Raw genomic sequence first — 56,746 nt, forward strand, 5'->3', positions numbered from 1 at the left:
GGGGGGGGGGGGGGGGGGGGGGGGGGGGGGGGGGGGTGGCCCCCCCCCCCCCCCGGCCCCCCCCCGCCCGGCGGGCGGCCCCCCCCCGCCCCCGCCCCCCCCCCCCACCGGGGGGTTGAAACCGGAGGGTTGAACGGGCCTCGCCCTAGCGGGGGTTGAAGACCACGCTGGCGAAGCGGACGCTGCCGGCCGCCGAGTGCCCGGGGGCGACCCGGTGGGTGGTGCCCTTGCACTTCGGCTTGCTGTAGACGACGAGCGCCTTCTTCGTGGCGTTCTGCGGTCCGCGCGCCTCCTGCGCCATGTCGAGGCACTTGCGGTCCGGCGGGTTCTGGATGGCGTACGCCTTGCCCTTCGGCCCCACCCAGACGAACGTCCCCTGGGCGGCGGCCGCCGGACCCATGGTGATGACGGTGAGGGCAAGCCCGCCGAGAGCGACGGCGAGCGGACGGAGCAGGCGCATCGTGAAGTCCTTCGTGAAGTTCGACAACGGTGACAGCGGTGACAACGGGGCCGCGGAAACTCCGAGGCCCGACGCCATCACACACCGTCACCACCCCCGGATGCCCCGGCGACACGGAAACGTCCCACGTCCGGGCGACATCCGTCGGCGTGTCGTGACGCCAGGTCCGGCCCACCTCCGTCTCATGCCGCTCGGCCACGCCCGGATCCACGCGTCCTTCGCCGGTGACGGCCTGCGGGAACGCGGCACGCGTCAGTGCGCCGAGGGCACCTTCCCCCCTCGGTCATACGGTGAGGGCGTGGAGGAGCTCCGCGCGCGAGGGGCCGGTCGGCAGGGAGTCCTTCGTCTCGGCGGCCAGGCGGGCGACGGCCTCGGAGAGCGCGGGAGCGCGCAGTTCGTCCCGTGCTTCCGGCAGCAGATGCGCGGCGGCCCGCTCTGCCCGCAGGGCGTCCGGGTCACGCTGGGCCAGCAGCCGCAGTGCCCGGAGCCGGTGCCAGTCGGGATCCGGATAAGGGATCCCGGCCGCGTGGGCGTCCATCTCCGCCAGCCGATGCCGTGTGTAGGTGCGGGACTGCCGGTACGACCAGCCCAGACCGTCGACGGTTGCCTTCGCGTACGCCGCCGCGAAGGCCGGCGGGTCGCCGGTGTCCGCCCGGCGCAGCAGGTCGCGCAGGATCAGACCGTGGTTCAGGCTCATCGCCAGGCCTCGCCCCAGGGTCGGGACGGTGAGCGCCCAGGCGTCCCCGACGGCCACCAGCCCGGTCACGAGGGGCTGTTCGGTGTCGTACAGCGTCCTTCTGCGATGGGTGAGGCGGCCCATGGTCTGGATCCCCTCGGTGATGGGCCGCCCCGCCAGCCAGGTGCTGCCGCCGGGGAAGAGGCTCACGGCCGCCGACCACGCGGCCTCCCGGCGCAGCAGGTCGCGCATCTCGCGGTCGTGGGTGCGGCTGATGAGGCAGATCGAGTACGTGCCGTGGTCGGCGGGGACGCGCAGCAGGCCCAGGGAGCCGTGCTCGACGAGCGGGGGGAAGACGTCGGTGGGCAGAGCGCCGTCGGGGGAGCGGTAGTAACGGCTGTGGTAGGTGAAGCCGCGCTCGCCGGTCTCCTCCAGCGGCCCTTCCACCCCGATCTCCCGCAGCCAGGCGGGGAGCCGGGAACGGCGTCCGGTGCAGTCGACGACCAGTTCGGCCGCCGTCTCTCCCGCACTCGTCGCCACCCCGGTCACGTGCGGCACCCGGCCCCCGGAGGAAGCGCGCAGTCCGAGGCAGGCCACGCCCCAGCGGATCCTGACGCCCGCTGCCTCGGCCGCGTCGCGGGCGGCGGACTCGAAGAGCGGACGCCGGGCCACCAGCGTCTCGAAACGGGCGTCGTCCGCGCGCAGTTCGCCGCCCAGACCCGGTTCGGTTGCCAGCACGTTCGTGCGCACCGCACCGGCCGCCGTCATCCGCTGCACCAGGTCCGGCAGTTCGGCCTCGGCCAGCTGGCGCCAGCGGGCGAGCGGAAGGTGGAGGAGGCGCATCTGGGGGATTCCTGGGCGCTCCCAACGCGACCACGACCACTCCGGGTCGGCGGGCGGCGGCTCCGGATCCCGTTCGAGAACGGTCACGTCATGGCCGTCCCGGGCCAGGAGCATGGCTGTCTGGAGGCCGCCGAGCGCGGCGCCGATCACGACGACATTCGTCACGATACTTCTCTTCCCACGGGGGACCGACGACTGCGCAGACGCACCAGCCGGACGCCCCCGTCGTGCCAGGCCGACGTTCGCCAAGCAGGTCCGGCGAGGTCCGCTGCGGTTCGGCAGCGCCCCGAAGGGGCGCGGGGCTGTATCGGATATGCGGCTACCGCCGCGTGGGCGCGACCAGCCATGACGGCGCCGCAGTCGGCAGACGGAAAGGTGCGGCACTTCCAGCGGAGCGCTCAGTCCGCTCGTGCCCAGGCGGCCACCAGATCCGGGAGATAGATCGTCGCCTGCCTTTCCAGGCACGCCTTCGCCAATCGGGTGTGGAGGGTGTCGATGTCGACTTCCCGGGGGTCGGCGATGCCATTGCGCTCGATTACCGGCATGAGGCTGTGCACGCTCTCGGCTACGAGCGTCACCGCCGCCGAATCCGAGCCACCGGTCGGCACGGCGCAGGCGACGCCGGGCTCGGGGAGTCCCGCGGCCCGCAGCACCCGGGCCAGCTGTTCGCCCATGTCCGGGTTGCGGCCGCCGGCCGTCAACGCCGCGCTGATCCACTTCTGGCACTGCGTCACCAGAGGAACCTCGGGGAAGGCCCGCAACCGTGACACGTTGAAATCCTGGAACGTCACCAGACCACCCCGGCGCAGAGACCGCGTCAGCCCTTTCACGACCCCCACCGGATCATCGACATGGATCAGGATCAGTCGTCCCACCACGGCATCGACGGGCTCGGGCAGTTCCACATCGGGGAGCACGGCCTGCTCGAAGGCGACGTTGCGCGTCGACAGCGCCGCGGCGTTCCTGCGGGCGATCGCAAGTACCGCCGGATCCATGTCCACGCCCGTGACATGGCCGTCCGGGCCGACTATTCGCGCAAGGGCGAGCGACACCGCCCCGGTACCGCAGCCGACGTCGAGGACACGCATCCCCTCCCGCACGCCTGCCGTCCTGAGGAGGTACTCGGTGTGCGCGGCGTAGAGCGAATCCTGAACGCCCAATCTGTCCGATTCCTCAGAGCTCTGCCCCATCACATAGGCCTTCAAGACCGCTTCAGGCATGCGTGTCCCCTCATCATCCAGAAGTACTGACTCGGAAGTCCGACGATGTGACGGCACACTCGGGATCAGGCGCCCCGGCGCCCGGTGAACCTCCGGTCGCCTCACACTACGAACGCGTTGCCGGCGCTGCCTTCGGCTGGTTGGCCTAACTTCGAGGGGGCGGTTGCTGGGGCAGGCCGGTGAGCGCGTCCCGGAGTCCGGCCCGGGACGTGACGTTCAGCTTCGGAAAGACACCGCGAAGATGCGCGGCCACGGTACGGGGTGACAGGAAGAGCCGGCCGGCTATCTGCTTGTTGGTCAGCCCGGTGGCGGCCAGCTGCGCCACCTGCAGTTGCTGTGACGTCAGCGTCGAAACCGGATCGGTCCCGGACACCGCCGTCCTGACCGGGTTGCCGCTCGCCCGTAGTTCGTTCGCCGCCCGTGCCCGCCAGGGCTCGGCTCCCAGCCGCTGGAACGTGCTGAGCGCGGCCTCCAGATGCACGAGGGCCGAGCGGGCTTTGGCCCTGCGCAGCCTCTCGCCGTAGGCGAGACGGATTCGTGCCCGGTCGAACGGCCACCGTTCCGCATCGGGGTTGCCGACGGCCCTCTCGAAAAGGTCGTGATCGATGAAGTCCGTGGTGGCCATGGCCTCGGCGCCGTCGGTCAGCATGGCCATCCGCGGCGAGATGGCCGGGATGCCGGTACTCCTGACCGCCGCGATGTGCCGGGCCGCCTCCGCGTGATGGCCGGTGCGGGCCGCGGCTTCGGCGAAGTCCATGAAGAGCCACAGGGCATGGGGCATGTACGGTGGCAGCTCGCCAGGGGTGATCACTGACCGCAGATGACGGTATCCCTCTTCGAAGTCCGCGTTGCCGAGCGCGGACAGGGCGCGGATGTGCGAGGCGTAGACACGCAGCAGCCGCAGGCCCCGCGGGCTCGCCCACGACACGAGGCGGTCCGCGGTCTCTCCCGCGGTCCGGTCGTCGCCCTGCGCGGCGGCGAGCAGGCCCTCCAGGAACCGGCCCGACCAGGCCGGCAGACCGTATGCGCGGGAGTCGCACCAGCGCAGACCTTCGGCGGTGAGGTTCCGGAGGTCGTCCCACTGCCCGCTGGCGTAGGCGTCGTACCCCAGGATGAAGAGGGCCTCGATCGCCGAAGTGATGGCTCCCCGGGTCCGGCCGTCGTCGACGACACGCCTGAGGGCGCTGCGGCAGCCGGGCAGGCGGTCGGTGTACGTGGCAGAGATGGAGGTGCGGAGGATACGCCTGTGGTCCGTCTCCCCGTGGAGCGCGAAGACGAGGCCGTCGAGATCGTCCAGGACGGACAGCGCCTTGTGGGCCGGGTCGCCGACCGCGCAGTGGACGACCGACAGCAGGTGATCGGAGGTCCGGCGCTGAACGCGTGTGGCGATCCGGTCGAAGGACTGCCAGAACTCCGGTCGACCGCCGGCGAAGCCCACCAGGATCAGCACGTGCAGTGCCTCGTTGAGCATGTGGTCTTCGGCAGGGCTCGGGCGGGCGTAGCTGTCCATCGCGCTCACGAGAAGCCTGTGCGCGGTGTCCACGTCGCCTTCGCCGTTGATGAGCTGACTCGCCGCGGTCGCCGCGACCGCGAGGGAGTCGGCGCTCACGGGGTCGGCGAGCCTGGCGTTGTCCAGCAGGGCGCGTACGTTGCGCAGGTCGCCGGCGATGTTCGCGCCCAGACAGGCGGCCTCGGCCAGCATGCGTCCCTTGGCGGTCCCGCCGCTGCTCAGATCGGCGGCGCGGAGCAGCGTGGTGATGGCGCCGACGGCATCGCCGCGGCACAGCGTGCTGTAGGCCACCTCGTGGAGCAGTGAGGCCACCGCATCGTCCGGGCCGACGGTCGCGTTGGCCAGGTGGCGGGCCCGGCGTTCGGATCCTTCCGGGCACTCGCCTGCCAGCGCGAGATGCGCGCGTCGGCGCTCCGCGACCGTCGACAGTTCCATGACCGCGGAACGGGTGAGCGGGTGCCGGAAGACCAGGCGGCCCGTCCGGGAATCGACGTGCACCAGTCCGGCCTTCTCGGCAGGACCCAGGTCGGCCAGGGCGTCGAGGCCGCTCATCGCGCGCTGGAGGACGTGCAGATCACCCGAGCCGTCCAGCACGGCGAGCAGGAGCAGATACCGAGTCGGGTCCGGCAGCGCGTCGACCCGCACGGCGAAGACCTTCTTGAGCCGTTCGGACAGTGGCAGCACGGTCGGCAGTGGTCCGCGTTCCGTCTGCTGGGCCTCGTTGAGGGTGACGGGAAGCTCCAGCAGAGCCAGCGGGTTGCCGGCGGCCGCTTCGACCAGCCGCCGGCGGACCCCGGCCGTCATGGCGGGGAATCGCTGTGTCACCAGCTCGTTCGCGGATTGGTCGTCCAGGGGCTGAACCTCGTGCGTGTGTATCCCGGCACCGCTCGGCAGGAAGCCCTCGTGGATCCGGGACGCCGCGAGCAGGACGAGGCGACTGCCGCGGACGTAGCGTGCGAGCGTCCCCAGCACCACGGTGCTGGGCCGGTCGAGCCAGGTCATGTCGTCGATGACCAACGCGACGGGCCTGTCCGCGGCAGCGGTACGGGACAACAGAGCGAGCACGGCGTTCGCGACGGAGAGCAGTTCGGTCGGCGGTTCCTCGGACAGCCCCTGGACCGCTCGGAGCGTCTCCGCCTGCCGTGGCAGCAGGCCGGGGATGTCGTCCGCCAACGGCTGCAGTATCTGGTTCAGGGCGGAGAAGCTGACGCCCTCGTCGAACTGCGAGCCCACCACCCTCAGCACACGGAAGCCCGCCTCGGCCGCTCGCCGCGCGGCAGCGTCCAGCAGCGCGCTCTTGCCCACGCCTGCCTCGCCGGTCAGCATCAGGGCGACGCCCTCGGCAGCGGCCGGATCGAAAAGTCCGTCGACAAGCGCCAACTCCGCCGTCCGGCCGACGAGACGATCGGCCCGCTGCGCGTCGGCTATGTCGGCGAGGCGTTCGCCGCCCCCGCTGCCTGGTGATTTAGGGGATGACATGAGGCCTTCATCGTGATCGGGCCGGACGGCGTCCAAGACGGGAGCCGCGACGAAAAGTCCGATGCCGGCGGGGTTTCCCGCATCACGTCTCGGATGCCGGACGTCGATCCGCGCCGGGCGCGTCAGGGCAGTTGACCGGAACCGTAACGGCGGCGCACTCCTGAGGTCAAACCGACCGAGCAGTGCGGTGACACCGGCGACGCGGCGGCAACTTCGCAGGTCGCTGCCCGGCTACGGCGGCAGGCTCGTCGACGACGCCACCTGGACGCCGGGCCGCCATGACGCCGCCGGGGGCTCACACGAAGGCCACCACCAGGGCGACCGCGACGGTGAGGGCCGAGAGGCCGACCATCGCGGTCCGCCACGCGAAGCCCGGCGCCGGGGGCGGCGGATCGGGATCGAACCCGTCCAGGTGGGGACTGTCCAGCCAGTAGGCGTCGGACAGTTGGGCGAAGGGGGGAGTGTCGCTGGGGCCCATACCTGTTCCAACGTCCGCGAAGGGCGCGGGAGTCGGCGGGACCGGTGTCGTCACACCATCGGGGCAACGGCTTCCCCGGACGGGTGCTCCAGCAGGCTGGGCAGCGGCCGCGGCGATGGTTATAAAGGTGTTGTTGCGCGTTTCACCTTGGGGGGCGGGGGATGGCGCGGTTGGAACCCTTGGAACCGCAGCGGATCGGGGGCGTCTTCCAGGAGTCCGTGCCCGCCGGGATCCGCCTCGTCCTGCGCCTGTCCCGCCGCCTGCCCGTGGTCCGGCGCCGTACCGCCCGGGCGCCGGTCCGCGAGCGGGCCTGGTCCCTCACCGCCAAGACCAAGATCCTGCTGATCAGCCTGGGTTCCTGCGGCACCCTGCTGGGCCTGGCCGAGGCCGCCGGAGCGCTCGGGCCGTCGTCCGGGGACGGCCGGCGGTGGGCCCTGGACTACCTCTTCTCCGGCCACTCCGAACTCGGCGGCGCCAGCCTGGCGTTGCTGCAGGACCCGGCGGGACTCGTCATCCTGGCGGTCGTCTTCGTCACCCCCGTCTTCTGTTGCCAGCAGGTGCAGGCCATCGCCGCCTTCGTGCAGATGAACGAACGCAACGGAGGAACCGAGAGACTGCTCGAAGACGAGGTCCGACGCCTCAACGAGCTGGCACGGAAGACCAACCAGTGGTTCCGGGTGCTGGGCCGCTGGTGGGTGTCGCTGTCCCTCCTGCTGGCCATGGCGGGCGGCACGTTCCTGCTGTACCGCTACGTCGACTCCTACGGCCTGATGGAGACCTGGAACCCCACGGACGTCTCCGGCCGGGCCTGGCGGACCACGGTGTACGACGGCTGGTGGGGCAACTGGCACCGGCACCCCGAGCTCGCGGCCGCCCTGTGCGTGGCCGGTACCCACGCCTTCTACGTCCTGTCGAAACAGCTCGTCATGGGCGTCGTCTTCACCGTCTACCTGTACCGGTCCGACCTGCTCGGCTTCGGGGTGACCCCGAACATGCGGTACGACAGCGACGGCTTCCAGGGGCTGCGCCCGCTGCGCCAGTTCATGCTGTGGACCTACGGCTCCGCCCTCGCCCACATGATCGGCCTGCTGGTCCTCTTCATGATCTGGCTGCCGGCCAGACCGTGGATGGTCTTCATCGTGCTGATCGTGATGCTCGTCGACATGCTGGTGATCGTGTACCCGTCCTCGATCGGCTACCACTCCGCCCTGACCGCGAAGAAGGCCCACGTGCGGTACCTGTACGACAACGAACCCCCGGGCGACGCGCGCAACGCGGCCATCGCGCAGGTCTGGTCGAAGCCGGTCCTGCCGGTCACCACCCGCAAGGCCATGACCGGCATCTTCCTCTACCTCCTCGCCCCCGCGGTCCCCGTGCTCATCCCGCTGCTGTTCCGCTAGGTGGGATCGTTGCCGTCGGCGATTCACTGCTGGAATGGCCTGATATATGGGTAAATTCCTGACCGTTGCTTGAGAGAGGTGTCACCGGCAGACGGGGCAGGGAATGAGCACGGACCACCGCGTCACGGTGACCACCGGGATCGCACGACTGCACGCGGCACCCGGACTCGCCGGGCCCGGCCGCTTCGGGCTGGTGACCAACCACACCGGCGTCCTGCCCGGCCTGCGCCCGGCCGCACCCGCGCTGCTCGCGGCCGGCGCGCCGCTGGTCGCCCTGTTCGGGCCCGAACACGGACTGCACGGGACCGGCCAGGCAGGCGAGAGCGAGACCGCCCGGACCGACCCCGACACCGGCCTGCCGGTCCACGACACCTACCGGTGCGACGGCGAGCGGCTCGACAAACTGCTGATCGACAGTGGCGTCGACGCCCTGGTCCACGACCTCCAGGACATCGGAGCCCGGTACTACACCTACGTGTGGACCATGTTCGACCTGATGGTCTCGGCGGCCCGCACCGGCATCCGGTTCGTGGTCGCCGACCGGCCCAATCCGCTCGGCGGACTCGTCAGCGAGGGCCCGGTGCTCGACCCGGGGTGGGCCAGCTTCGTCGGCCGCGCCCCGATCCCCGTCCGGCACGGTCTCACCTGCGGCGAACTCGCCCGGTATCTCAACACCTCGGCCGGGCCCCGGGCGGCCGGCCCCCCGGCCGACCTGACGGTGATCGAGGCCCTCGGCTGGCGGCGCGCCATGGACGCCGCCGCCACCGGCCTGCCCTGGATCGCGCCCTCGCCGAACATCCCGACGCCCGCCACCGCCACCGTGTATCCCGGCACCTGTCTCTTCGAGGGCACCAACCTCTCGGAGGGCCGGGGCACCACCCAGCCCTTCGAGATCGTCGGCGCCCCCTACCTCGACGCCCGGTTCGCACCCGCCCTCGCCGAACTGGCCCTCCCCGGCGTGCACTTCCGCGACCTGCGGTTCGTACCGGCCTTCCACAAACACGCCGGGCGGCCGCTGCGCGGGGTCCAGCTCCACGTCACCGACCGCGCGTCGTTCGCACCGGTACGCACCGCCGTCGCGATGCTCGCCACGCTACGGCGGCTGTACCCGGACGACTTCGCCTGGCACACCACGGACGGCGGCGCCGAGGGCACCGGCCACCGTCACTTCGTCGATCTGCTGTGGGGGTCCGACCGGCTGCGGCGCGCCGTCGACGCGGGCGACGACCCGCTGCCGCTGTGCGACCCGCCGGCCCCGCCCGGCCGATGGGCCGGCGACGACGTGCTGCTCTACCCCTGAGACCCGCCGCGCCCAACTCGAGGTCCGCCGCCGTCTCCCCGACACCCGCCGCCCCGTTCGGAAGGACAACCCGTCGATGACCGATCTCACGACTCGCACCACGACGGCCCGGGCCGCGATCCGCGGCTTCCGCGCGGGCGACGGACCACAGGTGAGGGAGGCGTGGCGGCGGAGCGCGCCCGCCGACGCCATCTCCGCGGACCGGTTCCGCTCCCTGGTGCTGCTCGACCCGAACTTCGACCCGCAGGGGCTGCGGGTCGCCGTCGACGGCGAGCGGGTCGTCGGCGCCGCCTACGCGGTGCGCCGGCTGACCCCGATGGCCGGCACCGACCTGGAGCCGGAGCAGGGCTGGATCCCGTTCTTCTTCGTCGACCCGGACGCCCGCGGGCGCGGCCTCGGCCGCCGGCTGCTGACCGAGGCCCTCGACTGGCTGCACGGCCACGGCCGTACCCGCATCGACTTCTCCTCGTACACGCCGAACTACGTGTTCCCCGGCCTGGACGCCGAGGCCTACCCGGAGGCGGCCGGGCTCCTCGACTCCCTGGGCTTTCGTACCCTGTACGAGGCCGCGGCGATGGACCGTGTCCTGGTCGGCTACCGCCTCCCGGACGAAGTCGCGCGCCGGGTGGCCGAACTGACCGCGCGCGGTTACCGGTTCGGCACCCCGGCCGACGACGACCTGGTGGACCTGCTCGCCCTCGCCGGGGGCCGCTTCGGGCCGGACTGGGCGGGCACGATCCGGGCGTGTCTGACCGCGGGCACCCCGCTCGACCGGATCGTCGTGGCCCGCGATCCCGGGGGCCGCATGGTCGGCTGGGCGATGCACGGCGCGTTCGACTCGGTGGACGAGCGGTTCGGCCCGATCGGCGTGCTGGAGGAGATGCGCGGCACCGGCCTCGGCGAAGTCCTGCTCCACCTGGTCCTGGAGCGGATGCGGGCGCTGCGCGCGCACACCGCGTGGTTCCTGTGGACCGGCGCACAGTCCCCGGCGGGCCACCTCTACCGCAAGAGCGGCTTCACCACGACCCGGGTGTTCCGGGTGATGCGCAGGGAGGCAGCCGGGTGACACCGTCACCGAGCCGATCGCGGAGTCGATCGCTGAGCCGACGTCACTTCGCGCTCGCACTGCCCTCGGCGCTCATCGCCTCCGGCTGCGCCGCCCCGCACGAGGGCACCGGGCGGCCCGGCGATCCGGTCGTCCTCACCTTGCTCTCCCACTACGTGAGCGGGGAGCTCAAGAAGGCTCTGCAGAAGCCGGTGGACGAGTGGAACGCCCTGCACGACCGGGTCAAGGTGCGGACCAAGGCCGTCGAGTTCACCGACCTGCTGACCACCTTCATGGTCCGGCAGGCCGCGGGCCAGGGCACGGACATCCTGCACCCGTACTGCCTGTGGAACGGCCAGCTCGTCCGGGCAGGCGTGCTGCGGGTCGCGCCGCCCGAGCACGCCGAGGAGATCCACCGCGGCTACGGCGGCGCCGCGGTCGGCTCCGCGTCGGTCGAGGGCAAGGTCTACGGCTACCCCACCGAGATGCAGACGTACGCCCTCTACTACAACAGGCGGCTGCTGCGCGAGGCAGGCGTCGAAGGCCCGCCGCGCACCTGGCCGGAACTGGAGCGGACCGCCTGCCGCACCGCCCGGCAGGACCGGTACGGCAACACCCTGGTCCAGGGGTTCGGCCTGTCGACCTTCGACGACTCCACGACCGTCGGCCAGACCCTCGCCCTGCTCAACGCCGCCGGCGGCCGGTTCGTCTCGGCGGACGGCAAGAGCACCGCCATCGACTCGCCGGCCGGCCGTGCCGTCCTCGACCTGGAGCGCCGCCTCGTCGACCAGGGCGCGAGCGCCCCCGGCGTCAACGTCTACCAGGCGTTCGCCTCCGGACAGGTCGCCATGGTGATCAGCGCCGGCTGGTGGACCGCGAACCTCAAGGCGCTGATGGGCACCGCCTACCGGGACGTCGGCGTCGCTCCCGTGCCCCTTCCCGAGGCTGCCGGGAGGCGCGCCACGCTCTCCACCGGCTTCATGCTCGGCGTCAACACCGCGAGCCGACACCCGCGCGAGTCCTGGGAGTTCCTGCACTGGCTCAACGCCGAGAAGGTGCGCGGCGCGACCCGGATGAGCGCCCTGCAGGCGTCGGTCGGCTCCCTGACCGGCCGCGCCGACGACATGCGGACACTCCTCGGCACGGGCGGCGACCCGAACCTGCACCCCTTCCTGGACGCGCTGGCATACGCCGTACCCGAACCGAACGTGCCGGGCGCGCAGCAGGCCAAGTCGCTGCTGCGCAAGAACATCGAGGCGCTGTGGACCGGTCAGCAGACGGTCGACGAGACCCTGCGCGCCACTCGCCGCCAGGTCGATCAGGAGGTGTCGCGGTCATGGTGAACGCCACCCTGGCACCGGAGCCGACCGAACAGGCGGCGCACGACGGGTCCGCCTCCGTCGGCGTCCGGGTCCGCGCCCGGAACCGGCGCCGCCAGGCCGTCGTCGCCTACCTCTTCCTGGCTCCCACGCTGCTCTTCTACGCCGTCTTCCTCGCCCTGCCGCTCGGCTTCGCGGTGCTGCTGTCGACGTCCCGCTGGGCCGGGTTCGACCTCGGCGACATCCACCCGGTCGGCCTGGACAACTTCACCGGCCTGTTCGCCGACGGCGCGACGTTCCTGACGCCGATCCTCACCAACACGCTGCTGTTCGCCCTGGGCACCGTGGTCCTCGCGCTCGCCGGGTCCGTGCTCGTCGCCACCTGCATCGACAAGCTGCGGTTCCAGGGCCTGTGGCGCACCCTGTACTTCCTGCCGATCGTCACCACCGTCGTCGCCGTCGGCAACGTCTGGAAGTACATGTACCAGCCGGGCGGCCTGGTCAACGGTGTCCTCAACGCCGTCGGGCTCGGCTCGGTGGCGTTCCTCCAGGACCCCGACACCGCACTGCCCGCGGTGGTGGTCGTCCAGGCCTGGGCCTCCGTCGGCTCGGCGATCCTCGTCCTGACCGCCGGGCTGAAGTCCGTCCCCGAGTCGTACTACGAGGCCGCCGCGCTCGACGGCGCCGGGCCCGGGACCGTCTTCTGGCGGATCACGCTGCCACTGCTGCGGCCGTCGCTGCTGTTCGTGTGCGTCACCCAGTTCCTCACCGGCCTCCAGTCCTTCGCGCTGATCATCGTGATGACCAGGGGCGGCCCCGGGGACGCCACCGACGTGGCCGCCCTCGAGATGTACCGGCAGGCCTTCTCCTACGGCGACTGGGGCACCGCGAGCGCCGCCGCGTTCGTGCTGTTCGTGGTCGTCCTCGCGGTCACGCTGGCGCAGTTGTGGCTCTTCCGGCGCAAGGGGGAGGACGCGTGATCCGCCGCCGTTTCCCGTGGCTGTCGTATCTGCTCGTCGGCACCGGCGCGGTGCTCACCGTGGTGCCGTTCGCCGACATGCTGATGACGTCCTTCAAGGGACCGGACGAGGCCGGCACACTGCCGTACCGGTTCCTGCCCAGGGCGTTCGACCTGTCCAACTACCGGGCGGCGATCCACCAGCTCGACCTGCCGGTGCTCTTCCGCAACAGCGTCGTCGCCACCGCCATGATCACCGGCTCGGTGCTGCTCACGTCGTCCCTCGCGGGCTACGCGCTCGCCAAACTCCGCTTCCCCGGCCGGGACTTCGTCTTCCGTCTGGTGCTGTCGACGATGATGTTCCCGCCGTTCCTCTTCTTCATCCCGCACTTCCTGATCCTGGTGCACTGGCCGCTCGCGGGCGGCAACGACCTGCTCGGGCGCGGCGGCGCCGGGCTGACCGTCAGCATCCTGGCGCTCGCCATGCCGTTCCTCGTCAGCAGTTTCGGGATCTTCCTCACGCGCCAGTTCATGGTCTCGATCCCGGACGAGGTCCTGGAGGCCGCGCGCATCGACGGCGCCGGCGAGTTCGCCGTGTGGTGGCGGATCGTCGTCCCGCAGACCAAGCCGGTGCTGGTCACCCTCGGCCTGCTGACCTTCGTCGACGCCTGGAACGAGTACATCTGGGCCCTGCTGGTGTCGACCGCCGACCCGGACGTGATGACCCTGCCCGTCGGCATCCAGTTCCTCCAGGACTACGTCGACCCGACGCGCACCCTGCCCATCGTGATGGCCGGTCTGGTCCTGAGCGTCCTGCCCGTGCTGGTGCTCTTCCTGCTGCTGCAGAAGTACTACATCAGGGGCGTCATGCTCAGCGGCCTCAAGTGAGGGCCCCGCATCGGTCGCCGACGCGGGGCCCTGCCGGGGAGCTGTCGTTCGCCCGGACGCCGGGCGGGTCAGTCGCGGACGGCGGCCGTCACAGGCCGCGCCAGACGTTGTCGAAGGCCGCGTCCTCGATCTCCCGGCGCTGCCGTACCGCGGCGAGCTCCGTCACGGCGTCGCCCACCGCGGCCACCACCGTCACGGTCGTCTCGGGTGCCGCACCCGTGAGGTCCTTGGCCGCCTCGTCCTGGATACCCACGGCGGCCGCGAGGGCGGCGAGCACGGGCTCGCCCGACGCCCAGCGTTCGTGCGCCCGGACCCGCTCGGGTGAGTCGGCCGGCTCGGTCCGCCCGGTCGGCAGCGGCAGCCAGCGCCGCCGCTGCCGGGCGACCGTCCCGTCCGCCTCCAGGGCGTCGAGATAGGCGGCACCCAGACCGCGCCCCCGCCGCCACAGCCAGTCCTCGACCGACTCATGCGGCGTCTCCCGCCGCAGTGCCGCCGCCGCCTCGTCGAGGAGACGGTCACCCGTCCCGCCCGCCGGAGCGGGCACGACGAGGTCGCCGTCGAGCGTGGCCGCCCCGGCGTCGAGCAGATCGACCAGTTCGGCTCCCGCCAGCGCCAGCGAGAGGTCGCCCTGCTCGACGGGCCGGGCGGCGGCGTCGTACACGGTGACGAGGAACAGGTCGCGGGGTGTGGTCATGTCGGACTCCCCAACAGAGACGACGGAGGCACCACAGATATCTGCGGTACCAGAGGTATCAGGCCTACCAGACGTACCAGAGACAACGCCGGCGCCGATGAATACGATGCCCGGGTCGGCGCCTCACAGTCTCCCGTTCCTCGGCCGGTCCGGTTGTCGTTCCCGTCGCCCCGGCCGGTCGCGGGAGACGCCGCCGCTCGTGCCGTACCACCACCATGTGCCGTCGGGCGGCGACCCGCACGCGCGATAGGCTGCTGCGCGATCAGAGGGGTGGCATCGGCCGGAGGTGGGTGGTCATGACAGCGCATGTCGAGCCGTCGTCCGCCGTCGGCGCGGGCGGCCGGGACAGCAGGCTGGGCCCGCTGATCATCACGCTCTTCGCGCTGTACGCACGCGGTGAGCGCAACTGGCTCTCCGTCGCCTCCGTGATACGTCTCATGGCCGACCTCGGCGTGGAGGGGCAGGCCGTGCGCTCGGCGGTGTCCCGGCTGAAGCGGCGCGGGGTGCTGCACGGCGAACGCCACGAGGGCGCCGCCGGGTACGCCGTCTCCGGCGGCACGCTGGAGGTGCTCGAGGACGGTGACGTGCGCATCTTCGAGCGGAACCGGGCCGAGGCCGGCGACGGCTGGCTCGTCGTCGTGTTCTCCGTGCCGGAGTCCGAACGGGACAAGCGCCATGCCCTGCGCACCGCCCTGACCCGGCTGGGCTTCGGCACCGCGGCCCCCGGCGTGTGGGTGGCGCCCGGCATCCTGGCCGACGAGACCCGCCGCACCCTGCAACGCCTCGGGCTGACGCCGTACGTCGACATCTTCACCGGCGACCACTTCGCCTTCGGTGACCTGTCGGCGAAGGTCCGCGAATGGTGGGACCTCGACGAACTCACCGCGCTCTACGCGGACTTCCTGGAGCGGTACCGGCCGGTGAGCGAACGCGCGGCGGCGGGGGCGATCCCCGCCCGGGAGGCGTTCGGGATCTACCTGCCGATGCTCACCGAGTGGCGCAGGCTCCCGTACCGCGACCCCGGGCTGCCGCTGTCCCTGCTGCCGGCGGGCTGGATGGGCGAGGCCGCCGGCGCGCTCTTCGAGGAGCTCGACAAGACCCTCCGGGAGCCCGCCCGCGCACACGCCCTGGCGGTCATCCACACCCGTTAGGGCATCCATCGCCACCCCGCACCCGGAGTCCGGCCCAGGGCCTACGGCCTGACCAGCCGTTCCTCCGGGATCACGGCGACACCGAGGATCTCGATCATGGCCTCGGGCTGCCACAGCGCGGTGCAGCCGATGCCCGCCATCGCCGGGTACACCGGCCCGGCCAGCTCCCGCCACACCCTGCCGATCTCCTTGCCGTGGGCCTGGTAGCCGGGGATGTCGGTGAGGTAGATCGTCACACTCACCAGGTCCTCCGGCTCGCCCCCGGCCGCCCGCAGTGTGGTCAGCACATTGCCGAACGCCTGGCGGAACTGCTCGACGATGCCACCAGGAACGATCTTCATGTCCGCGTCGAGTGCGGTCTGGCCGCCCAGGTGGAGCGTGTTCCCCGCGAGCGTGCCGTGCGAGTAGCCGCTCGGGGCGGGCAGGGCGGGCGGGTTCACGGCGACGGGAGTCATCGGGCCTCCGGTTCGGTGGTGTGTCCGGGCCCGGCCACCCGGCCGGGCGTATCGACAGTAAGTGACGACCGTGAGAGATATGAGACAGAGTGCGTGGTTCTGTTCCGGGTCCCGGCGAGCCCGCAGAACATCGTGGTGAACCTGTCCGAGGCGGCAGGCCGATGAGCGCCGCTCCGGCTGCCGTGGCGCGGTGGTGTCGGGCGGTGCCGGCGGATCAGTTCTCCGCCGTGGTTGTCGCCGGCAGCCGCGTGACGGTGCCGGCGAGCGGCAGGGTGACGGTGAACCGGGTGTCGCCGGGCGCGCTGGCCACCTCGACGCGGCCGCCGTGCGCCTGGGTGATCGCGACCGCGATGGCGAGCCCGAGACCCGCCCCGCCCGCGGCGCCGGGGGCGCGGGAGCGGGAGGCGTCACCGCGGGTGAAGCGGTCGAAGACCGTCGGCAGGAGGTCGCCCGGGATGCCCGGACCGTCGTCGTGCACCTGGATCGCGCACTGTCCGTCCGCGGCCTTCACCGTGACGGTGATCCGGGTCCCGGCGGGGGTGTGGACCCGGGCGTTGGCCAGCAGGTTGGCCACCACCTGGTGCAGCCGGGACGGGTCGCCGGTCACCATGGCCGGCCCGTCGAGGCACAGCACCAGCTGCCAGTGGTGGCCGGCCCCCGCCGCCCGGGCGTCCCAGACCGCGTCCCCGACCAGGGTCGCCAGGTTCACCTCGGCGGCCTCCAGCGGTCTGCCCTCCTCCAGCCGGGCGAGCAGCAACAGGTCCTCCACCAGCCCCGTCATCCGCGCCGACTGGTCCGAGACCCGGCGCCAGGCCAGCTCCGGTTCGATCTTCCGGGTGTCCACGCCCATCAGCATCAGCTCGGCGTACCCGGCGATCGAGGCGAGCGGGGTGCGCAGCTCGTGGCTGGCGTCGGCGAGGAAGCGCCGCATGTGCTCCTCGGCACGCTGGCGTTCGGACAGGGACCACTCCACGTGGTCGATCAGCCGGTTCAGCGCGACGCCGACCTGGCCGACCTCGGTGCCCGGATCGGTGTCCGGCGCCGGCACCCGGGTGAGCCTCCTCACCTCGCCCCGGTCCAGCGGCGCGTGCGAGACCTCGACGGCGGTGGCGGCGACCCGCCGCAGCGGCCGCAGCTGACGCCGGATCGCCACCGCCGACACGGAACCCGCCAGCACCAGCCCGACCCCGGCGATGCAGGCCTCGATCACGACCAGGGAGTCGATCATCTGCCGTACGCCGTCCACGGGCAGCCCGGCCAGCATGGCGGTGCCGCCCTCGGCGACCGCCGTCAGCCGGTAGGCGCCGAGGCCCGGGATCGTCCGGGTGTGCAGGGTCCCGTCGGTCGGGATGCCGTCGAGGGCGGCGCACTGGGCCGTGGTCAGGGAGCGTGGGCCGCTGTCGGTCACCACCTCGGCCGTGGCGATCCCGTCGCCGTCCATGACCGCGGCGAGGGTGCCGGTGTGCTGGCCGCGCTCCCTGAGGAAGCCGAGGCTCGCGCCGGGCGGGGCGTGCTCCCGGCCGCCCTGGCTGTGCTCCGCGGCGTCGGTGACCCGCTGGTCCAGGTCCCTGATCAGGTAGTACCGCTGGACGAGCACGGTGGCCAGGGCCATCGCCGTGCAGACGGCGGCCAGGGTGAGGGAGTGGACGAGGACCATCCGGGCCCGCAGCGAGCGTCCGCGGAGCCGGCTGAGGGCCCGCCCGGCGGCCGTCATGCCTCGTCGTCCGCCGGTCTGATGACATACCCGGCGCCCCGCACGGTGTGGATCATCGGCCGGCGCTCCTTGTCGATCTTCGCGCGCAGACCGTAGACGTACACCTCCACCAGGTTTCCGCCGCCGTCGAACGAGCTGTTCCACACGTGGTCGAGGATCTGCGTCTTGCTGAGCACCTGGCGGGGGTGGTCCATCAGGAACCGCAGCAGGTCGAACTCCTTCGCGGTGAGCGAGATCGGGGTGCCGCCCCGGCGCACCTCCCGGGTCTGCTCGCCCAGCACCAGGTCCCCGAGCACCCGCACCCCCGCGTCCGCGGTGACCCCGCCGGCTCCGGAGCGGCGCAGCAGCCCGCGCAGCCGGAGCATCACCTCCTCCAGGGAGAAGGGCTTGGTCACATAGTCGTCGGCGCCGGTGGCGAGCCCGTCGAGCCGGTGCTCCACCGCGTCCCGGGCGGTGAGCATCAGCACCGGCACCCGGGCGTTCTCGTACCGGAGGCGGCGCAGCACCTGGATCCCGTCCAGGTCGGGCAGCATCCCGTCCAGCACGACGGCGTGCGGGCCGCAGGTGCGGGCGGTACGCAGCGCGCCGTACCCGTTGTGCGCCACGAACGGCTGCCATCCCGCCGCGCTCACGGCCACCGAGAGCAGGTCGGTCAGCTCGGGCTCGTCGTCGACGATCAGCACCCGGATCGCACCCGGCGCCGGTGCAGGGGAGTCGGACATGGGCGGATGCTCTCGCGACGGCCTGTACGAGAGCTGTGGAGCCCGCCGACCCCGTCCCGCGGACCCCGTGGAGGGCCCGGAACGCGTGACACCCCCCATAGGAGCCACATCACATCCGATCCGGCATCGTAGGAACGGAACGCCCTGAACTGGACGCAAGATGCCTATTGTGGGGCATTTCGGGCATTAAGTACGAAGTCCGGTAGTACGTCACATCATTGCCACGCGCTCCGGCTGCCGCTAACCATTGCTGTCGTCGCCGGGAGACGGGCGACGGGCCGAGCGGATCCCCGCCGGTCCCGCCCCTCCCGCCGGTAGTACGGGCTCCGCCCACCGCCGCCGCGCATTGCGGCCGGCGCCGACGCCGTCCCCCACCGGAGAGTTGCTTTCGCATGACCATGACCACTCGCACCCGCATCGCCCGCCTGCGCACCCTCGGCCTCGCCGGCCTCGCCACCACCGGCGCCGCTGCCGCCGCCCTCACCCTGATGCCGGCGAACGCACAGGCCGCCGAACTGACGCAGGCGCACACCACCGCGGTCACGGCCTCCAGCGACGCCGGCGGCACCGCCGCCAAGAAGTCCGGCTACGGCAACAACCTCGACGGCTGGATCAAGCAGTCCCTCCAGATCATGAAGGCCAAGGGCATCCCGGGCAGCTACGACGGCCTCAAGCGCAACATCATGCGCGAGTCCGGCGGCAACCCGAGCGCCCAGAACAACTGGGACGTCAACGCCCAGAAGGGCACCCCCTCCAAGGGTCTGCTCCAGGTCATCGACCCCACCTTCAACGCGTACCACGTGGGCGGCACCGCCCACAGCGTCACCGACCCGGTCGCCAACATCACCGCGGCCGCCAACTACGCCGCCCACCGGTACGGCTCCATCGACAACGTCAACTCCGCGTACTGACGTCGACGGCACCTCGTCGGACCGGAGCCGGGTCCTACGGCTCGCGGTGTTCGTGCGCGGCCTGCTCCAGGGCCGCGGCCTCCGCCTCGGCGATGCGGGTCTCCGCCTCGACGTCGATCGAGCGGGTCAGCAGCCAGTAGAGCAGCGCCGACACCGGCAGGCCGATGAACAGCGAGATGTCCGCCCCGTCCAGCGCCTTGGCGGCGGGGCCGACGAAGAGCGTGCCGACCGAGAAGAACGGGATCATGACCGCGAACCCGATCAGGTACGAGGCGATCCCCTGCCAGCCCCAGCGGCCGTAGATGCCGTTCGGCTTGAAGATCTCGGCGATCGCGTAGTGACCCCGGCGCACCACGTAGTAGTCCATCAGGTTCACGGACGTCCACGGGATGAACAGGTACAGCACCAGCAGCAGGAAGTTGTTGAAGTTCGTCAGGAAGTTCGTCGTCGCCGCCAGTGCGCCGATCAGCGAGAGCGCCGCGGTCACCCCGAGGGTGACCAGGCGCACGCCCAGGGTCGGCCGCACCCGTTTGAACGAGTCGATGGCACTGATCAGGGTCAGCGACCCGCCGTACATGTTCAGCGCGGTGACGGAGATCAGGCCCAGCGCCGAGAACAGCAGCACGATCGCGCCGAAGCCGTCGAAGACCTTGTCGCCGGCGGCGTTGATCGACGGGATCGTGTCGAAGCTGTCGCCCGCCCAGGCGGCCAGCAGCGTCCCGAGCACCATCAGCCAGATGCCGCCGAGCGCCGAGCCGAAGTAGGTCCAGTAGAACGTCTTGCGGACGGTGACGTCCGGCGGCAGGTACCGCGAGTAGTCCGAGACGTAGATGGCCCAGCTGATCTGGTAGCCGGCCACCACGCCGAACTGCGCCAGGAACGGGGTGACCTTGAACGCGCCGAGGTCGAAGGAGCCCGCCGGGTAGTGCAGGGTGACCAGGACGCCGACGGTGAAGATCCCGAAGATGACCAGGAACGTGTAGGTCAGGAACCGCTCGGCCTTGTGGATGATGTCGTATCCCACCAGCGCCACGACCAGCGCGACGACGGTGACCACGATCACCCAGAGCTTCACACCGCCGTGGATCGTGGTGTCCAGGGCCTCACCGGCCAGGACGGTGTTGAACACGTTGAAGCCCGCGTACTGCACATACGCGAACAGCCACACCAGCAGCGCCCCGACATAGCCGAACTGCGGGCGGGACTGGATCATCTGCGGCAGTCCCAGCTGCGGCCCCTGCGCCGAGTGGAACGCCATGAAGAACGTGCCGATCAGGGTGCCCGCGACGATCGCCAGCAGCGACCAGATCAGGTTGCCGCCCTCCGTGATGCTGATCAGCCCCACGGCCAGGGTGGCGATCTGTGCGTTGGACATGAACCACAGCGGTCCCAGATGCCACAGCTTGCCGTGCCGCTCGTCCAGCGGCACGTAGTCGATGGACCGGACCTCCAGACCGCTCACCCGCGGTTCCGCCGATGTGCTCATGGCACCTCCCAGGGGCCGGGCCGTCACTCTGATCACATTCTTCCCCCGGAAGGAGGCGGATGAGGCATGCGGAATTCGAGTTCCGCAAGTCGGAAGCCTCACCTCCGCGTCCGGCCTTGTTGCCCGCCTCACATCGTGGCGGCGGTCATGTCGCAGGCCGGTCATTTTGTCTACGTTCGCAGTTCTGCGTCCCTCCGCCCCCATGTCCCTCCCGCCCGAACTGCGAAGGCTCCCGCCATGCTCAACCGAACCCTGTCCCTCGTGGCCGCAGCGGTGACCCTGCTCGTCGGAGCCGCACCGGCGGCCGTGGCGGCCGACGCCGGGTCCGGCGCCGCCGCCTTCCGCACCGCCGTGGCGGCGCAGGGCGACGCGCGGGTGACCGCCGCCGTCCTCGACCTGGACGGCACCGGCCGGGAGCCCGCCGTCTACGGTGACGACACGCCGTACGACACCGCGAGCATCGTCAAGGTCGACATCCTCGCCGCCATGCTGCTCCATGCGCGGGACCACCGGCGCGACCTCACCGCCCGGGAGAGCGCCGAGGCGGAGGTGATGATCCGCGACAGCGACAACACCGCGGCCACCGCCCTGTGGCGGGCCATCGGCGAGGCCCCCGGCCTGGAGTCGGCCAACAGGCGGCTCGGACTGACCGCGACCCAGGGCGGCCCGGGTGGCCTCTGGGGGCTCACCCGGACCACCGCGGCCGATCAGATACGACTGCTGCGCGCGATCTTCGGCACCGGCCCCACGCCCCTCGACGCGGCGTCCCGAAGCCGGATCGGCGCCCTGATGACCGAGATCGCCACCGACCAGTCCTGGGGTGTCTCGGCCGCCGCCGACTCGGGGTGGGCGCTGAAGAACGGCTGGCTCATGCGCACCGCGACCGGCCTGTGGGACATCAACAGCATCGGACGCATCACCACCGGCGGCCACCACTACCTCGTCGCCGTCCTCTCCGACGGCAACGCGTCCATGCCGGACGGCGTCAACCTGGTGGAACGAGCCGTCCGCACCGCCGTCTCCCAGTCGGCGGCCCACTGACCCCCTTGGCCCACTGCACCCCGCCCGCCGCCCGAAATGCCCCTAACGTGCAGTGAGGGCGACAGGTCCGACGGAGGCCGGCAACGGGAGGCGCGGTGGCGGGTGCGGGCGGGCCGGCGGCCGGACGGGGCCGCCGCGCGCACCGGTCACGGGGCACGGCACCGGGCAGCCGGACCGCACGGGCGGTGTGGATCCCGAAACGTGCCCGCGACCCGCGCGCCTCCGCCTCCGTCAGCGCGGTCGTCGTCCCCGCCCTGCGGATCGCCGCCGCCTACGCCTGGCGGCTCATGGTGGTCGGCATCGGCGTCTACGGCGTCTTCGTCGTCCTCGGCCGCTTCCAGCTGATCGCCGTCGCCGTCTTCCTGGCCCTGGTCATCACCTCGGTGCTGCGCCCGCTCGCCGACCTGCTGGCCCGGTGGCTCCCCAGACCGCTGTCCGTGGCGGTGAGCCTGGTCGGCAGCATCTGCCTGTTCTTCGGTCTGCTGGCGCTGGTCGGCAACGCGGTCGCGCAGGAGTCGGCGACCCTGGCCGACGAGTTCCGCGGCGGCATCCACCGCATCGAGGTCTGGCTGCAACGCCCGCCCTTCCGGCTCGGGCCGGGCGCCCTGTCGCGACTCCAGCAGCAGATCGTGAACTACATCCAGTCCCACCGCTCCAACCTGGCGAGCAGGGCGCTCAGCGGCTTCGGCACCCTCGTCGAACTGGTCACCGGCGGCGCGCTCGCACTCTTCACCTCGGTCTTCTTCATCCACTCCGGCGAACGGCTGTGGGCCTGGACCAGCCGCGAACTGCTGCCCGCCGGCGCCCGGAGCGCCTGGGACCGGGCGGGGCACGCGGCCTGGCGGACGTTCGCCGGATACACCCGAGGCATCATCATCGTGGCCGCCGCCAACGCCGTCCTCGTCGGCATCGCTCTGGTCGTGCTGCGGGTGCCGCTCGCGCTGCCGCTCACCCTGCTGGAGTTCTTCGCCGCGTTCGTCCCGCTGGTGGGCTCACCGGTCGCGCTCAGCGTGGCCACGGTGGTGGCGCTGGCCGGGCGCGGTCCGCTCACGGCAGCCGCCGTCCTCGTGCTCATCGTCGTCATCGGCCAGCTGGAGGGCCATGTGCTGCACCCGCTGGTGATGAGCTGGGCGGTGCGGCTGCACCCCCTCGTCGTCGCCGTCTCGGTCATCGCCGGCAGCATCGTCGCGGGGGTGATCGGCGCCGTCGTGGCCGTGCCCTTCATCTCCGTGGTCTGGGCGGTGGTGCGGGCCCTGCGCCCGGCACCACCGCCCTGACCCGGGTGCCGGAGGCTCAGCCGTCCTTGGCGGGACGACGGCTGCCCCGCGACGCACGACGGCGACGACCGGACGACGCGGACTTCCCGGACGGCGCGGGCGCTTCGGACGTCGGCTTCCCGGACACCCCGGGGCCGTCGGACGCGCCAGGACCGCCGGAAGCGGCGAGAGCAGCGGCCGCGGGAGTGCCGGGCGCGCCGGGGGTTCCGGGCGTACCGGTCGCGGCGGGAACACCGGGCGGCGCGGCGAAGCCGGCCGGCTGGGCGGAACCGGCCGGCGTGGCCGGGCCCGGCGCCGGGATGCCGTCGTCCCAGGCCTCGTGCGCACCGAACGGGTCGGCGGGCCCGTCCGCGAGCAGGGCCGCCAGCCCCGGCGTGGCGCGTGCCTTGAAGGTCGCCAGGGCCAGCGTGTCGGAGTCGGACTCGCCGCCGCTGCGCCAGGTGATGGTGCCCGGGAGCATGACGAGCGAGGTCGTGCCGGACTCCCCGCCGGCCGGCCGCAGCTGGACCCGGATGCCGTGCCGGTCGGCGAGCCTGCCCACCACGAACAGGCCCATGTACTGATAGACGTCGGCGTCGGCGGTCGGCGGATTCGCCAGCTTGTGGTTGATCAGCGCGAAGTCCTCCGGTGCCAGACCGATGCCCTTGTCGTGGATCTCGACCATGATCCGGGTGTCCGGCAGCCGGGTCGCCGTGACCCGGACCGCCGAGCGCGGCGAGGAGAACGAGGTGGCGTTCTCCAGGAGTTCGGCGAGCAGATGCACCAGGTCGGTGACGGCGCGGCCGTGGATCTCCGCCTCCGGGATCCCCTCCAGCTCGATCCGCTCGTACTGCTCCACCTCGGAGGCCGCCGCCCGGATGACGTCGACCAGCGGAAGCGGGTGGTCCCACTGCTGGGTGGGACGCTCGCCGCCGAGCACCAGCAGGTTCTCGCCGTTGCGGCGCACCCGGGTGGCCAGATGGTCCAGCCTGAACAGGTTCGCCAGCTGGTCGGGGTCGGCCTCGCGCTCCTCCAGGTCGGTGATCAGGGCGAGCTGGCGTTCGATCAGCGACTGGTTGCGGCGGGAGAGGTTGGTGAAGATCGTGTTGACGTTTCCGCGCAGCAGAGCCTGTTCGGCGGCCAGCCGGACCGCCTCCCGGTGCACATGGTCGAAGGCGCGGGCGACCTCGCCGATCTCGTCGGTGGTGGTGATCGGGATCGGCGCGACCCTGGTGTCCACCTGGCCGGGCACGGCCTGCGTCAACTGGGTGATCACCGCCGGCAGCCGCTGCTCGGCGATCTCGATCGCCGAGGCGCTGAGCCTGCGCATGCCCCGGCTCATCGAGCGGGCCACCCACGCCGCGAGCAGGAAGGCCAGGAGTACGGCGCCGAGCACGACGGAGCCGTTGGCGATCGCGTCCCGTCTGGCGTCGGCGGCGATGCTCCGGGCGTCGGCGAGAGCCGTGTCGGTCAGATTGACCTCGATACCGCGGTAGGCGTCGAAGGAGAGCGCGGACGCCGCGAAGAACGACTCGGGCGTGATGCCCTCGGCGGCCAGCTGTTCGGTCGGCGTCCCGGCCGCGATCTCCTTGAGCATCGCGGCCAGGGCCGGCGGCGCCACGAAGGTCTGCCCGGCCGCCTTGGCCTCCTCGGCGGCCTTGGCCGTCTGCTGCGCCCCCTTCTGCTGCGCGTCCGCCAGCGCCGCCCGCAGCCGGGTCATGTCACCGGAGGTACCGGCGCCCGCGTACTCCTGAAGGCCGACCTGCTCCAGGTAGACGTAGGAGCTGAACGAGCCGAGCTGGGTCTGGAGTTCGCCCTCGGCGAGCGCGGCACGGTCCTCGACCAGCAGGTGCGTGCCGATGGCACGCACCAGGGACTCGGCCGCCTGGGTCAGGGAGATGGCGTAGAGGGTGCGCCCGAAGCTCGCCTGGTTGCTGCTGCCGAAGCCCAGTTCGTTCGAGATCTCCATCAGCGGGTGCTGGACGGCGTGGTAGCTCTCCTCCGTCTGCACCCCCGAGGTCTTCGCCGAGAAGGCGTCGGCCCGCACCGCCGACAGCTGTTTCTCGCCCGCCCGTACCAACTCGATCCGCCGGGCCAGGCCCGCGGTCTTCGGCGCCCGGGCCACCGCCGCGTCGAACGCCTTCGCGTCGGCGTCGGTCACGTTGCGCGCCGCCACCACGGCGGGCGCGTTCCGCTTGCCTTCGAGGAGCGGGATGACCGACACGTCGCGCTCGTTGATCGCGTCGCTGGCGTAGGCGTTCGCCGCCTGTACCAACTCCGCCACGCGCACCGCGTCGTTGGCGTCCTGGAGCGTGTCGATCGAGTTCTTCACCCGCACGCCGCCGAGACCGAGGGCCACCAGCACGGGGATGAGCAGAATGGCCTGGAGGCGTCTTGCGACGCGCCAATTGCCGGTGAGAGGTCTGGACTTGGACAAGATCGTCCCTTTTCACAACAGGGATGGTGTGCAGGGCTGTGTGCAGCCCGACGTTATGTGGCCAAGTTCTAACACCCAGCGATCGCGATCGGCCGGTGTTTGAGGGAAGCGGTTTCTCCGAACTGGTACAAAGCTCAATCAAAACCATCGATGGTCAACGCACGGATGAGGGAGCGGGCGATCCGTGCCCCGGGGACCGTTCGGCGGGACGAACGGGCGGCCTTGTTCCCGGTCGGTGGACGGCCTTGTTCCCGGTCGGTGGACGGCCTTGTTCCCGGCCGGCGGCGCCCGGATCTGCCGCGCGGCGCGCTCGGTGCCGGGCCGCGGAAGGAGCCGCATGACCACCACCCCCAGCCTCCAGGACGGCTTGGACGAGGCCGGTTCCCCCGTCGCGCTGCTGTGGCGGCCCGGCGCCGAACTGTGGACGCCCGAGGTCGTCGCCCGCGAGTACACGGGCCGGCGGCAGGAGCAGGCGGCCTGGCACGAGGGCGTCGCGCCGCTCGACCTGTCGCACCACATGTACGACCTCTGGATCGAGGGCCCGGACGCCACCCGGGTACTGGCCGACCACGGAGCCGACAACTTCGAGAGGTTCGCGGTCGGTCATGCCAAGCAGTACATACCGGTGACCCGGGCCGGACACATCGTCACCGACGGAATCCTGCTGCGCGAGGCAGGGAACCGGTACCTGCTCAGCGGCATCCCGGCCGCACAGCACTGGGTGCGGTACCACGCCGAGAAGGGCGGCTACGACGTCTCCTTCGTCACCGATCCCTCCAGCGCCTTACGGCCCGGCTGGGGAGACCCGCGGCTCTTCCGCTACCAGATCCATGGCCACACCGGGTTCGCCGCCGACGTCGAGGCGTCCTCACCTCGGCCGCCTGATCCCCTCGCCGGTCACTCCGGCGGCGTGGGCGTGTCCGGTGAGCGGTACATCGCCTGGACGTCCAGTTCCAGCTGCACCGTCGGACCGACCACCGCGATGCCGCGGGCCAGCATCGACCGCCAGTTCAGGGTGTAGTCCTCCCGGTGCAGCTCGGCCGTGGCGAGTGCGGCGCACCGCAGCTCCTCGCCGTAGCCGCCGTTGACCGTGCCCAGGTAGGTGGTGTCGAGCGAGACCGAACGGCTGACGCCGTGCATCGTCAGGGTGCCGAGGAGCGTCCACTTGCTGCCGCCCCGGTAGGCGAAGCGCGTACTGACGAAGTCGATGAACGGGTACCGCTCGACGTCCAGGAAGTCGTCGGAACGGAGGTGGTTGTCGCGGGTCGTGTTCCCGGTGGTGATGCTCGACGCGTCGATGCGCACCCGGACCGTCGACTGGCTCATGTCCGGGGCGACGGAGATCGCGCCGTCGAAACGCTCGAAGCGACCGTGGACATGGGCCATGCCGACATGCTTGGCGATGAACCGGATCGCGGTGTGCGGCGGATCGAAGACCCAGCCGCCGGTCGGCGGCAACGGCAGCTGCCGGGCCGGCTGCAGCCGGACGTGCCCGGGTGCCGGACAGCTGTCGGCGACGATCTCCACGGTCTCCCGGTGCGGGTCCAGGCCCTCGGCGACGATCAGCATGCTGTAACGCCCGGGCGGCAGCGCGGCCATGAAGAAACCGAAGGGGTCGCTCGTGCCCCGGGCCGCCACCTGGTGGGTGTCCAGCGCGGTGACCGTGACATCGGCGCCGCCGAGCGGCTGGTCGACGGGGTCGAGGACGGTTCTGGCGATCCCGCCCGCACCGGGCGGGAGGGGCAGCGTGAGTCCCGACGAACGGGCCGGGGCGTCCTTGGACCACCGGCGCCTGAGCAGCCCGAGGGCCATGCTGTTCACCTTTCGTGTCGCGTGCGTGGGGGGAGTTGGGGGGGAGGGGCGGTACGGTCGCCGGCCGCCCCGGTCGTAACTGTCAGGCGCGGCCCAGGATCTGCCGTAGCGCCTCGCCCAGCAGCTGCTCCGCGTTCTCTGCGGCGGCCGGGTGCCGGAAGGCGATGTAGCCGTCCGGCCGCACCAGCAGCGCGCCCGAGTCGGCGACCTCGCTCAGCCGGGCCCAGTCGCCGTACGGGTCCTCGTACTCCTGGCCGGGGCCGATGACGACCGTGGCGATGCCGAGGTCCTGGGCGGCCGCCGCCCGTACCCAGCCGTCGCCGCCGATGCCGGTGAGCAGGGTGAACCGGCCCTTGCCGACGGTGTCCAGGGTGGACAGGGTGCGGGTGCCCGACGTGATCCAGGCGTGCGGGAGCTTGGCGCCCGGCCGGGAGCTGGGCTGGTGGTACAGCTCCGGGTCGCGGGCGAAGCCGGGATCGGGGGTGCCGTCGGGGACCACCGCGGCCGAACTTTCGGCGGAGTAGCGCTGGTTGAGGTCGACGCCGTGCGCGTTGAACTCGTACACCTTGTAGGCGATCGCGTCCCGCAGCCGGGCCCGCTGCTTCTCGGCCGCCTCGGTGGGCTCCTTGCGGGCGGCGATGTTGGCCCAGAGCTGCTCGGGGGTCTGCGGGGTGAGACCGTCGAGCGCCTCGAAGATCGGGGCCGTCTCGCCGATCGACTTGTTGGCGCGGGTGACGATCTGCCGCCCCACGGGCGCGCGTTCGGCGGTGTAGGTGTCCAGGAGGCTCGGGCCGGCGATGCCGTCGAGGACCAGCTTCAGCTTCCAGGCCAGGTTGTACGAGTCCTGGATGGAGGTGTTCGAGCCGAGCCCGTTGGACGGCGGGTGCCGGTGCACGGCGTCACCGGCGCAGAAGACACGGCCGTTGGAGTAGGTCTCGGCGTACATCTCGTTCACCGTCCACGCCGAGGACGACCTGACCGTCACCGGGATGTCGTCGTCGCCGACCAGCTGCCGGACGACCGACTCCGCGTACTCGGTGGTCAGGTCGGGGGCGCCCGCCGTGACGTCGTACCCCCACACGATCAGCCACTCCGTCCAGGGGCGCACGCAGCGCACCAGTCCGGCGCCGATGCCGCCGACGGTCGCGCCGGGGGCCAGCACCCAGTACAGGGTGGAGGGGCGGTGGGCGGTGTACTTGCTCAGGTCGGCGTCGAAGACGATGTTGATGCTGCCGGCCACGCCCATCTGACCGCCCATCGGCAGCCCGGCGTCCTCGGCCACCTTCGAACGCCCGCCGTCCGCGCCGATGAGGTACTTGGCGCGGATCGTGTACTCGTCGCCGCGTACCCGGTCCTCGACGGTGACGGTCACCCCGTCCGCGTCCTGCGTGAACGACCTGTAGACGGTGCTGTAGCGGAAGAGGGTGCCGCGGGCGATGGCGGCGTCCACCAGGACCGGCTCCATGAGGTGCTGTGGTATGTCACACATCACCGTAGGGCTCGCCAGCTCGTGCGCGGCCTGCACCAGCGGCTCGTTCCCCCACGACCGCACCCGCCCCAGCTCCTCGCCGGCCAGGCTGGTGCAGAACGTGGTGTTCCCCATCAGGTGCTGCGGGGTGGCCTGGGCCAGTGCCTCCCGCTCGACGCCGAGGTCGCGCAGGACCTCCATCGTGCGCTGGTTGGTGATGTGGGCGCGCGGGGTGTCCGCGAGGGACGCGTAGCGGGTGACGACCATGTTCGGTACGCCGTAGGTGCTCAGGGCCAGGGCGGCCGAGGCGCCGGCGGGGCCGCTGCCCACGATCAGGACGTCGGTGACGACATCGGTGTGCACGGGGAACGCTCCGGAGGGGGAAAGGACGGAAACCGACCGTCCAAGATCATGAAACGGTACGGGCGGCCGTGGGTGTCTCAATCCGATACACGCGGGGTGCGGCGGAACCCGGCGGGGCCCACCGGTCGTTGCTCCTTCAACTGTTCCCGGTACGGTGAGGGGCGCCATGACCACCGCAGAGCATCCCTCCACGGCCGGCCTGCAGTCCCCGCCCCGCCCCGCGCTCGGCGAACTGCGCCGGGCCCGCGCCCGCTTCCTCGCCGGGCACCCGCTGCCGGCGGACGTCCCGGACGAGGTCGCGGCCGCCTGGCGGCGCGCCCGTTTCCACGGCGTACGACACGACTGCGCGGCCCCCCTTGCCGACCGCGCCCCGCAGGCGCCCGACCCGGCGCTGCTGGCAGCGGCCCGGCCGGTCCTCGAACGACTCGGCCCGGCGCTCGACCACGAGCGCGCCACCCTCCTGCTCACCGATGCCCGGCTGCGCGTGCTGTGGTCCGCCGGGCACGCCCCGCGGGACACGCTCTGCCCCGACCTCTCCGAGCAGAACGTCGGCCCCAACAGCGCGGCCCTGGCCCTGCGCACCGGCCACCGCGCCGAGGTGCACGGACCCGAGCACTTCCTCGACATGTGGCAGGGGGTCTCGGCGGTGAGTGTGCCGCTGCGAGCCCCCGGCGACGACAGGCCGGTCGGCACGGTCACCGTGGCGTCGGCTCTGTGCGGCGGCGGCTGCGCACCGCACCCGCAGGCGGCGCTCGCCGAGGCAACGGCCGCGGGGGTGGAGGCGGAACTGCGGGCGCGCACCCGGCCGCCGGAGCGGGTCCTGCTGGACGCCTACCTCGCGGCGTGCGAGGGGCAGGACCGGCCGGTGGTGGCGTTCGCCGGACACAGCAGGCTGGTCAGCGAGGCGGCGGCCCGCCTGCTGGCGGCCCGGGACATCGAGGACCTGGAACGTGCCGTACACGCGGCGCTGCGCGAGGACCTGCCCGGCACCCGGCTCCCGTGCGGCGCCTCGGTCCATGTCGTCCGCCACCTGGGCGAGACCGTCGGCGCAGTCGCCGTACTGGAACCGGCGTACGTCCGCGCCCCCGCCGCCCCCGCCGGGCGCCCGCCCACCACACTGGCCGGGCACTCGGTGCCCTGGCGGCACGCCACCGAGCGCGCCGCCGAACTGGCCGCCGTCCGCGCCCCCGTACTGCTCGTCGGCGAACGCGGCACCGGAAAGACCTCCCTGGCCCGCGAGTTGCTCGGAGAGGGCGAGCCGCTCGTCGTCGACGCGGCCGAAGGGGACCTGCACGAGGCCCTGCCCACGGATCCCCACGGCAGCCTCGTGCTGCGGCACGCCGAACGTCTGGCGCAGCCGGACGTGGCGGCCATCGTCGCCCTGCTCGAAGCCCGGCCCACCGCACCCCTGTTGGTCACCTACACCCCGGGAGCACCACCCGGCCCCTGCCTGCAGCGCCTCCTCGACACCCTGGCCGCCCGCTCGGTCACCCTGCCCGCACTGCGCGAACGCCCCGAGGACATCAGGGAGTTGCTCGCCGCCGTCGCCCCGGCGCCGGAACCCGGACAGCCCCCGCTCACCTGGACACTCGACGCCCGGCGCGCCCTGGAGCGCTACCCGTGGCCCGGGAACGTCACCGAACTCGCCCACGTCGTACGGTCGTTGGCGCAACAGCGCCGCGCGGTGGGGCCGGTACGGCGCACCGAACTGCCCGACCCCGTACGCGAGGGACCCGCCGGGCGCCCGCTGAGCCCCATGGAACACGCGGAACGCACCGCGATCCTGGAGGCCCTGCGCCGCCACGGCGGGAACAAGGCCCGGACGGCGACCGCCCTGGGCATCGGCCGCGCGACCCTCTACCGCAAACTGCGCACCTACGGCAGTCACGCGTAGCCGCCCGGACGCGCACCGTGCCGCCGCGGGCGGCTCGGCTCGCCGCCCGTCCGCGGCGGGGGCCACCATGGAGGGACGCAACCGGTCCGGGGCCACCTGCTGGGAGACGCCCGTGACGCACACAACCGACGTCCTGATCGTGGGCGAACGCCGCCCGGTCGGCGAGGAGGTCGTCGGCCGCACCGTGTGCCACGCCCGGCACGGGACGGCCCCCTCGCCGCCGTCCCGTACGGCCCCCCGGACGCCCCGCAACCCGGCGACCGCGCCCCGGACTGCGCGGGTCTCACCACACCGCTCGCCGCCTACCCGCTGCGCCTGCTCGACATCCTGCGGGGCCGCCCGGACCACGTCGTGCTGCTCTACGCGGCGGACCCCACCGACGTGATCAAAGCCGTCCTCGCCCCGGGCTGGGACGTCCTGGCCATCCGCACGGAGGACGGCACCCACGTCCCCCTCGTCCCCGAATACCTGGACACGGCCGGTGAGTTCGCCCGCCTCTACCGCCCCGACGGCCCGACCGGCTTCGTCGTCCGCCCGGACGGCCACCTCGGCGCCCGCTTCCCTCTCACGGCCACCGAGACCGCGCTCGCCGACTACCGCGAGGCGCTCGGCTGAGGGCCGCCCCCGGCACTCCACACGATGGCCGGCGGCACGACCCGCGCGCACAGCGGCATGCCCCGGGCGTCCGTCAGCCCGAGCCGGCCGACCAGCAGCCCGTCCCGCGCCGCCGCCTCGGCCACCGTGCCGGGGACCGCGTCGAGCATCAGCTTGGCCCGGCGGAACATCGTGAAGGCGCCCCCGGCGTCCACCGCGCCCCAGGACAGGTAGACGAACCGGCCGCCTGGACCGCCCTGGACGTAGGGCCCCGTGACGTCGACGCCCGTGGCCGAGACCGCCGTCGTGCACGGCAGGGTCCAGGAGGCGGAGACGGCGTCGCCGGGCTGCGGGTCGAGCAGCTCGGCGGGGCGGTTGCGGCGCTGTACGGCGACGTGGATGTCGCCGTACCCGGAGAGACCGCTGTCCGCGGGTGCCGGGCAGGTGCGTCCGGGCAGGTCGGTGGCGTCGATGCGGAGCTCCATGGCAGCCATGCGGCCATCATCGCCCAGGTGCCGCTCGCCCCCGTCCGGGCGGCCGGCGGAGCGTCCGCGACGTCCGCCGGCCGGCCGGGCGCGGTCAGCGCTTGGTGTAGATGAAGCCGACCTTGTCGAGCTCGTCACCGGAGCGGCCGTGGAAGCCGGCGATCTGCCAGCCCGACGGGGCGGTGCGGGTCACGCAGTCCGAGGTCGTCGTACCACCGGCGAGGGTGCGGCCCAGGTTGGTGGTGAACTTCGCGTAGAAGATGCGGGTGGTGTCGTTGTACTTGCCCTCGCACAGGTACGCCGTCGTCACGTACTCGCTGCTGCCCAGCGTCAGCGACGACGCCGTGCCGCCGGTGCCGCCGTGGGTCAGCGTCGTGCCGTCGGCGAGGGTGACGCCGACCTGGTCGACCCGGGAGCCGGAGCGCAGCGAGACGGTGGTGGCGCGGGCGCCGGCGGCCACCTTGTCGATGTCCTGGTAGTAGTCGCCGTGCGGACCGCCGAACTGGTCGCTCAGCTGGAAGGCCGGGTTCTCGGACCAGGAGAAGCCGACCGTGATCGGGTCGTGGTCGGAGAGCATCAGCCCGTCGGAGGTCAGGAACTTGGCGTGCTCGTTGTTGTACGAGGTCGCGTTCAGGTTCACCAGCTTGCTGCTGCGGTACAGGACCTTGTCCACGACCTCGCAGGTGTTGGGCACGGTGGCCCCGGACTGGTCGCAGACCAGCGCGTCGCTGCCCTTGGCCGGCGCGCTGCCGCCGCGGATCAGCTGCACCCAGGCGTCGGTGAGCCCGTTGGCGGAGGCGAACTCGGCGATGGTGTCGGCGGTGCGGGTGTAGCGGGTGTTGGTGTCACCCATCACCACGACGGCGTTGCCGGCCGAGTGGGTGCCGATGAAGGCGGTCAGCTGGCTGAAGTTGTCCGCCCGGGAGGCCTCGTCGCCGTCGTTCGTGCCCGCGTTGGTGTGCAGGTTGTAGAAGTCGACGTAGACGCCCTCGGCGAGCCGCTCGCGCATGAAGGTGAAGCCCTTCGGCGTGAGGCAGTCGCCGGAGTCGAGCTGGCAGGAGTTCCAGCCGACGCGCTCGAAGTCGTCCCCGTCCCAGGCGTAATTGGAGACGGTGTTGAGACCGCTGCCGATGCCCGCGCCGCCGCTTGTCGCGGTGCGGTAGGGGTGGGTGTCGGTGGCGTACAGGTACGCGTGGTAGTTGAAGTCCTCCTGGACGTTGACGATGTCGTACGGCGCGATGCGCGTGCCGATCGCCGTGGTGCTGGTGTCGCGTGGGGTGGGTGCGCTCGACAGGCCTTCCGGAAGCCCGGCGACGTTGTACGTGAGCACGCTGAACGAGCCGGAGGCGGCCGCCGCGGCCGGGGTGGCCGTCGCCGTGAGCCCGCCGAGAGCGGCGACGGCGGCCGCCAGACAGGCAACGAGTCTGCGCATGGGGGTGTCTCCTACGGGGAGGTGTGCGCTGAGAGTTGTGGGCATGCCAATGAGGCATGGCAAAACGTAGCGGCAAACGCTTTCTTCGGACCCCCTCTTGTTACTAACCAGTTTGGAAATTCCACGTGACGCCGAGAAGATCGACTTCGGTGGATCGGGTGAGGTGGCTGTTACGCACTTTCGGGTGACGCGCTCCCTGATGTCCGAGTGTGTCGTGATGCCCGGGAGGTGTCATTGCCCTTTATCGGCGGGCTTTTCGTGCCGACACAGGCGTCAATTCCGTACATTCACCCTTTAAATGGACGTTACACGTGAGAGTCATGACAAAGCGATGGATCTGTAATGGGTCTCGCGTGTGTCCCGCATCTCACCCGGCAGGGTTGCAGGGTGTGAGTGCGCGGCCGACCGGCCGCCCACCTCGCCCAACGCACCCCTCGCGGCAGACGGCTTCGTGCCGCACGCGGCCGGGGTGTGCTCGAACCCTGCAAGGGGGACCCAGTGTCCGCTTCCGTTACCGCCCGCCGTCTAGGCTCCGCCACCGCTGTGGCGGCCGCCCTGGTGGGAGCGCTGGCCCTGCCGGCCTCGGCTGCCGCCCCGCACCGCGGCCAGGTCGTCATCAGCGCCGTCCAGCACGACGTCCAGGGCCGCGAGGTCTCCAACCGCGCCCTGAACCGGGAGTGGGTGGACGTCACCAACACCTCTCGCCGTGACGTCAACCTGAGCGGCTGGACGCTGTCCGATGCCGCCGGGCACAGCTACACCTTCCACCACTACCAGCTGGCCGGCCGCGCCACGGTCCGTGTCCACACCGGTGAGGGCCGGGACACCACGCAGGACCTGTACCAGGACCGGCGCAAGTCGGTGTGGGACCACGGCGTCGACTCGGCCACTCTGCGCAACGAGCACGGGGGCCTCGTCGACTCCGTCTCCTGGGGCCACCGCCACCGTGCCGCCGACGGTGACCACCGCCGTGCCGCCGAGGGCGACCACCACCGTGTCGCAGAGGGCGGCCACGCCCGCCGCTGACTCGTAGCGGTGCCTGGAGCGGCAGCCCGCACATGTCCCTGCCGGGGGTGTGCGGGCGGCCGCGTTGCCGTCACCCCGGAACGACCGGCCCCTTGACGGTGGACGTGAAGACGACCTCGCCGCCCTGCCGTCCGACGACCTCGACGGTCACCGTGTCGTCGCTCCCGGGGGTCACGCCGGTCACGTCGATCCAGCAGGGGCCGTCGAGTTCGACGTAGCGGTTGAACGTCGTGGACGTGCTCGCCGGTATCAGCGCGCGGGGTGCCAGCCGGGCGCAGGCGGCCTGCCGGGCGCCTTCGAGGAGGACCATGCCGGGCAGGTGGTCGCCGTCGTGGTCGAACAGGATGGGGTGGTCCAGGTCGGGGGTGAGCAGCCAGCGGTCCGGTGTGTCCGTGGGGGTCAGCACCACGTCGGCGGGGGAGGTGCGGCCCACGGCGGCGGGCGGCATCGGGTCGGCCGCGCCGAAGGGATGCGCCGAAGTCGCGGGCCCCTCGGGCCGACGGGCCCGCAGCCGGGCGTAGACGGACGGCGTGACGATGGAGTACAGCCCCTCTCCGTGGGCCACGGGCAGGCCGTCCCGGCGCAGGACGAACCCGATGCGCATCCGGCGTGCGGACGCCCGGCCGCGCGGTGCGGAGTCCGGGCAGGTCACGTCGAGTTCGAAGTCGGTGGGGCGGGAGACGATCCGCAGCCGGTCCAGATCGGTGTGGCAGCTGAGCGACCACAGCACGAAGTGATGGCCGAGGGGTACGCCGTGTTCCGCGTGCGTCACGAACATGCCGGCCTGTCGAAACGTCTCTGCGGCCTGGAGCGGGTCATGGCTCGAACCGTCGGCGCTGTTGAAGAACGTGTGGGCGCGGGGCCACTGTCCGGTGAGGGAGAACCGCAGTCCGTCGTCCTGGGCGGTACAGCCGCTGAGGAAGACCTCGGCCAGGGACGCCCGGTGGACGTACTCCTTGGGGACCGTGGTGGTCAGCCGAGGCAGTGCGGGCAGACCGACTCCGATCTCGCTGGCGGACAGGCTCATCGATGACCCCCCGTCGGAAAGCTCTTCGTTGGCTTGAAGCTCTGTTCGACGCCTATAAGATACGGACCTACCGGTTTTCTCGGGTCGGCCACTAGGTAAAGGATTCACCAAGCGTGGTTCGACTCGATCCATGCATGACTCCGCTCAGTAGTGGTTTGGCCAAGTATTTTTGCGCTCAACCACGCGGAAGGCACGGCGAAAAACGGACTAAGCAGCAGATGTCGACGGCTTGTTGTCGATGGGCCCCGGTCCGGACCGCCCTAGCGAAAACCTGTTCGGCAGTCTCTTTTGGCCAAATGCCCCGGGTTTCGGCCCGCCTGACGCGGTGCCCGACCCTCATCCCGCCGCGACCGTCCCGGCATGATTGTCGAACGGCCTGCGAGAGGGAGACCCCGATGGAACCACTGCGCACCCTGCGCCTCGCCGCCGTCAACATCGACGGCGTCCTGCTCAACGACAGCTTCAGCCCCGTCCTGTACCGCCTCGTCCTCAAGTACGGCGGTGCGTACACCCGGGAGCTGGAGCAGCGGCTCTTCTCGCAGTCCCGGCTCGCGGCCGCGAAGGTGCTGCTGGCGGAGACCGGCGCCGGGGTGAGCGAGCAGGAGGCCATCGCCGACTACTTCGCCGAGCGCGAGGACTACCTGCGCGACCACCCCGTCCACACCCTCGACGGCGCCGAGGAACTCCTGCACCGGCTGCGCGCCCTGGGCCTGGACGTCATCTGCTACGGCGGTCTCGACGAGGACCACTTCCGCCGCCATCTCGGCGCCTGGGAGCACCTGTTCACCGCACCGCACTACATCTGCACCAACGACTTCCGCCCCGGGATCCGGGAGATCGTCCGGGACCGCTTCGGCCTCGGCTACCACCAGGTCCTCTTCATCGACGACGTCGCCCGCTTCGCCGGCCACGCCAAGGAACTGGACGTGCCCTTCGTCGGCCTGCCCAGCACCTTCGAACACGGCTTCCAGCGCGAGCTGATGGGCGAGCTCGGCGTCCGGCACCTGGTCGGCGGCCTCGCCGAGATCGACGAGGAGCGCCTGCGCACCCTCGACCGCGAGGCCGGGCTCGGCACCGTCTGGCGGGACGCCGACTCCCTCGCCGGTACGGCGAACAGGTGCGGCGGGCCGTCGAGTACGCCCCGCACCGCGTCCGCGTGAACGCCGTCGCCCTGGGCCTGGCGCGCTCCGGGACGATCGGCGACTGGTTCGCCAAGTCGCCGGAGAACGAGGCGCGCGCCCACAGTTCGGCCCCGCAGGCCCGTGCGGCCGATCCGGAGGAGGCCGCGGAAGCCGCCGCCTGGCCGTGCAGTGACAGGGCGAGCTTCGTCACGGGTGCCACACTTACCGTGGACGGCGGGCGGACCGCCTGGTGAACTGCCCGGGCCGGTCCCGCACGGCCCTCCGGCTCCGGCGCGAAACCGGCGCGGATCAGGGCGGGACCGACCGGGAATCGATATTGTGCGGCCGAAATACCGACCCCCGATTGGGGTAAGGTACGTCACGTCCGGTTTTGTTTTGACGGAGAAGGGGTCCCCATGGCGCGTCAGGAGCGTGCGATTCGGACCCGTCGCGCTGTTGTCGAGGCCGCCGCGGCGGTCTTCGCCGAGCGCGGATACACGGCGGCGACGATCTCCGAGATCCTCGAGCGGGCCGGAGTCACCAAGGGCGCCCTGTACTTCCACTTCGACTCCAAGGAAGCCCTCGCGCGGGGCGTGATCAACGCCCAGATCAGCGACGACTACTGGGTGCCGCGCGAGCTGAAGCTCCAGGAGTGGGTGGACATCGGCATGACGCTGGCCCACCGGATCCCCAAGGAGGTCATTCTCCTCGCCGGCATACGGCTGTCCGCCGACCTCCAGGGGCGTTCCCTGTTCGGCAGCGCCTGGCCCGCCTGGACCCAACTGGTGACGGACAAGCTCGTGGAGGCCAAGGAGCGCGGCGAGGTGCTGCCGCACGTCACACCGCGCGAGACCGCCGAGTGCTTCCTCGGGGCCTGGATCGGGACCCAGTTCATGTCCGAGGTGGTCTCCGACTGGACCGATCTCAACGACCGCATCTCGGTCCTCTACAACCACGTACTGCCGGCCATAGCGACTCCCGCGGCGCTGATCCGGCTGGACACCGCGCCCGACCGAGGCGCCCGGGTCGTCGAGGAAGTCGAGCGCCGCCGGCAGGAATCGCCCGTACCCGCCGAGGCCTGACCAGCCTCGAACCAAACCACCTGCCTGGTTTGTTATGACCCGGAGCCATGTCGCGGATGGCATACGAAGACCGGCCGAAGCTCCCCAGCCACACTCGGACCGGCGACAAACCTACCGATCGTGCTGTTTGCTGAGGCTCTGGAAATCAACAGGGGGACGCGATGGTCAAGCAGCTCCGGGCGGCCCGGACCCGCCAGGCCCTGGTTCTTGCCGCCGCCGAGGTCTTCGCCGCCGACGGGTACGCGCTGTCCTCGCTGCCCGCGATCAGCCGGCGGGCGGGAGTGAGCGCCGGAGCGCTGCACTTCCACTTCCCCAGCAAGGAGGCCCTCGCGATCGAGGTGGAGAGCGCGGCCCGGCGGTCCGTCGAGCAACTGGTCGCCGACCGACGGCCGTCGGCCCCCTCCGCACTGCACCTGCTGGTCACGGTCACCCGGGAGGTCCTGGTCACGGTCGCAGCCGACGTCGTCGTCCGCGCGGGCTTCCAGCTGAGCGCCGACCCCTCCCGGAAGAACGGCATGGGCTTCGGCTGCTGGTGGCGCGCCTGGGTGTGCGAAGAACTGCTGCGGGCGCAGCGCGCGGGGGAACTGGCCGAAGGGGTGTCACCGGACCGGGTGGCCGCGGTGATAGTCGCCGCCACGGTCGGCTTCGAGGTGCTCGGTGCGGAGGACCGCGACCGGATCTCGCCCCGGCACGTCGAGCAGTTCTGGTCGCTGGTGCTGCCCCAACTGGCGGCGCGCAGTGACCAGTTCGCGTCCGTCGCGTTCTCCGACTCCTGATCCCCGGTCAAGAGCACGCCACCCGGCCGACGTTCGGGCCGACAAACCGTCCGCGCCGTTTTCTACTCGGCGGAGTACGACAGCCGGTGCCGATGGCCCCACCGACCGCCCCCACCGACGGCACCCCGGCGCCCGGCCCGGCGGACCCGCTCGCCCGGATCGGCTGACGGACCCGCCCGGACCGGCTGCCGGGCCGCTCAGACGGCCGCGACGTGCCGGGCGATACGGACGGCGGCGAACTCCGTGCCCGCCACGAACCGCATCATCGGCCCGAACATCGGCGCCGCGAGCGAACCGGTGAAGTACAGGCCGGGCACCGACGACTCGAACGTCCCCCGCAGCGCCGGCGCCCGTGAACCCGGCACGCACGCCACGGCGTCCCGCACCGTGGGAGACAGGAAGGGCAGGGCGTCCAGATCCAGCCGGTAACCGGTGGCCGCCAGCACATGGTCGACGGCGAGGGGCTCGCGCTCGCCCCCGGGACCGGCGACATCCAGGCGCACCTCCGCCCCGCTGACCACGGCACCCGTGACCCGGCGTGAGGTGTGCACCGGTACCGCACCCACCACCCGGTCCCGCAGCCACCAGCCGCCCGAGGGCCCGAGCGCCCGCCGGAACAGCAGTAGCCGGGCCGGCGCCGGCAGCCACCGCACACCACCGGGTGACGCGCAGACCGCGGCCAGGATCCAGCCCGTGCCGAGCGGCGAGGCCGGCTTGGCCACCCGCTGTGTCCAGGGCCGCGCCAGCACGGGCGTCATGCCCCACAGCACCGTTCGGTCCCGCACCAGAACCTGCACCTCGGCACCTGCCTCGTGCAGCAGGGCGGCGCTCTCCAGCGCGGACTGGCCACCGCCGACGACGGCCACCCGCCGCCCCGCGTACACGGACAGATCCGTGTGGTGACTGGTGTGCGACACCCGCGCCCGCGGGCCGGGCCCCTCGGGGGCGAGCTGCCGCAACTCGTCCGGGACATGGGCGAGACCGTTCAGGCCGGTCGCCACCACGACGGCCGAGGCCGCCATCTCCTTCCCGTCGTCCAGCCGGACGACGAAGCCGGGGCCGGCCGCCGGCCGCTCGACCGCCGTCACCCGGGCCGGCTCGACCTCACCGACGTACCGCTTCTGGAACCACTGCCCGTACCGTACGAAGACATCGCACGGGATCGGTGTCAGCTCGGTCAGTTCCGGCTCGCTGTGCGCGCGCCGGAAGTCCGCCAGCCGGCCGCCGGGTTCCGGTGCGGACAGGTCGGTCGCGTCCGGCGTCGATTTCAGGTACATCCCGGTGGCCATGGCGTGCCGCCAACTGCCCATCACGTCACCGAAGACACGGACCGGCGCCCCCGCCGCCCGCAAGTGGGCGGCCACCGAGAGTCCGTACGGTCCGGCGCCGATCACGACGACGGGTGGCCGCCCGTGTCCGGTCAACGCCTGCTCCTGGGCAGGGCGCTGCCCCGGAAGCGACTGCGTCATGCATTCCTCCGCTGGTCTGCTCGCCGCCTTCCCCTGGGCGGCGCGACACTGCGGGATGGCACGTCCGGCGTGAAACGGACGCGCTCGTCCCCCCTCCGCGGGTGAGTCTCTCCCACGGGCGGATGCCGGGAAACGATATCGGCGCACGTTGGCCAAAACTTGGTCGAATCATACGACAAGTGACGCCGGGCATGTCATTGACGTGCGACGGACGGATCCCGACGATCACGACCCGACAGGATCGGTCGGCGAACAGTGCCGCCGTCGGCCGGCGGGCCGGCCCGGCCCGGCCCGGTACGATCGTCGCGTGAACACCTACTGGCACGTCGTTCTGCCGCCGCTCTGCGCCTGACCGGGCGCACCCGCTGACGGAACCAGCCCACGCTCCCGGCCCTGCCTCATGGGCGGCCCGGAGCCGGTGTCGTGCGCCCGCATCGAAACCAGTCCGCAGACGGTATTCGACGACGGAAGTTCACGACTGTGCCGAACCACACCCCTTCCCCCTCCTCCCGCGCGCTCGGCAGCGCCGACCCCGCGCACCCGCGTCCCCGCAACGCGGGCCCGTTCGGCGGGCCGCTCCCGATCCTCACGGCCGCCGTGCTGTGGGGCACCACCGGGACCGCCGCCTCCTTCGCCCCCGCCGGTGTGCCGGCCGCCGCCATCGGCGCCGCCGGCCTGGTCCTCGGCGGTCTGCTGCTGTTCCTGACCGCCCCCGGCGGCCGCGCCCTGCCCGGCGCCTGTACCGGCGGCGAGCGCCGACTGCTCGCGCTGGGCACCCTCGCGGTGGCCGGATACCCGCTCACCTTCTATCCCGCCGTGGCACGTACCGGTGTGGCCGTGGCCACCGTGATCGCGCTCGGCGGCGCCCCCGTCTTCGCAGGCCTCCTGGCCTGGGCCACCCGCCACTCCCGGCCCTCGGCCCGCTGGACCACCGCGACCGCGGCGGCCGTCCTCGGCTGCACGGTGCTCGTACTCGGCCCGGGACTCGCCGGTGACGGAGCCCCCGTCGACCTCCTCGGCGTCCTGCTGGCGGGGCTCGCGGGGCTGTCGTACGCCGGGTACGCCCTGGCCGGCGGGCAGCTCATCGCCCGCGGGCACGCATCCGGCGCCGTGCTGGGCGTGATGTTCGGGGGAGGGGCGCTGCTCGTCCTGCCGGTGGTGCTGTGGGATGGCGGCGGCGGGCTGCTGACGGTGCGGGGCGCGCTGGTCGTCCTGTACCTCGGGACGGTCACCACCTTCCTCTGCTACCGCCTGTTCGGACACGGCCTCCGCCGCACGGCTCCCCAGATCGCGACGACCCTGACGCTGGCCGAGCCGGCCGTGGCCGCGGTCCTGGGAGTCGCCGTCCTCGGCGAGCGTCTGCCGGGCGTCTCCTGGTGCGGACTGGCGGTGCTGGCGCTCGGCATCGTGCTCGTCGCCGTCCCCGCCGGCACTCGCGGGCGGAACACCTGAGCCGAATGACCGTCAAGTAACCGACCGGATGGTTTCTTTATGGCGGTCTCCGGGGATGAGATTGCGCCTCATTCGGTGACCGACTCGACGGGTCGGGTAAGTGGCGGACCACCCTTCCGGCCGCCGAAACAGTGGCGCTGTGCTGCTGCTTCGGCGGTCGACAGGGGTGGGGCGCAGCCCTGCGGCCGTTCTCCGGCGGTTCGTCAGAAACGGTCCAGCCATCGGCCTGTTGACAGACCGTCCATGCTGTTTTCTACTGGCGAAGTGTCAGATGAGAGGACCAGGGAGACGCGTGTGGACATCGGGTTGCTGGGCGCACTGAACGTGCGGGAGAACGGGGCCTCCATCGCCCCGACCGCACCGAAGCCGCGTCAGGTGCTGGCCCTGCTCGCGCTGCGCGCCGACCAGGTGGTGCCCGTCCCGACCCTGATCGAGGAGCTCTGGGCGGGCACTCCACCGCGCAGTGCCCGCACCACCCTCCAGACCTATGTGCTCCAGCTCCGGGAGCTCATCGCGACGGCGCTGCGCCGGGGCGCGGAACCCGAGGGCGGGGCCGCCCGCTCCGCGAAGGATGTGCTGGCCACCATGCCGGGCGGCTACCTGCTCGCGGCCGGTGGCGGCAGCAGCGACATCCGGGAGTTCGAGCGGCTGTGCGAACAGGGCTGTCGCGCCATGGACGACGGGAACTTCGCGGGCGCCTCCGGCACTCTGCGCCGGGCCCTGGACCTGTGGAGCGGCCCGCCCTTCGCCGACGTGACCACCGGCGCTCACCTCGGCATGGAGGCGCGGCGGCTGGAGGAGAGCAGGCTGTGCGCACTGGACCAGCGCATCGAGGCCGATCTCCGGCTCGGGCGGCACCGCGAACTGCTCGCCGAACTCACGGTCCTCACCAGCCGCTACCGCTCCCACGAGAACCTGCACGCGCAGTTCATGCTCGCCCTCTACCGCTCGGGCCGGCGCGGCGAGGCCCTCCTCGTCTACCAGCAGCTGCGCACCCTCCTCGTCAGGGACCTCGGCCTTGAGCCGTCGGCACGCCTGCGCCGCCTCCAGCGGTCCATCCTCGCGGCCACCGCCGAGAACCCCGGCCCGGCCCCACACGACGACGACCTGGCCGCACCGGCACCGGGTGGGGGACTGGCACGCGTGCCCTGAATCTCCACACGCCCGCCTGGGGCACGGCCGCCGGGTGAGTCACTGGTGAGCGGGTGGTTGCAGAGCTGTGCCGGAGCAGCAGAGCCTCAGGACGGCAGCGGGACACACAGCACGGCGGCGGGGCCTTGCGTGCTGCCCGTGCGGGTGGTGAAGGCGACGCCTGCCATGTACTCGTCGGCGTCGCACTGGCCCTTGTAGGCGCCGTAGGCGAAGTCGTCGCCCGCCCCGTCGGCGGGGCGGTTGTCGGAGCGGTCGAACCACACCGTCCGGCCGCCGGTGCCCAGCGGGGTGCGCGCGGGCGTGCACAGGACCGCCGACACCCGCTCCCCGCGACGGCTGTAGCCGATGACGAACTGGCCTGCCGGGCACTGGAGTTTGGTGTAGCCGGAGGCCCAGTCGCCGCCCGCCGGGACGTACCGCTCGTCCGTGACCGCCGTCTGGGCGTTGCCCGTGGCCCGCAGGTCACCGGCGGTCGCGTCGGTGCACAGGCCGCGGCCGCCGGAGTGGGCGAGGCCGGTCAGCCGCAGCCCGTCCGGGCAGACCGCCTTGTAGGCGCCCGAGTCCCAGTCGCCGCCCGCCCGCACGCGCAGGGACTCGACCTGGTCGCCGTGGTCCGTGGACAGCATCCGCCAGGTCGTGCCCGGCTCGACATACCCGGTGCGGCCGGCGGAGTTCATGAGGTGCTCCCAGGCCGTGGCCCGCCAGTCGCCGCCGTCGAGGATCCCGGACCGTTGCCCGGAGGTGTCGTAGCTCAGCAGCGCCCAGTCGTCGTGTCCCGCCCAGCCGACCAGCGGCCAGTAGGCGAAGTCGGTGTCGTGGTCGGTGAAGTAGTCGGTGATGTTGCCGAACCAGGCGCGGGCGGCCGTGCCCGTCTCGTTCGCGCCGATGCCGAACTCGCTGACCCACACGGGCGCGGTGTAGTGCTTGCCCTCGGTGGTGACGAAGAAGGCCTCGTCGGCGAGGGCCTGGTACAGCTCGTCGCGGCTCAGGTCCTGGTAGCGGGGGTCGCTGGTCTCGCCGATGCCGGTGGCGCCGCTGTGCCTGGGGCCGGTGTAGCCGTAGAAGTGGGCCGAGTAGACAAGTTTGTGGGCGTCGACGAGGGTGTTGGAGAGGGTGCGGACGGGGGTGAGCATCGGGCGGCCGTGGGGGAGTCCGTCGACCGGCAGGCCGGTCCAGTTGATGCCCTCGACGACGATGAGGAGGTTCGGGTTCGCCTCGGTGAGGATGCGGTCGTCGGCGAGCTGGGCCGCCGCGTACCAGTCGTGGTCGTCGCCCTGGCCCCAGTTGGGGTCGTCGAGCACGTTCCGGCGCACCTCGTTGTAGAGATCGGCGCCCACGACCCGGGGGTTCGCGGCGTAGCGGCGGGCCATGAAGACCCAGTCGTCGGCCCACTGCTGGGTCGACTGACCGGTGTTCCAGCGTTCGTTGCCGTCGACGCCGCAGCACCAACGGGAGGCGTTGGTGTGGTTGTTGAGGATGACGGCGAAGCCCGCGCCGGTGAGAGCGGTCACGACGGCGTCGTAGACCTCCAGCGGTGTCCGGCCGCGCAACTGCGGATTGGCGGTGACCGCGGCGTCCGGCACCGGGGTCGTCGTGTGGATCATCTCGTTCGAGAACGGCAGCCGGATGCTGTTGATGCCGAGTGCCTGGAAGTCCGAGAGGAGTTGGGACAGGGGTGCGCGGTCCAGGCCGAGGGGGATGCCGTAACTGTCCTGGCCGGCATGGTGGTTGGCGGGATCGTCGATGCTGCCGCTGCCCGTCCAGGATCCTTGTGCGCCGTCCCAGTTGGCGGCCTTGAGACGGAAGCGGTCGCCGTTGGCGTCGACGATGTAGCGGCCGCGGGTCGACAGCGGCGGCTGCCAGGTGCCGGTCGCCGACACGGCCGGTGTCGGCGTGGCGGACTGCGTGGACTGCCCGGACCGGGGTGCGGCGGTGGCCGGGGCGGCGGCGAACAGGGTGAGAACCAGGAACATGGCTGTCAGGTACGTGACAAACCTGAACGATCGTGCGACCGGCATCGGCAGTCCTCTGGATGGTTGTCCCGTGGGGGCGAGGCACCCTACCAGGGCCGGGGTCAGCGCAGAAGCGGTTCGTCGGACGCGCAGGCCTCGGCCGTCCACCCGTCGAGGTCGCGTTCGGGGCGCAGCAACCGCCTGATGGCGGCGGCGGAGGCGCGGTGCCAGTCACGGCTGCGGCGGAGCATCGCGTGATCGCCGCCCCTGAGCAGCACCATCCCGGCCTGTGCACCGGCGGTCCGGGCCTGCCGTACGTACGCGGCCGAGTCGGCGGGGCCGGTGGTCCGGTCGCGGTCCCCGTGCAGAACGACGATCCGCGTCCCGGCGAGATCGTCCACGGGGTCGCCGGGCGGGCACCAGGGAGCCAGCGCGAGCACACCGCGCACCGAGGGATCGGACGCCGCGCGCAGCGCCGCCCGGCCGCCCATCGAGTGGCCGACGAGCACCACGGACGCGTCACCGGCCAGGCCGCGCAGCTCGTCGAGGGCGCGCAGGGTGTCCTGGAGCGGGTCGGCGGCGTCGTTCCAGCCCTGGTAGCGGTAGCGCACCTGGCCGATCAGCACGTCGCGGGGCGAGGAGACCGAGGCGGCGGCACTCAGGAAGGGCCGCATGCGCAGCGCGGCCGGCTGCCAGGAGCGGGCCGGACGGCGGCCGTTCTCCTGCCCGCCGTGCAGGACGAGCACCGCGACACGCGTCCGGTCCCCCGGCCTGCGATGCACCACCAGGGCGCTCCCGCCCACCTCGACGACCCGTCGGTCGGCCACCGCGTCCACCCCTGCTTCCTCCGGCTCGAAGCGTCCTGCCGCCATCAAACACTCCCGGCACAACTCCCTGCCACCGAGGGGCGGGTGCGGCGCGTGCCTTCCCTGTGGACATCGGTTAGGCTCCAGCGCGCACAGGGGACGCACAACGGGGTGGGGGACATGACCGAAGGCTTCGCCGAGCCCGAAAAGGACGGCAGACCGGGGCTCCAGGCGATGGCGGCGGTGGCTTTGTTCGCGGTCGTCGTGGGCGCTCTGTGGGCGCAGAAGGAGTTCGTCCACCAGAAGGACGCCGCCGGTGAACCGGCGGCCTGCTCGAAGCCGGACGACCACCTGCCGGCCCGCTACGTCTCCGGCGCCCGGCTGTGCAAGGCGCTCAACCGCCCGGACCTGCCGGCCCTGCTGGGGACCGCGCGCGAGCGGGTCGAGACGGCCGACGGCAGCGGGGAGTGGCTCACGCTCGCCGGCGGCAAGAAGATCGCCGAACCCGAGGCGACGGTGACCCTGGACACGTACTCAGTGAAGCTGTCGGCGTCGTACGACGACATGACCGTCGCCGAGGCGGGCGACCTGCTGGGCAACACCCGCCGGACGACCGTCCTCGGGCACCCCGCCGTCCTCTACGACAGCCCGACCTTCTCCATCGGCTTCGACCTCGGCGGCGGCAAGGCGAGCACGGGCCCCGGCGGGACCGCGCGCTGTGTCCTGGTCTCCGAGCACGGGAAGGACGACGGGAAGGGCACGTTCGAAGTCGCGCTCTGGCGGCAGGACGACGTACCTCCCGACGACACGGCCCTGGTGCGGGTGGCGGAGCGGGTTCTGCCGACCGTCCCGGGCTGGAACGCGCACTGACGGCCGCCTGACGGCCCCTGGCGGGACCGGGTGCGCCGCCGGGCCGGCCGGATCTCCCGGCGGTCCGGCGGCGGAGGGCCGTGCCGACGCTGCGTCAGCTGTTCACGGGGCGACGGTCGTCGTGTCGGCGAGGCTGCTCGCCGAGGGCAGCGCCGGCAGCGCGGGCACCGCGCCGAGGAGGCCGGTCACCGCGTCGAGGATCGGGGCGAGCAGACCGGTGACGGCACTCACCACCCCGCCGAGGTCGAGCGAGGTCAGCGCGCCGAGCAGGCTGTTCACGGCGGCCTGGATCGCGTTCAGCAGGTCCGTGACGGGGTCGGCGGCGCGCGGGGCGGCCCGGTGCGCGGACCCGGTGTCCAGATTCCGCAGCCGCTCCTGGAGCGTGTTGCTCCACTCCCGTACCGCCTTGGCGTAGGCGGCGGCCTTGGCCGGGTCGATCCGGGTGCCCTGCGCCGTGGTGAGGGCGGGCAGCGTGTCCAGGAGGGGCGTCAGGGCGCGGTCGTACCGGTCGGGGTCGGTCGCGTGGATCCGGTCGAGGAGTGTGGTGATGTCGGTGCCGGGCCGCAGAACCGTCTGTGCGGCACCGGGTCCCGGCGCTTCTCGGCCGGCGTCGGCGGCGGCAGCGGAGGCGGCCGCCGGGCCGAGGACGAGAGCGGCGCAGACCAGTGGGGAGACGAGGAGGCCGCGGGAGGCAAGGGCACGCATGGGTTTCCTTTCGAGAACTGCTGTCTATCGCCCACCGTGGAAAGCGGGGTGGGTCCCCGCAACCGGTCACCGGTCGTGTACCGCGCCGACCGCGCCGAGGCGAAGGCTCTGACCAGGTGGTTTGCCCCGCCGTCGGCCTCCGTCCGGGTGTCGGTCGGATGTTCGTCCGTCAGAGTGCGCCCGACCGCCGACGCGCCGGGCAGGCGCCTCGCTCGAGATCGAGCCTGTCCCGGGGGTGACGACCACGAACCAGCGCCAGGCGCCCGTGACGGGCTACTGTGTGTCCCCCTCTTGCATGTTCTATGGCATACACCATAAGTTACTCCTGCGTAAGACGTGATGTGTCTCCGAGGGAAGGGCGGTGGGCGTATGAGCCCGCGCACGAGCGACAGCCGGGAACGGATGCTCCGCGGCGCCTCGGAGCTGCTGCGCGAGTACGGCGCCGGCGCCACCAGCATCGACCGGGTCCTGGCCCGCACCGGCGCACCCCGCGGATCCGTCTACCACCACTTCCCCGGCGGGCGTGCCCAGCTGGTCGAGGAGGCGGTGACCCGGTCCGGTGACCACATGCTGCGGCGGATCGACGCAGCCATGGCGGCCGAGGACCCCCTGGCGGCGGTCGACTCCTTCTTCGCGCTGTGGCGGGAGCGGCTGGCCGAGAGCGACTACCGCGTCGGCTGCCCGATCGTGGCCGTGGCCGCGGAGACCAACGACGAGGCACCCCAGCTCGCCCGTTCCGCCGCCGCCGTCTTCGCCCGCTGGCAGGAGACGCTGGCCGCGCACTTCCAACGGCACGGCCTTCCGCAGGCACGCAGCACCCGGCTGGCGGCCTTCGTCATCGCCGCCCTCGAAGGCGCCGTGATCATGTGCCGCGCCGAACGGACCACCGCACCGTTGGACGCGGCCGCCGCCGAACTGCGCGAACTGCTGACCCATGCCTTCCACGACCAGTGACGACCCGCGTGACCCGTGACGACCACCGCGGCCCGCAGCCCGGACCGCGGACCGGCCCGCACCACCAGCACCCCGAGCACCAGCACCCCGAGGAGCCACCCGTGTCCACCACCGACCTCGCCGCCCTGTCCGGCCTCGAACTGATGCGCTGGATACAGTCCGCGCGGCCGACCGACACCGTGACCCCCTCCATCGGCCGGCTGCTCGGCATGCGCTTCGACGAGGTGGAGCACGGCCGCATGGTCATCTCGCTCGACACCCGCCCGGACTTCGCCAACCCCCTCGGCACCGTCCACGGCGGGATCGCGGCCACCCTCCTCGACTCCGTGATGGGCTGCGCCGTACACACCACTCTGCCCGCCGGCGTCGGCTACACCACCCTCGAACTCAAGGTCAACTACATCCGCGCCGCCCACACCGGAGGCCAGACCCTCACGGCCGAGGGGACGGTCATCCACGTCGGCCGCTCCACCGCCACGGCCGAGGGCAAGGTGCTGGACGAGCGCGGGAAGCTGATCGCCCACGCGACCACCACCTGCCTCGTCATGCGGCCGGGCGGCAACTGACGGCGGACCGGACCGACCCCCGCGGCCGGCCGGCTACTTCTCCGGGACCCGGGCCAGGTCGTGCAGCCAGGCCTTCGCCGAACTGTCCGACGGGGCACGCCAGTCGCCGCGCGGGGAGAGCGAACCGCCCGCCGACACCTTCGGCCCGTTCGGCATCGCCGAGCGCTTGAACTGGGCGAAGGCGAAGAAGCGGCGGCAGAAGTAGTCCAGCCAGTGCCGGATCTCCGCCAGGTCGTACGCCTTGCGCTCGGCCTCGGGGAAACCGGGCGGCCAGGCGCCCGCGTCCCGGTCGTGCCAGGCGTGCCAGGCCAGGAAGGCGATCTTCGAGGGCCGGAACCCGTACCGCAGCACCTGGTAGAGGGTGAAGTCGTGCAGCGCGTACGGCCCGATCTTCGACTCGGTGGACTGCAGCTCCTCGCCCGGCACCAGCTCCGGGCTGATCTCCGTGTCGAGGATCGCGGCCAGGGTGCTGCCGGTCTCCGCGTCGAACTGCTCGCTGCTGATGACCCAGCGGATCAGGTGCTGGATCAGCGTCTTCGGCACCCCGGAGTTGACGTTGTAGTGGCTCATCTGGTCGCCGACGCCGTACGTCGACCAGCCCAGCGCCAGCTCCGACAGGTCCCCGGTGCCGAGGACGATGCCGCCGCGCTGGTTGGCCAGCCGGAAGAGGTAGTCGGTGCGCAGACCGGCCTGGACGTTCTCGAAGGTCACGTCGTAGACCGGTTCCCCGGCGGCGAACGGGTGGCCCATCTCCTGGAGCATCAGCCGCGCGGTCGGCGTGATGTCCAGCTCGGCGGCGGTCACGCCGAGCGAGTTCATCAGGCGGTGGGCGTTGCCCTTGGTGTGCTCGCCGGTCGCGAAGCCCGGCAGCGTGAAGGCCAGGATGTCGCTGCGCGGGCGGCCCGCGCGGTCCATGGCGCGGGCGGCGACGATCAGCGCGTGCGTGGAGTCGAGGCCGCCGGACACCCCGATGACCACCTTCGGGCCGCCGATCGCCGCCAGCCGCTGCTGGAGCGCGGCGACCTGGATGTTGTAGGCCTCGTAGCAGTCCTGGGCCAGCCGCTGCGGGTCGGCGGGGACGAAGGGGAAGCGCTCGACGCGGCGGCGCAGCCCGAGGTCGGCCGTCGGCGGGTCGAGCCGGAAGGGGACGGTCCGGAAGCCGCCCGTGCGTGCCGCGTGGGTACGGCGGTTGTCGTCGAACGAACCCGTCCGGGCCCGCTCCTGGCGCAGCAGGTCCAGGTCCACGTCGGCCACCGCGTACTGGTCGCCCAGCGGGAACCGGTCCGTCTCGGCCAGCAGCGCGCCGTTCTCGTAGATCATGGTCTGGCCGTCCCAGGACAGGTCCGTCGACGACTCGCCCAGCCCGGCAGCCGCGTAGACGTACGCGGCGAGACAGCGCTGCGAGGCGGAGCGGCACAGCAGCTTGCGGTCCTCGGCCCGGCCGACCGTGATCGGGCTGCCCGAGAGGTTCACCAGCACGGTCGCCCCGGCCAGCGCCGCCTCCGCGCTCGGCGGCACCGGCACCCACATGTCCTCGCAGATCTCGGCGTGCAGCACGAGGCCGGGGACGTCCTCCGCCTCGAAGAGCAGGTCCACTCCGAACGGCACGCTCTCGCCGCCGATCCGGATGGTGCCGCCCCGCTCGTCGTCGCCCGCGGCGATCTGGCGCCGCTCGTAGAACTCCCGGTAGTTCGGCGGGTACGACTTGGGCGCGACCCCGAGGATCCGGCCGCGGTGCACGAACACCGCGCAGTTGTAGACCCGGTTGCGGTGCCGCAGCGGGGCGCCGACGACGAGGACCGGCAACAGGCCGGCCGAACCGGCCGCCACGGTCGCGAGGGCCTCCTCGACCTGGTCGAGCACCGCGTCCTGGAGCAGCAGGTCCTCGATCGAGTAGCCGGTCAGGCCGAGTTCCGGGAAGACCGCCACCGCGACGCCCTCCTCGGCGCAGCCGCGGGCCTGGCGCAGGACCGCCTCGGCGTTGGCGAGGGGGTCGGCGATGACGGTGTGGCCCGTGCACGAGGCCACGCGCGCGAAGCCGTGCTCATAGATCGACCAGAAGTTCAACGGGGCTTCCTCGGGAGAGACGGACACGGTGCGGATGCCGGACAGGGAGCGTCGCCGTGCACGAGCACCCTTTCCTTCGGCGGTCGGGCGAACCTCCCGCCCCAAGCAGCATAGATCGCCCGATGATCTGGGCTGACCAGGAATTCTCCGCAAGCCGCGCGGTGGCCGTCCGTCGCCCGGCGGATCACAGGGGTGTGGTCTCCAGCAGGGCTGCGGCCGTCCGGCGGGCCGGGGCCTCGGTCTCGGCCGCGACGCGGTGGAACGTCGTCTCCGCCGCGTGGGCCGGCCAGTCGGCGGGCAGGTGCCGGACGGCCAGCCGCGGATCGGTGCGGATGACGTCCAGCCACGCGCTGACCAGCCGCAGCCGGGTGACGACGGCGTCGTCGTCGGGACCGGCCCGCCACGCCTCCCAGCGACTGTGGAAGTCCTCGTACCGGGCCGCGATCGACGCCAGGTCCCAGGTGTCGCGGATCATGAGGTCGATGTCCGTTGCCCCGTCGGCCGGCGCGTGGAAGATCTTCACGTGGGCGGAGAGCCCGAGTTCGGCGACGACCGCGGTGACGTCCACGCGGCCGGGCGCGCTCCACAGCCCGCTGTGGAGTGGCCCGAAACCCGACCAGCCGACCTGGGAGCGCAGATCGTGCCGCCGGCGCTGCCAGGACGCCGGCAGCGAGAAGCCGAGCAGGGTCCAGGAGCCGTCCCAGTCGTCGTTGACGGCGCCGGTCTCCCAGACGCGGCGCCCGCCGTCCTCCAACATCTCGGTGGCGAGGGGCGTCAGGCCGAAGTACATCCGGCGGCCCTGCCGTTGCCGTTGCAGCAGGTTCCGGTTGACCATGCGGGTGAGCGTGGAGCGGACGGCCTGCTCGCCGACGCCCGCCCGGCCCAGAACCGTGATGATGCTGCCCGAGTAGACGGCCGGCGGACCCTGCTCCAGTACGTGGTTGCCGAAGAAGGCGAGCAGGAGCGACTGCGGTCGTGGCTGCGGGGAGTCCAGGGGATCCGGGGCGAACTCGGCGTTCACCTGCGCAAGATTACGGCCACTTGGCGGACGTGCGCGGCGCGGGTGACACGCCGGCCGGCGGCCGGCCGGTCACCTGTCCGGCCGGTCACGCGGTGCCCTGGGCCTGCCGCTTCCGGGCCCGGTACGCGGCCGCCTTGATCCTGTTGCCGCAGGACTCCATGCCGCACCACTGGCGGCGCGTGCCCCGGGACCGGTCGATGTAGACACGGGTGCACTCGGGGTTTCCGCACTCCTTGAGCAACGGAGCGTCGGGCCCGCTCAGCAGCTCCACGGCCAGCCGCGCGACGCTCGACAGCACGGCCTCCGGGGCCGCGACGGTCCACCGTCCCGCCGCGGTGAGCTGGGGCGTCGCCGACGGCTTGCGGGCGGCGCCGTTGACCACGGCCAGGGACTCCGCGTCGTACGGCGTGCCCAGCCGGCGGGCGGTCAGCAGCCGGTACAGGGCCTCGCGCACGGCGACGGCCCGCGCCACGTCCTCGTCCTGGCTGGGGGAGACGGCGTCCGCCAGGCCGGACTCGACGTACCAGGCGTCCAGGCGCTCGGGCGAGACGAACATCTCGAAGCCGGCCGTGCGGCGCGCCCTGAGGGTCGCGGCGAAGTCGAGCGCCGGGTGACCGCAGACGAAGACATGCTCCAGATTCACGTCACCATGCTGGCGGGTGACGAGGCGGCGGGCAATACCCGCCCCGGCCGGGCCTGAGCGCGGCCGGGGCGGGCTCGCGAGCCCGGAACGCTACGCGGCGGTGCCGCCCGAGTAGTCGCTGTTGAACGTGGTCTCGACGGTCGTGGCCACCGACTGCGCCACCCCGGTGCCCGTGAGGATGATGCCCAGCTCACGGTTGTTGGACAGGGAGTTGCTGCTGATGTTCATGGAGCCGGCCTCCACCTCCTGGGTGGACAGACCGTAGTCGGCGACCATGGCCTTGGCGTGGATGTAGAAGCCGTTGGGGTCGGAGTAGCCGACGACCGTGCCGCCGGCGGCCTTGATCGCGGAGACCTCGCTGGAGTAGTCGCCCGGCGTCTCCAGGACGACCCGCACCTTCACACCGGCCTTGGCTCTGGCGACGATGGCGTTGACCACCGTGCTGTCGCTGAACTCCAGCTCCTCGACGTCGAGCGTCTTGGTGGCGGCGTTGACCACGGTCAGCAGGCGGGTGCGCGAGTCGGTGGGGGACCAGAGCAGGTGGTCGCCGTCGGTGGGGGTGATCGAGGTGCCGGCGTAGTCGGCGTTGAAGACCTTCTCGATCGCCGCGACGTCCCGGGTGTCGTCGGTGAAGACGCCGTAGTCCCGGCCGGTCGAGTAGTACTGCGAAGTCAGGTTGCCGGTCAGCACGAGCGACTTGGTGCCGTCGACCGTGATGGTCTTCTGGTGCGTGTAGACGAAGCTGGTCGGCGACCACGCCACGCCCACGCCCGCGTTCGTGAGGGCGGTGTAGGCGGAGTTGTTGGCGCTCTTGTGCGCCTGGTCCAGGACGACCCGCACGGTGACGCCCTTGTTCTTCAGGGCGATGAGGTCGTTGACGGCCGTGGTGTCCTCCAGCTCGTACATCGTCATGTCGAGCGAGCTGGTGGCCGAGTTGATGAAGTCGTAGATCGTCGGCTCGCTGCTGCTGAGCGAGAAGGCGAACGCGGTGTAGCTCGCGGCGTTCGCGGGGACCGCGGCGACGACCACGGCTGCGCTGGCCGCCAGGGCGACTCCCGCGCGAACGAGAAGCTTCGACAGCATGTACGTGACTCCTAGTCGAATAGACGCTCACGTGGGGGGTGGGTGAGCGTGGGCATGACACCACGCGCGTAGACTGCCGAGGAAGGGAAGCCGGGTGAACTCGCCGTTACCTGTGGGGCGTACGGGCGGACATAGCGGACCCGGCGCAGGTGGGAGCCGGTTCATGGGCATCCCGTGAGAACGCAAAATCTTCGTAGCCGAGCGCGGTGGACCCGCCCGGCCTCATCGTCCCGAACAGGCGTCGATCGCCGTCGGGGGAGCGGGCGTCGATTCGGGCGATGGCAACGGCCCCCTGACTGCGCCCGGTTCGCGAGTCGGCAGGCCGGCCGGACCGGTCGGATCCCGGCCGTCCCGGTCGTGATCCTCTGCCCGGTGAACAAGTGACGCCATGTCAGCCCATCAGGAGTTCGACCGTCGCCGCTACGGTCTTCACCCGCTGCTCACCGACGGGCGCTGGACCCTTGGTGTTCCGAGTCGGCGGCGAACCGGTGCTCCCTGGTGGTGACTTCGGGGACGTCGAGTCGCCGCGGCACCGCGTCAGGGGCCGGCCCCGGGCGGGACGGGCTCCTTCAGGGCCGTGCCGCGAGCGTGAGTTGGGAACGCAGGCCGTGGTCGAGAAGATCGAACGCCTGGTGGGCCGCTCGGGACGCTTCCGGGTAGCGGCCGTCGGCGGACTCGCCGTCCGCCAGGGCCGCGTGGTTCATGACGGCGAGTTGCTGCTGCGCCACGATCACCTGAGCGGCCGCGAGGCGCGCGACCAGCGGATCGGCGCCGGCCTCCCGCAGTGCCTCGGTCAGTGCCTCGATACCGCGGGACGTGTACCGCGTCAGCCGCGCCGCCAGGCTCTCCGTGCCGAAGACCATCCTCAGGAAGGCGACGATCTCGGGAGTGTCGTTGAGGCCGGTGTTCGGGTCGCGCCGCGCCAGCGCGTCCAGCAGTGCCTCCCGCAGCGCGTCGAGCGGCGGCCGGCCGGCCGTACGGCCGCGCACGATGCGGGCCGCTTCGCTCTCGTGGTCGGCGAACCGGTGCAGGACGAGGTCCTCCTTGGTCGGGAAGTACGCGAAAAGGGTCCGCCGGGAAACCTCCGCCGCTTCCGCGATCTCGGTGATCGGGACATGGTCGAAGCCCCTGTCCAGGAACAGGCGGATCGCCGTCGCCGAGATCGTCTCCCGGGTGCGTTCCTTCTTGCTCTCCCGCAGGCCCATCCGCTGATTCATGCACTCAGTCTACCTGGTGGTAGACTGAGTGCATTCTTGCACTGAGTGCATTTACGGGAGGTGTCATGCGAACCGAGATCATCGTGGTGGGCGCAGGTCCGACAGGGCTGATGCTGGCCCACGAGCTGACGTTGGCCGGCGTACCGGTCGTGGTCCTGGAGAAGGAGCGCACGCGCAACCCCCAGTCCCGGGCCGGCGGGCTGCAACCGCGTACCGCGGAGGTTCTCGACCTGCGCGGACTGCTGGACCCCCTGCTTGTCGACGCTCCGTCCCGCAACACCAACGGGGGGCATTTCGCCATGCTGCCCGTCGAGCTGGACTGCCGCCCCTGGCGCACCCGCCACCCGTACCCGGTCACCCTCCCGCAGGCCCGGCTGGAGGCGTTCCTCGAAGAGCGTCTCGTGGCGCAGGGTGTGCCCGTGCTGCGCGGACACCAGGTGTCGGCGGTGGAGCAGGACTCGGACGGCGTCACGGTCGGAGAGATCCGCGGCAGTCACCTCGTCGCGTGCGACGGAGGGCACAGCACGGTCCGGGCCGCGCTGCGCGTCCCCTTCCCCGGACGTGCGGGCGGGATGTCCGCCGTGGCCGCGGACCTCACCCTCGCGTCCCGGTCCGACGACGTGCCCACCGCCCGTGGGCACTTCAGCCAGTACCCCCGGTCCTCCGGCGGCTACTTCAGCATCCTGCACCCCCTCGACGGCGACCGGTACCGGCTGATCTTCGGCAAGCTCTCCGGTGACGCCCCGGACCGCGAGGCACCCGTCACCGCCGAGGAGGTGAGCGAGGCGCTGCATGCCGTGTACGGGCAGGACACGGAACTGGGCGAGTTGCACGCGGCATCCCGGTTCGGCGACGCCGTCCGGCAGGTCGAGCGCTACCGCGAGGGGCGGGTGTTCTTCGCCGGGGACGCGGCACACATCCATGCGCCGATCGGCGGCCAGGGGGTGAACCTGGGCGTCCAGGACGCGGTCAACCTGGGCTGGAAACTGGCCGCCGAGGTGCGGGGCTGGGCCCCCGCCGGGCTGCTGGACACCTATCACGACGAGCGGCACCCGGTCGCGGCGCGGGTGCTGGAACACACCCGTGCCCAGACCGTGCTCATGAATCCCGGCCGGGACGAGGAGGTCGAGGCGGTCCGCACCCTCGCGACCGAACTGCTCCGCCTGCCCGACACCAACCGCTACATCTCGGGCATGATGTCCGGTCTCGACATCCGGTACCCCGGTCTCGGCCCCCGAATGATCGACCTGGAGCTGACCACCGGGGCCGGTCCGACCCGGCTGAGCCGGCTGATGCACTCCGGCCGGGGCCTGCTGCTCTCCCTCGACGGCAGGCAGAGGAGCGTGGGCGACCGGTCCGACCGGGTCGAGCACGTCACGGCGAAGACCGACGAGGACGTCGAGGGCGCCGAGGCCCTGCTGATCCGGCCCGACGGCTACATCGCCTGGTCCACCACCGACCACATCCCCCTCGAAACGGCTCTCACCCGGTGGTTCGGCTGAGCCGCGGCTCGTCCGACGGTCAGCGGCCACGGCGGCCCGGCGTCGCCCCGGCGTCGTTCCGGTGTGCGAATCGGTCAGTAATGGAGAAGCGCTAGGGTTTTCATCCCGGTTAGCGTGGCGGCCGTCGACGGAGGTCCCGCGCAGCGGATGGAGACGGGTTTGAGCATGGCCAGAACGACCGAGACGCAGGCGCCCACGCCGCACGTGGCCGACAGCCACGGCCTGATCCGTGTGCACGGTGCGCGGGAGAACAACCTCAAGGACGTCAGCATCGAGATCCCGAAGCGCCGGCTGACGGTCTTCACCGGAGTCTCCGGCTCGGGCAAGAGCTCGCTGGTGTTCGACACCATCGCCGCCGAGTCGCAGCGGCTGATCAACGAGACCTACCCCGCCTTCGTCCAGGGCTTCATGCCGAACCTGGCCCGCCCCGAGGTCGACGTCCTCGACGGACTGACCACCGCGATCATCGTCGACCAGCAGCGGATGGGCGGCGACCCGCGCTCCACCGTCGGCACCGCCACCGACGCCAACGCCGTGCTGCGCATCCTCTTCAGCCGCCTGGGCAAGCCGCACATCGGCTCGCCCAAGGCGTTCTCCTTCAACATCGCCTCGATCAGCGGGGCGGGCGCCGTCACCGTCGAACGCGGCGGGCAGAAGGTGAAGGAGCGGCGCAGCTTCAGCATCACCGGCGGCATGTGCCCGCGCTGCGAGGGCCGGGGCGCCGTCACCGACCTCGACCTCGCCCAGCTCTACGACGAGACCCT

49 protein-coding genes and 1 pseudogene (1 of these 50 only partly in view) are annotated in these 56,746 nt (G+C 71.9%); 25 read left to right on the plus strand and 25 right to left on the minus strand.

The genetic code is table 11. The annotated features are described in order from the left end of the window. Positions 1-145: 145 nt before the first annotated feature. From ACWGKQ_RS37250 to ACWGKQ_RS37270, 5 genes are all read right to left on the minus strand, one after another. A complete protein-coding gene (locus ACWGKQ_RS37250) occupies positions 146-460 on the minus strand; it encodes a hypothetical protein (protein ID WP_453296465.1) in 315 nt (104 codons plus the stop codon). 283 nt (positions 461-743) lie between these two features. Next, positions 744-2,144, minus strand: coding sequence for an FAD-dependent oxidoreductase (locus ACWGKQ_RS37255; RefSeq protein WP_453296466.1), 1,401 nt, complete (start codon positions 2,142-2,144; stop codon positions 744-746). A gap of 233 nt (positions 2,145-2,377) precedes the next feature. Continuing rightward, positions 2,378-3,199 (minus strand): class I SAM-dependent methyltransferase, encoded by an 822-nt coding sequence (locus ACWGKQ_RS37260; RefSeq protein WP_453296467.1) that lies wholly within the window; start codon positions 3,197-3,199, stop codon positions 2,378-2,380. Between the two features lie 145 nt (positions 3,200-3,344). Beyond that, positions 3,345-6,188, minus strand: coding sequence for an ATP-binding protein (locus tag ACWGKQ_RS37265; protein ID WP_453296468.1), 2,844 nt, complete (start codon positions 6,186-6,188; stop codon positions 3,345-3,347). 295 nt (positions 6,189-6,483) lie between these two features. Then, positions 6,484-6,666, minus strand: coding sequence for a hypothetical protein (locus ACWGKQ_RS37270; protein WP_453296469.1), 183 nt, complete (start codon positions 6,664-6,666; stop codon positions 6,484-6,486). Between the two features lie 170 nt (positions 6,667-6,836). On the opposite strand from ACWGKQ_RS37270, the gene ACWGKQ_RS37275 reads away from it, so the two are divergent. The 6 genes from ACWGKQ_RS37275 (at position 6,837) to ACWGKQ_RS37300 (ending at position 13,576) form a co-directional block, all read left to right on the plus strand. Next, positions 6,837-8,066, plus strand: coding sequence for a hypothetical protein (locus ACWGKQ_RS37275; protein ID WP_453296470.1), 1,230 nt, complete (start codon positions 6,837-6,839; stop codon positions 8,064-8,066). Between the two features lie 103 nt (positions 8,067-8,169). Further along, on the plus strand, positions 8,170-9,366 hold the full coding sequence (locus ACWGKQ_RS37280; protein WP_453296471.1) for an exo-beta-N-acetylmuramidase NamZ family protein: 1,197 nt from the start codon (positions 8,170-8,172) through the stop codon (positions 9,364-9,366). Positions 9,367-9,442: 76 nt separating this feature from the next. Next, positions 9,443-10,432, plus strand: coding sequence for a GNAT family N-acetyltransferase (locus ACWGKQ_RS37285; protein WP_453296472.1), 990 nt, complete (start codon positions 9,443-9,445; stop codon positions 10,430-10,432). Beyond that, entirely contained in the window at positions 10,429-11,754 is a 1,326-nt protein-coding gene (locus ACWGKQ_RS37290; protein ID WP_453296473.1) for an ABC transporter substrate-binding protein, read from the plus strand. Before ACWGKQ_RS37285 ends, ACWGKQ_RS37290 begins: the two co-directional genes overlap by 4 nt. Further along, the gene (locus tag ACWGKQ_RS37295; RefSeq protein WP_453296474.1) at positions 11,748-12,710 is read left to right on the plus strand and encodes a carbohydrate ABC transporter permease; all 963 of its coding nucleotides are present in this window, start codon (positions 11,748-11,750) and stop codon (positions 12,708-12,710) included. Before ACWGKQ_RS37290 ends, ACWGKQ_RS37295 begins: the two co-directional genes overlap by 7 nt. Continuing rightward, the gene (locus ACWGKQ_RS37300) at positions 12,707-13,576 is read left to right on the plus strand and encodes a carbohydrate ABC transporter permease (RefSeq protein WP_453296475.1); all 870 of its coding nucleotides are present in this window, start codon (positions 12,707-12,709) and stop codon (positions 13,574-13,576) included. Before ACWGKQ_RS37295 ends, ACWGKQ_RS37300 begins: the two co-directional genes overlap by 4 nt. Positions 13,577-13,664: 88 nt before the next feature. Here ACWGKQ_RS37300 and ACWGKQ_RS37305 read toward each other — a convergent pair whose 3' ends face one another. Then, complete coding sequence (locus ACWGKQ_RS37305; protein ID WP_453296476.1) at positions 13,665-14,270, minus strand: GOLPH3/VPS74 family protein; 606 nt, start codon at positions 14,268-14,270, stop codon at positions 13,665-13,667. 296 nt (positions 14,271-14,566) lie between these two features. Here ACWGKQ_RS37305 and ACWGKQ_RS37310 point away from each other — a divergent pair, with 296 nt between their 5' ends. After that, positions 14,567-15,421, plus strand: a complete 855-nt coding sequence (locus ACWGKQ_RS37310) for a PaaX family transcriptional regulator (RefSeq protein WP_453296477.1) — start codon at positions 14,567-14,569, stop codon at positions 15,419-15,421. Between the two features lie 41 nt (positions 15,422-15,462). Here ACWGKQ_RS37310 and ACWGKQ_RS37315 read toward each other — a convergent pair whose 3' ends face one another. The 3 genes from ACWGKQ_RS37315 to ACWGKQ_RS37325 form a co-directional block, all read right to left on the minus strand. After that, a complete protein-coding gene (locus tag ACWGKQ_RS37315) occupies positions 15,463-15,876 on the minus strand; it encodes a RidA family protein (RefSeq protein WP_453296478.1) in 414 nt (137 codons plus the stop codon). Positions 15,877-16,090: 214 nt separating this feature from the next. Continuing rightward, on the minus strand, positions 16,091-17,590 hold the full coding sequence (locus tag ACWGKQ_RS37320) for a sensor histidine kinase (protein ID WP_453296479.1): 1,500 nt from the start codon (positions 17,588-17,590) through the stop codon (positions 16,091-16,093). After that, entirely contained in the window at positions 17,587-18,312 is a 726-nt protein-coding gene (locus ACWGKQ_RS37325; RefSeq protein ID WP_453296480.1) for a response regulator transcription factor, read from the minus strand. The genes ACWGKQ_RS37320 and ACWGKQ_RS37325 overlap by 4 nt, the downstream gene beginning before the upstream one ends. A gap of 398 nt (positions 18,313-18,710) precedes the next feature. Between ACWGKQ_RS37325 and ACWGKQ_RS37330 the strand changes: the two genes are divergently transcribed. Further along, the gene (locus ACWGKQ_RS37330) at positions 18,711-19,223 is read left to right on the plus strand and encodes a transglycosylase SLT domain-containing protein (RefSeq protein ID WP_453296512.1); all 513 of its coding nucleotides are present in this window, start codon (positions 18,711-18,713) and stop codon (positions 19,221-19,223) included. 34 nt (positions 19,224-19,257) lie between these two features. Here the strand turns inward: ACWGKQ_RS37330 and ACWGKQ_RS37335 are convergent, their stop codons facing one another. After that, positions 19,258-20,709: a purine-cytosine permease family protein gene (locus tag ACWGKQ_RS37335; protein WP_453296481.1), complete on the minus strand. Its 1,452-nt coding sequence runs from the start codon at positions 20,707-20,709 to the stop codon at positions 19,258-19,260. Between the two features lie 237 nt (positions 20,710-20,946). On the opposite strand from ACWGKQ_RS37335, the gene ACWGKQ_RS37340 reads away from it, so the two are divergent. Both ACWGKQ_RS37340 and ACWGKQ_RS37345 read left to right on the plus strand, forming a co-directional pair. Beyond that, complete coding sequence (locus tag ACWGKQ_RS37340) at positions 20,947-21,750, plus strand: serine hydrolase (RefSeq protein WP_453296482.1); 804 nt, start codon at positions 20,947-20,949, stop codon at positions 21,748-21,750. 185 nt (positions 21,751-21,935) lie between these two features. Further along, positions 21,936-23,027: an AI-2E family transporter gene (locus ACWGKQ_RS37345; protein ID WP_453296483.1), complete on the plus strand. Its 1,092-nt coding sequence runs from the start codon at positions 21,936-21,938 to the stop codon at positions 23,025-23,027. Positions 23,028-23,043: 16 nt separating this feature from the next. Here ACWGKQ_RS37345 and ACWGKQ_RS37350 read toward each other — a convergent pair whose 3' ends face one another. Continuing rightward, on the minus strand, positions 23,044-25,443 hold the full coding sequence (locus ACWGKQ_RS37350) for a nitrate- and nitrite sensing domain-containing protein (protein WP_453296484.1): 2,400 nt from the start codon (positions 25,441-25,443) through the stop codon (positions 23,044-23,046). A 337-nt stretch (positions 25,444-25,780) separates the two neighbouring features. Here ACWGKQ_RS37350 and ACWGKQ_RS37355 point away from each other — a divergent pair. Next, positions 25,781-26,131, plus strand: a pseudogene (locus ACWGKQ_RS37355) (aminomethyl transferase family protein); the annotation flags it as partial. Between the two features lie 209 nt (positions 26,132-26,340). On the opposite strand, the gene ACWGKQ_RS37360 reads toward ACWGKQ_RS37355, so the two are convergent. Both ACWGKQ_RS37360 and ACWGKQ_RS37365 read right to left on the minus strand, forming a co-directional pair. Next, complete coding sequence (locus ACWGKQ_RS37360) at positions 26,341-27,255, minus strand: YceI family protein (RefSeq protein ID WP_453296485.1); 915 nt, start codon at positions 27,253-27,255, stop codon at positions 26,341-26,343. Between the two features lie 82 nt (positions 27,256-27,337). Beyond that, positions 27,338-29,086: an FAD-dependent oxidoreductase gene (locus tag ACWGKQ_RS37365; protein WP_453296486.1), complete on the minus strand. Its 1,749-nt coding sequence runs from the start codon at positions 29,084-29,086 to the stop codon at positions 27,338-27,340. 166 nt (positions 29,087-29,252) lie between these two features. Between ACWGKQ_RS37365 and ACWGKQ_RS37370 the strand changes: the two genes are divergently transcribed. Both ACWGKQ_RS37370 and ACWGKQ_RS37375 read left to right on the plus strand, forming a co-directional pair. Continuing rightward, positions 29,253-30,980 carry a helix-turn-helix domain-containing protein gene (locus ACWGKQ_RS37370; protein ID WP_453296487.1) on the plus strand — a complete coding sequence of 576 codons (1,728 nt, stop codon included), beginning with the start codon at positions 29,253-29,255 and terminating at the stop codon, positions 30,978-30,980. Positions 30,981-31,166: 186 nt separating this feature from the next. After that, complete coding sequence (locus ACWGKQ_RS37375; protein ID WP_453296488.1) at positions 31,167-31,595, plus strand: hypothetical protein; 429 nt, start codon at positions 31,167-31,169, stop codon at positions 31,593-31,595. Here the strand turns inward: ACWGKQ_RS37375 and ACWGKQ_RS37380 are convergent. Both ACWGKQ_RS37380 and ACWGKQ_RS37385 read right to left on the minus strand, forming a co-directional pair. Beyond that, positions 31,574-32,059 carry a DUF5990 family protein gene (locus ACWGKQ_RS37380; RefSeq protein ID WP_453296513.1) on the minus strand — a complete coding sequence of 162 codons (486 nt, stop codon included), beginning with the start codon at positions 32,057-32,059 and terminating at the stop codon, positions 31,574-31,576. The genes ACWGKQ_RS37375 and ACWGKQ_RS37380 overlap by 22 nt on opposite strands. A gap of 94 nt (positions 32,060-32,153) precedes the next feature. Continuing rightward, positions 32,154-33,491 (minus strand): jacalin-like lectin, encoded by a 1,338-nt coding sequence (locus ACWGKQ_RS37385; protein WP_453296489.1) that lies wholly within the window; start codon positions 33,489-33,491, stop codon positions 32,154-32,156. 498 nt (positions 33,492-33,989) lie between these two features. On the opposite strand from ACWGKQ_RS37385, the gene ACWGKQ_RS37390 reads away from it, so the two are divergent. Then, a complete protein-coding gene (locus tag ACWGKQ_RS37390) occupies positions 33,990-34,517 on the plus strand; it encodes a lamin tail domain-containing protein (protein WP_453296490.1) in 528 nt (175 codons plus the stop codon). Positions 34,518-34,587: 70 nt separating this feature from the next. Here ACWGKQ_RS37390 and ACWGKQ_RS37395 read toward each other — a convergent pair whose 3' ends face one another. Further along, complete coding sequence (locus ACWGKQ_RS37395; protein WP_453296491.1) at positions 34,588-35,544, minus strand: ScbA/BarX family gamma-butyrolactone biosynthesis protein; 957 nt, start codon at positions 35,542-35,544, stop codon at positions 34,588-34,590. 395 nt (positions 35,545-35,939) lie between these two features. Between ACWGKQ_RS37395 and ACWGKQ_RS37400 the strand changes: the two genes are divergently transcribed. The 4 genes from ACWGKQ_RS37400 to ACWGKQ_RS37415 all read left to right on the plus strand — a co-directional run bounded on the left by ACWGKQ_RS37400 (position 35,940) and on the right by ACWGKQ_RS37415 (position 38,523). Beyond that, positions 35,940-36,704 (plus strand): HAD family phosphatase, encoded by a 765-nt coding sequence (locus ACWGKQ_RS37400; protein WP_453296492.1) that lies wholly within the window; start codon positions 35,940-35,942, stop codon positions 36,702-36,704. Continuing rightward, positions 36,701-36,919: an SDR family oxidoreductase gene (locus ACWGKQ_RS37405; RefSeq protein WP_453296493.1), complete on the plus strand. Its 219-nt coding sequence runs from the start codon at positions 36,701-36,703 to the stop codon at positions 36,917-36,919. Before ACWGKQ_RS37400 ends, ACWGKQ_RS37405 begins: the two co-directional genes overlap by 4 nt. Before the next feature lie 162 nt (positions 36,920-37,081). Beyond that, positions 37,082-37,747, plus strand: coding sequence for a ScbR family autoregulator-binding transcription factor (locus tag ACWGKQ_RS37410; RefSeq protein ID WP_453296494.1), 666 nt, complete (start codon positions 37,082-37,084; stop codon positions 37,745-37,747). A gap of 161 nt (positions 37,748-37,908) precedes the next feature. Next, positions 37,909-38,523, plus strand: coding sequence for a ScbR family autoregulator-binding transcription factor (locus ACWGKQ_RS37415; RefSeq protein WP_453296495.1), 615 nt, complete (start codon positions 37,909-37,911; stop codon positions 38,521-38,523). Between the two features lie 197 nt (positions 38,524-38,720). Here the strand turns inward: ACWGKQ_RS37415 and ACWGKQ_RS37420 are convergent, their stop codons facing one another. Next, the gene (locus ACWGKQ_RS37420; protein ID WP_453296496.1) at positions 38,721-39,992 is read right to left on the minus strand and encodes an FAD-dependent oxidoreductase; all 1,272 of its coding nucleotides are present in this window, start codon (positions 39,990-39,992) and stop codon (positions 38,721-38,723) included. Positions 39,993-40,472: 480 nt separating this feature from the next. On the opposite strand from ACWGKQ_RS37420, the gene ACWGKQ_RS37425 reads away from it, so the two are divergent. Both ACWGKQ_RS37425 and ACWGKQ_RS37430 read left to right on the plus strand, forming a co-directional pair. Then, on the plus strand, positions 40,473-41,444 hold the full coding sequence (locus ACWGKQ_RS37425) for a DMT family transporter (RefSeq protein WP_453296497.1): 972 nt from the start codon (positions 40,473-40,475) through the stop codon (positions 41,442-41,444). Positions 41,445-41,738: 294 nt separating this feature from the next. Beyond that, the gene (locus ACWGKQ_RS37430) at positions 41,739-42,596 is read left to right on the plus strand and encodes an AfsR/SARP family transcriptional regulator (RefSeq protein WP_453296498.1); all 858 of its coding nucleotides are present in this window, start codon (positions 41,739-41,741) and stop codon (positions 42,594-42,596) included. An 86-nt stretch (positions 42,597-42,682) separates the two neighbouring features. Here ACWGKQ_RS37430 and ACWGKQ_RS37435 read toward each other — a convergent pair whose 3' ends face one another. Together ACWGKQ_RS37435 and ACWGKQ_RS37440 are read right to left on the minus strand one after the other, a co-directional pair. Beyond that, complete coding sequence (locus tag ACWGKQ_RS37435) at positions 42,683-44,569, minus strand: glycoside hydrolase family 5 protein (protein WP_453296499.1); 1,887 nt, start codon at positions 44,567-44,569, stop codon at positions 42,683-42,685. 101 nt (positions 44,570-44,670) lie between these two features. Next, positions 44,671-45,420: an alpha/beta fold hydrolase gene (locus tag ACWGKQ_RS37440; protein WP_453296500.1), complete on the minus strand. Its 750-nt coding sequence runs from the start codon at positions 45,418-45,420 to the stop codon at positions 44,671-44,673. Positions 45,421-45,534: 114 nt separating this feature from the next. On the opposite strand from ACWGKQ_RS37440, the gene ACWGKQ_RS37445 reads away from it, so the two are divergent. Further along, positions 45,535-46,224 (plus strand): DUF6215 domain-containing protein, encoded by a 690-nt coding sequence (locus ACWGKQ_RS37445; RefSeq protein WP_453296501.1) that lies wholly within the window; start codon positions 45,535-45,537, stop codon positions 46,222-46,224. A 102-nt stretch (positions 46,225-46,326) separates the two neighbouring features. On the opposite strand, the gene ACWGKQ_RS37450 is transcribed toward ACWGKQ_RS37445, so the two are convergent. After that, complete coding sequence (locus ACWGKQ_RS37450; RefSeq protein ID WP_453296502.1) at positions 46,327-46,929, minus strand: hypothetical protein; 603 nt, start codon at positions 46,927-46,929, stop codon at positions 46,327-46,329. A gap of 369 nt (positions 46,930-47,298) precedes the next feature. Here ACWGKQ_RS37450 and ACWGKQ_RS37455 point away from each other — a divergent pair, with 369 nt between their 5' ends. Beyond that, the gene (locus ACWGKQ_RS37455; RefSeq protein ID WP_453296503.1) at positions 47,299-47,883 is read left to right on the plus strand and encodes a TetR/AcrR family transcriptional regulator; all 585 of its coding nucleotides are present in this window, start codon (positions 47,299-47,301) and stop codon (positions 47,881-47,883) included. A gap of 101 nt (positions 47,884-47,984) precedes the next feature. Then, a complete protein-coding gene (locus ACWGKQ_RS37460; protein WP_453296514.1) occupies positions 47,985-48,449 on the plus strand; it encodes a PaaI family thioesterase in 465 nt (154 codons plus the stop codon). Positions 48,450-48,482: 33 nt separating this feature from the next. Here ACWGKQ_RS37460 and ACWGKQ_RS37465 read toward each other — a convergent pair whose 3' ends face one another. The 5 genes from ACWGKQ_RS37465 to ACWGKQ_RS37485 form a co-directional block, all read right to left on the minus strand. Further along, a complete protein-coding gene (locus ACWGKQ_RS37465; RefSeq protein WP_453296504.1) occupies positions 48,483-50,516 on the minus strand; it encodes an NAD(+) synthase in 2,034 nt (677 codons plus the stop codon). Positions 50,517-50,700: 184 nt separating this feature from the next. After that, complete coding sequence (locus tag ACWGKQ_RS37470; protein ID WP_453296505.1) at positions 50,701-51,537, minus strand: PaaX family transcriptional regulator; 837 nt, start codon at positions 51,535-51,537, stop codon at positions 50,701-50,703. An 85-nt stretch (positions 51,538-51,622) separates the two neighbouring features. After that, a complete protein-coding gene (locus ACWGKQ_RS37475) occupies positions 51,623-52,180 on the minus strand; it encodes a CGNR zinc finger domain-containing protein (protein ID WP_453296506.1) in 558 nt (185 codons plus the stop codon). Between the two features lie 90 nt (positions 52,181-52,270). After that, complete coding sequence (locus ACWGKQ_RS37480; RefSeq protein WP_453296507.1) at positions 52,271-53,263, minus strand: phospholipase D-like domain-containing protein; 993 nt, start codon at positions 53,261-53,263, stop codon at positions 52,271-52,273. Between the two features lie 569 nt (positions 53,264-53,832). Further along, positions 53,833-54,480: a TetR/AcrR family transcriptional regulator gene (locus ACWGKQ_RS37485; protein WP_453296508.1), complete on the minus strand. Its 648-nt coding sequence runs from the start codon at positions 54,478-54,480 to the stop codon at positions 53,833-53,835. 65 nt (positions 54,481-54,545) lie between these two features. Here ACWGKQ_RS37485 and ACWGKQ_RS37490 point away from each other — a divergent pair, with 65 nt between their 5' ends. Further along, complete coding sequence (locus ACWGKQ_RS37490) at positions 54,546-55,982, plus strand: FAD-dependent monooxygenase (protein WP_453296509.1); 1,437 nt, start codon at positions 54,546-54,548, stop codon at positions 55,980-55,982. Positions 55,983-56,147: 165 nt separating this feature from the next. After that, positions 56,148-56,746: the start of an ATP-binding cassette domain-containing protein gene (locus tag ACWGKQ_RS37495; protein WP_453296510.1), read on the plus strand. It continues 1,786 nt past the right edge of the window; only the first 599 of its 2,385 coding nucleotides appear in the window; it begins with the start codon at positions 56,148-56,150; its stop codon lies off the right edge, out of view.

The organism is Streptomyces sp. NPDC054770 (genome assembly GCF_053611985.1).

What these genes read in the sequence shown, in the direction of transcription:
- ACWGKQ_RS37310 (WP_453296477.1), top strand. Translation starts at nt 14,567, where the DNA reads ATGACAGCGCATGTCGAGCCGTCGTCCGCCGTCGGCGCGGGCGGCCGG.
- ACWGKQ_RS37395 (WP_453296491.1), bottom strand. Translation starts at nt 35,544, where the DNA reads ATGAGCCTGTCCGCCAGCGAGATCGGAGTCGGTCTGCCCGCACTGCCT.
- ACWGKQ_RS37400 (WP_453296492.1), top strand. Translation starts at nt 35,940, where the DNA reads ATGGAACCACTGCGCACCCTGCGCCTCGCCGCCGTCAACATCGACGGC.
- ACWGKQ_RS37455 (WP_453296503.1), top strand. Translation starts at nt 47,299, where the DNA reads ATGAGCCCGCGCACGAGCGACAGCCGGGAACGGATGCTCCGCGGCGCC.
- ACWGKQ_RS37340 (WP_453296482.1), top strand. Translation starts at nt 20,947, where the DNA reads ATGCTCAACCGAACCCTGTCCCTCGTGGCCGCAGCGGTGACCCTGCTC.
- ACWGKQ_RS37360 (WP_453296485.1), bottom strand. Translation starts at nt 27,255, where the DNA reads ATGGCCCTCGGGCTGCTCAGGCGCCGGTGGTCCAAGGACGCCCCGGCC.
- ACWGKQ_RS37420 (WP_453296496.1), bottom strand. Translation starts at nt 39,992, where the DNA reads ATGACGCAGTCGCTTCCGGGGCAGCGCCCTGCCCAGGAGCAGGCGTTG.
- ACWGKQ_RS37260 (WP_453296467.1), bottom strand. Translation starts at nt 3,199, where the DNA reads ATGCCTGAAGCGGTCTTGAAGGCCTATGTGATGGGGCAGAGCTCTGAG.
- ACWGKQ_RS37270 (WP_453296469.1), bottom strand. Translation starts at nt 6,666, where the DNA reads ATGGGCCCCAGCGACACTCCCCCCTTCGCCCAACTGTCCGACGCCTAC.
- ACWGKQ_RS37440 (WP_453296500.1), bottom strand. Translation starts at nt 45,420, where the DNA reads ATGGCGGCAGGACGCTTCGAGCCGGAGGAAGCAGGGGTGGACGCGGTG.
- ACWGKQ_RS37370 (WP_453296487.1), top strand. Translation starts at nt 29,253, where the DNA reads ATGACCACCGCAGAGCATCCCTCCACGGCCGGCCTGCAGTCCCCGCCC.
- ACWGKQ_RS37385 (WP_453296489.1), bottom strand. Translation starts at nt 33,491, where the DNA reads ATGCGCAGACTCGTTGCCTGTCTGGCGGCCGCCGTCGCCGCTCTCGGC.
- ACWGKQ_RS37285 (WP_453296472.1), top strand. Translation starts at nt 9,443, where the DNA reads ATGACCGATCTCACGACTCGCACCACGACGGCCCGGGCCGCGATCCGC.
- ACWGKQ_RS37335 (WP_453296481.1), bottom strand. Translation starts at nt 20,709, where the DNA reads ATGAGCACATCGGCGGAACCGCGGGTGAGCGGTCTGGAGGTCCGGTCC.
- ACWGKQ_RS37485 (WP_453296508.1), bottom strand. Translation starts at nt 54,480, where the DNA reads ATGAATCAGCGGATGGGCCTGCGGGAGAGCAAGAAGGAACGCACCCGG.
- ACWGKQ_RS37325 (WP_453296480.1), bottom strand. Translation starts at nt 18,312, where the DNA reads ATGTCCGACTCCCCTGCACCGGCGCCGGGTGCGATCCGGGTGCTGATC.
- ACWGKQ_RS37305 (WP_453296476.1), bottom strand. Translation starts at nt 14,270, where the DNA reads ATGACCACACCCCGCGACCTGTTCCTCGTCACCGTGTACGACGCCGCC.
- ACWGKQ_RS37315 (WP_453296478.1), bottom strand. Translation starts at nt 15,876, where the DNA reads ATGACTCCCGTCGCCGTGAACCCGCCCGCCCTGCCCGCCCCGAGCGGC.
- ACWGKQ_RS37480 (WP_453296507.1), bottom strand. Translation starts at nt 53,263, where the DNA reads ATGCTGTCGAAGCTTCTCGTTCGCGCGGGAGTCGCCCTGGCGGCCAGC.
- ACWGKQ_RS37445 (WP_453296501.1), top strand. Translation starts at nt 45,535, where the DNA reads ATGACCGAAGGCTTCGCCGAGCCCGAAAAGGACGGCAGACCGGGGCTC.
- ACWGKQ_RS37295 (WP_453296474.1), top strand. Translation starts at nt 11,748, where the DNA reads ATGGTGAACGCCACCCTGGCACCGGAGCCGACCGAACAGGCGGCGCAC.
- ACWGKQ_RS37280 (WP_453296471.1), top strand. Translation starts at nt 8,170, where the DNA reads ATGAGCACGGACCACCGCGTCACGGTGACCACCGGGATCGCACGACTG.
- ACWGKQ_RS37415 (WP_453296495.1), top strand. Translation starts at nt 37,909, where the DNA reads ATGGTCAAGCAGCTCCGGGCGGCCCGGACCCGCCAGGCCCTGGTTCTT.
- ACWGKQ_RS37320 (WP_453296479.1), bottom strand. Translation starts at nt 17,590, where the DNA reads ATGACGGCCGCCGGGCGGGCCCTCAGCCGGCTCCGCGGACGCTCGCTG.
- ACWGKQ_RS37410 (WP_453296494.1), top strand. Translation starts at nt 37,082, where the DNA reads ATGGCGCGTCAGGAGCGTGCGATTCGGACCCGTCGCGCTGTTGTCGAG.
- ACWGKQ_RS37435 (WP_453296499.1), bottom strand. Translation starts at nt 44,569, where the DNA reads ATGTTCCTGGTTCTCACCCTGTTCGCCGCCGCCCCGGCCACCGCCGCA.
- ACWGKQ_RS37490 (WP_453296509.1), top strand. Translation starts at nt 54,546, where the DNA reads ATGCGAACCGAGATCATCGTGGTGGGCGCAGGTCCGACAGGGCTGATG.
- ACWGKQ_RS37450 (WP_453296502.1), bottom strand. Translation starts at nt 46,929, where the DNA reads ATGCGTGCCCTTGCCTCCCGCGGCCTCCTCGTCTCCCCACTGGTCTGC.
- ACWGKQ_RS37250 (WP_453296465.1), bottom strand. Translation starts at nt 460, where the DNA reads ATGCGCCTGCTCCGTCCGCTCGCCGTCGCTCTCGGCGGGCTTGCCCTC.
- ACWGKQ_RS37330 (WP_453296512.1), top strand. Translation starts at nt 18,711, where the DNA reads ATGACCACTCGCACCCGCATCGCCCGCCTGCGCACCCTCGGCCTCGCC.
- ACWGKQ_RS37380 (WP_453296513.1), bottom strand. Translation starts at nt 32,059, where the DNA reads ATGGAGCTCCGCATCGACGCCACCGACCTGCCCGGACGCACCTGCCCG.
- ACWGKQ_RS37265 (WP_453296468.1), bottom strand. Translation starts at nt 6,188, where the DNA reads ATGTCATCCCCTAAATCACCAGGCAGCGGGGGCGGCGAACGCCTCGCC.